General features: G+C 72.6%; 28 protein-coding genes (1 of these 28 running past the window's edge). 17 read left to right on the top strand and 11 right to left on the bottom strand.

Going from position 1 to position 57,671, the window contains the following annotated elements; translation table 11 throughout:
- The 7 genes from ACZ4D5_RS24310 to metK form a co-directional block, all read left to right on the top strand.
- A protein-coding gene (locus ACZ4D5_RS24310) for a quinone-dependent dihydroorotate dehydrogenase (protein WP_467774511.1) crosses the window boundary here: on the top strand, positions 1 to 768 show its 3' portion. It extends 348 nt beyond the left edge of the window; the window shows 768 of its 1,116 coding nt (coding positions 349-1,116); the start codon falls outside the window, past its left edge; it ends in the stop codon at positions 766 to 768.
- Positions 765 to 1,613: an orotidine-5'-phosphate decarboxylase gene (pyrF, locus tag ACZ4D5_RS24305; RefSeq protein WP_467774510.1), complete on the top strand. Its 849-nt coding sequence runs from the start codon at positions 765 to 767 to the stop codon at positions 1,611 to 1,613. The genes ACZ4D5_RS24310 and pyrF overlap by 4 nt, the downstream gene beginning before the upstream one ends.
- Positions 1,614 to 1,914: 301 nt before the next feature.
- Positions 1,915 to 2,238: an integration host factor gene (locus ACZ4D5_RS24300; RefSeq protein WP_009713618.1), complete on the top strand. Its 324-nt coding sequence runs from the start codon at positions 1,915 to 1,917 to the stop codon at positions 2,236 to 2,238.
- Between the two features lie 38 nt (positions 2,239 to 2,276).
- Positions 2,277 to 2,834: a guanylate kinase gene (gmk, locus tag ACZ4D5_RS24295; protein WP_362327990.1), complete on the top strand. Its 558-nt coding sequence runs from the start codon at positions 2,277 to 2,279 to the stop codon at positions 2,832 to 2,834.
- Positions 2,835 to 2,884: 50 nt separating this feature from the next.
- Positions 2,885 to 3,157, top strand: coding sequence for a DNA-directed RNA polymerase subunit omega (gene rpoZ / locus ACZ4D5_RS24290; protein WP_005319902.1), 273 nt, complete (start codon positions 2,885 to 2,887; stop codon positions 3,155 to 3,157).
- A 122-nt stretch (positions 3,158 to 3,279) separates the two neighbouring features.
- On the top strand, positions 3,280 to 4,491 hold the full coding sequence (gene coaBC / locus ACZ4D5_RS24285; protein WP_467774509.1) for a bifunctional phosphopantothenoylcysteine decarboxylase/phosphopantothenate--cysteine ligase CoaBC: 1,212 nt from the start codon (positions 3,280 to 3,282) through the stop codon (positions 4,489 to 4,491).
- Positions 4,492 to 4,930: 439 nt separating this feature from the next.
- Positions 4,931 to 6,139 carry a methionine adenosyltransferase gene (metK, locus tag ACZ4D5_RS24280; RefSeq protein ID WP_362327994.1) on the top strand — a complete coding sequence of 403 codons (1,209 nt, stop codon included), beginning with the start codon at positions 4,931 to 4,933 and terminating at the stop codon, positions 6,137 to 6,139.
- A 57-nt stretch (positions 6,140 to 6,196) separates the two neighbouring features.
- On the opposite strand, the gene ACZ4D5_RS24275 is transcribed toward metK, so the two are convergent.
- From ACZ4D5_RS24275 to ACZ4D5_RS24260, 4 genes are read right to left on the bottom strand one after another with little or no spacing between them, the layout of a single operon-like run.
- On the bottom strand, positions 6,197 to 7,273 hold the full coding sequence (locus ACZ4D5_RS24275; RefSeq protein ID WP_467774508.1) for a hypothetical protein: 1,077 nt from the start codon (positions 7,271 to 7,273) through the stop codon (positions 6,197 to 6,199).
- A gap of 41 nt (positions 7,274 to 7,314) precedes the next feature.
- Positions 7,315 to 9,264 carry a hypothetical protein gene (locus ACZ4D5_RS24270; protein ID WP_467774507.1) on the bottom strand — a complete coding sequence of 650 codons (1,950 nt, stop codon included), beginning with the start codon at positions 9,262 to 9,264 and terminating at the stop codon, positions 7,315 to 7,317.
- On the bottom strand, positions 9,261 to 10,013 hold the full coding sequence (locus tag ACZ4D5_RS24265) for a TIR domain-containing protein (RefSeq protein ID WP_467774506.1): 753 nt from the start codon (positions 10,011 to 10,013) through the stop codon (positions 9,261 to 9,263). The genes ACZ4D5_RS24270 and ACZ4D5_RS24265 overlap by 4 nt, the downstream gene beginning before the upstream one ends.
- 13 nt (positions 10,014 to 10,026) lie before the next feature.
- Positions 10,027 to 11,319, bottom strand: coding sequence for a helix-turn-helix domain-containing protein (locus ACZ4D5_RS24260; protein ID WP_467774505.1), 1,293 nt, complete (start codon positions 11,317 to 11,319; stop codon positions 10,027 to 10,029).
- 224 nt (positions 11,320 to 11,543) lie between these two features.
- Here ACZ4D5_RS24260 and ACZ4D5_RS24255 point away from each other — a divergent pair, with 224 nt between their 5' ends.
- On the top strand, positions 11,544 to 13,727 hold the full coding sequence (locus ACZ4D5_RS24255) for a primosomal protein N' (protein WP_467774504.1): 2,184 nt from the start codon (positions 11,544 to 11,546) through the stop codon (positions 13,725 to 13,727).
- Positions 13,728 to 13,855: 128 nt separating this feature from the next.
- Here the strand turns inward: ACZ4D5_RS24255 and ACZ4D5_RS24250 are convergent, their stop codons facing one another.
- Positions 13,856 to 14,410: a hypothetical protein gene (locus ACZ4D5_RS24250; RefSeq protein WP_467774503.1), complete on the bottom strand. Its 555-nt coding sequence runs from the start codon at positions 14,408 to 14,410 to the stop codon at positions 13,856 to 13,858.
- A gap of 270 nt (positions 14,411 to 14,680) precedes the next feature.
- Between ACZ4D5_RS24250 and fmt the strand changes: the two genes are divergently transcribed.
- Positions 14,681 to 15,625, top strand: a complete 945-nt coding sequence (gene fmt / locus ACZ4D5_RS24245; RefSeq protein WP_467774502.1) for a methionyl-tRNA formyltransferase — start codon at positions 14,681 to 14,683, stop codon at positions 15,623 to 15,625.
- A gap of 93 nt (positions 15,626 to 15,718) precedes the next feature.
- The gene (locus ACZ4D5_RS24240; RefSeq protein ID WP_467774501.1) at positions 15,719 to 17,179 is read left to right on the top strand and encodes an RsmB/NOP family class I SAM-dependent RNA methyltransferase; all 1,461 of its coding nucleotides are present in this window, start codon (positions 15,719 to 15,721) and stop codon (positions 17,177 to 17,179) included.
- A gap of 3 nt (positions 17,180 to 17,182) precedes the next feature.
- On the opposite strand, the gene ACZ4D5_RS24235 is transcribed toward ACZ4D5_RS24240, so the two are convergent.
- A complete protein-coding gene (locus ACZ4D5_RS24235) occupies positions 17,183 to 19,345 on the bottom strand; it encodes an MMPL family transporter (protein WP_467774500.1) in 2,163 nt (720 codons plus the stop codon).
- 134 nt (positions 19,346 to 19,479) lie between these two features.
- Between ACZ4D5_RS24235 and rpe the strand changes: the two genes are divergently transcribed.
- The 4 genes from rpe (at position 19,480) to ACZ4D5_RS24215 (ending at position 22,168) form a co-directional block, all read left to right on the top strand.
- A complete protein-coding gene (rpe, locus tag ACZ4D5_RS24230) occupies positions 19,480 to 20,166 on the top strand; it encodes a ribulose-phosphate 3-epimerase (protein WP_467774499.1) in 687 nt (228 codons plus the stop codon).
- A 78-nt stretch (positions 20,167 to 20,244) separates the two neighbouring features.
- Positions 20,245 to 21,297: a sugar-binding transcriptional regulator gene (locus tag ACZ4D5_RS24225; RefSeq protein ID WP_362328016.1), complete on the top strand. Its 1,053-nt coding sequence runs from the start codon at positions 20,245 to 20,247 to the stop codon at positions 21,295 to 21,297.
- A 98-nt stretch (positions 21,298 to 21,395) separates the two neighbouring features.
- Entirely contained in the window at positions 21,396 to 21,797 is a 402-nt protein-coding gene (locus tag ACZ4D5_RS24220; RefSeq protein ID WP_467774498.1) for a guanyl-specific ribonuclease, read from the top strand.
- Positions 21,797 to 22,168, top strand: a complete 372-nt coding sequence (locus ACZ4D5_RS24215) for a barstar family protein (RefSeq protein ID WP_467774497.1) — start codon at positions 21,797 to 21,799, stop codon at positions 22,166 to 22,168. Before ACZ4D5_RS24220 ends, ACZ4D5_RS24215 begins: the two co-directional genes overlap by 1 nt.
- Positions 22,169 to 22,236: 68 nt before the next feature.
- Here ACZ4D5_RS24215 and ACZ4D5_RS24210 read toward each other — a convergent pair whose 3' ends face one another.
- The 5 genes from ACZ4D5_RS24210 to ACZ4D5_RS24190 form a co-directional block, all read right to left on the bottom strand.
- Positions 22,237 to 22,983: a thioesterase II family protein gene (locus ACZ4D5_RS24210; RefSeq protein WP_467774496.1), complete on the bottom strand. Its 747-nt coding sequence runs from the start codon at positions 22,981 to 22,983 to the stop codon at positions 22,237 to 22,239.
- Between the two features lie 51 nt (positions 22,984 to 23,034).
- A complete protein-coding gene (locus ACZ4D5_RS24205; protein ID WP_467774495.1) occupies positions 23,035 to 24,288 on the bottom strand; it encodes a glycosyltransferase in 1,254 nt (417 codons plus the stop codon).
- Positions 24,289 to 24,395: 107 nt separating this feature from the next.
- Positions 24,396 to 25,133, bottom strand: coding sequence for an NAD-dependent epimerase/dehydratase family protein (locus ACZ4D5_RS24200; RefSeq protein WP_467774494.1), 738 nt, complete (start codon positions 25,131 to 25,133; stop codon positions 24,396 to 24,398).
- Positions 25,133 to 26,161 (bottom strand): Gfo/Idh/MocA family protein, encoded by a 1,029-nt coding sequence (locus tag ACZ4D5_RS24195; protein ID WP_467774493.1) that lies wholly within the window; start codon positions 26,159 to 26,161, stop codon positions 25,133 to 25,135. Before ACZ4D5_RS24195 ends, ACZ4D5_RS24200 begins: the two co-directional genes overlap by 1 nt.
- Before the next feature lie 2 nt (positions 26,162 to 26,163).
- A complete protein-coding gene (locus ACZ4D5_RS24190) occupies positions 26,164 to 27,663 on the bottom strand; it encodes an NDP-hexose 2,3-dehydratase family protein (protein WP_467774492.1) in 1,500 nt (499 codons plus the stop codon).
- A gap of 524 nt (positions 27,664 to 28,187) precedes the next feature.
- Here ACZ4D5_RS24190 and ACZ4D5_RS24185 point away from each other — a divergent pair.
- The 3 genes from ACZ4D5_RS24185 to ACZ4D5_RS24175 all read left to right on the top strand — a co-directional run.
- Positions 28,188 to 39,164, top strand: coding sequence for a type I polyketide synthase (locus ACZ4D5_RS24185; RefSeq protein ID WP_467774491.1), 10,977 nt, complete (start codon positions 28,188 to 28,190; stop codon positions 39,162 to 39,164).
- A gap of 85 nt (positions 39,165 to 39,249) precedes the next feature.
- Complete coding sequence (locus ACZ4D5_RS24180; protein ID WP_467774490.1) at positions 39,250 to 50,448, top strand: type I polyketide synthase; 11,199 nt, start codon at positions 39,250 to 39,252, stop codon at positions 50,446 to 50,448.
- 97 nt (positions 50,449 to 50,545) lie between these two features.
- Positions 50,546 to 57,671 (top strand): type I polyketide synthase (locus tag ACZ4D5_RS24175; RefSeq protein WP_467774489.1); only part of this gene is annotated, 7,126 nt, incomplete at its 3' end.

Genomic DNA, 57,671 nt, shown 5'->3' with positions numbered 1-57,671 from the left:
CGCATGGGCTTCAACAACGAGGGCTCGGCGGCCGTGGCCGAGCGCCTGGCCGCGCGTACGCCCGTCTTCAGGACGGTCGTGGGTGTGAACATCGGCAAGACCAAGGTGGTGCCCGAGGAGGAGGCCGCCGCCGACTACGTGAAGTCGACCGAGCGGCTCGCCCGCCACGCGGATTACCTGGTCGTCAACGTCTCGTCGCCGAACACTCCCGGCCTGCGCAACCTCCAGGCCACCGAGTCGCTGCGGCCGCTCCTGACCGCAGTGCGCGAGGCCGCCGACCGCAGCGTCGAGGGCCGTCGCGTCCCGCTGCTCGTCAAGATCGCGCCGGACCTCGCCGACGAGGACATCGACGCGGTCGCCGACCTCGCCGTCGAGCTCGGCCTGGACGGCATCATCGCCACGAACACCACCATCGCGCGCGAGGGCCTCGGTCTGACATCCGAACCCTCTCTCTACGGAGAGACCGGTGGGCTGTCGGGCGCACCGCTCAAGGAGCGCTCCCTGGAGGTCCTGCGCCGCCTCTACGCGCGCGTGGGCGACCGGATCACGCTCGTGGGCGTCGGCGGCATCGAGACCGCGGAGGACGCCTGGCAGCGCATCCTCGCGGGCGCCACCCTGGTCCAGGGGTACAGCGCCTTCATCTACGAAGGTCCCTTCTGGGGCCGCGCGATCCACAAGGGCCTCGCCGCACGCCTTCGCACGAGCCCGTACGCCACCCTCGCCGACGCCGTCGGCGCCGATGTGAGGAAGCCCGAGGTCACCGCATGAGCCCCCTGGAGCCCTTCGGCACGCGCCTGCGCCACGCCATGGACGAGCGCGGCCCCCTGTGCGTCGGCATCGACCCGCACGCCTCGCTGCTGTCCGCGTGGGGCCTGAACGACGACATCGCGGGTCTGGAGCGGTTCACGCGCACCGTCGTCGAGGCGCTGGCAGGGACCGTCGCCGTGTTCAAGCCGCAGAGCGCCTTCTTCGAGCGCTTCGGGTCGCGCGGCATCGCGGTACTGGAGACGGCGGTCCAGGAGCTGCGGGCGGCCGGTGCCCTGGTGGTGATGGACGCCAAGCGCGGCGACATCGGCTCGACCATGGCCGCGTACGCGGAGACCTTCCTGCACAAGGACTCCCCGCTGTTCAGCGACGCGCTCACGGTCTCGCCCTTCCTGGGCTTCGGCTCCCTCGCGCCGGCCGTCGACCTCGCGCGCGAGAACGGCGCCGGGCTCTTCGTGCTCGCCCTCACCTCCAACCCCGAGGGCGCCGAGGTGCAGCACGCGGTGCGCGAGGACGGCCGGACGGTCGCGGCCACCGTCCTCGGGCACCTCGCCGCGGAGAACGCCGGTCAGGAGCCCCTGGGATCCTTCGGCGCCGTCGTCGGGGCGACGCTGGGCGACCTGTCCTCGTACGACCTCGCCGGCGTCAACGGTCCGCTGCTCGCGCCCGGCATCGGCGCGCAGGGAGCGACTCCGGCGGATCTGCCGGGCGTCTTCGGCGCGGCCGTGCGCAATGTGGTGCCGAGCGTCAGCCGGGGTGTGCTGCGGCACGGCCCCGACGTCGCGGGCCTGCGCGAGTCCGCGGCGCGCTTCGCGGACGAGATCAGGGCGGCGGTCGAGACGGCCTGAGCGGAACAACGGACCCCGCGCGTACCTTCCGTTGACGGGTCGCCGCCCTGCCGTCGGCACAAATCCGGGGCGAAATGCCCGATATGTACGGCTCGGCAGAGGCTGACCAGGACTTTTCGTCTGTTCTCGCTGACTCCAGCGGCCATGGCCGCTAGTCTCCGACGAGTGGGGGCACCTCCCACACCCTTCGAGGTAGTGGGGGAGAACGGGCAAGCGCGTTGCACGTTGCTCCCCAGGTGTGGGGCGACTAGGTTCCTCACCGGTCCGTATCCGACAGTTCGACATCCGAGGTGACGTAGGCGTGGCTCTTCCGCCCCTTACCCCTGAACAGCGCGCAGCCGCGCTCGAAAAGGCCGCCGCGGCTCGCCGGGAGCGGGCCGAGGTCAAGAATCGACTCAAGCACTCCGGCGCCTCCCTCCACGAGGTCATCAAGCAGGGTCAGGAGAACGATGTCATCGGCAAGATGAAGGTCTCCGCCCTCCTGGAGTCCCTGCCGGGCGTGGGCAAGGTCCGCGCCAAGCAGATCATGGAGCGTCTTGGCATCTCCGAGAGCCGCCGCGTGCGCGGTCTCGGCTCCAACCAGATCGCGTCGCTCGAGCGCGAGTTCGGCGGTGCCGCCGGCTGATGTTCTCAGGCACTCCTGAGAACCTGGATAATCGCTGCATGAGTGAACGTCCGCGGCTGACCGTGCTCTCCGGCCCCTCCGGGGTCGGCAAGAGCACGGTCGTCGCTCATATGCGCAAGGAACACCCCGAGGTCTGGCTCTCGGTATCGGCCACCACCCGCAAGCCGCGGCCCGGTGAGAAGCACGGTGTCCAGTACTTCTTCGTCTCCGACGAAGAGATGGACAAGCTGATCGCCAACGGCGAGCTCCTGGAGTGGGCCGAGTTCGCGGGCAACCGCTACGGCACCCCGCGTCGCGCCGTGCTCGAGCGCCTGGAGGCGGGCGAGCCCGTCCTCCTGGAGATCGATCTGCAGGGTGCGCGCCTGGTGCGCGAGTCGATGCCCGAGGCGCAGCTGGTCTTCCTCGCGCCGCCGAGCTGGGAGGAGCTGGTCCGCCGGCTCACCGGCCGGGGAACCGAGGCGCCCGAGGTGATCGAGCGCAGGCTCGCCGCGGCCAAGGTGGAGCTCGCCGCCGAGGCCGAGTTCGACACGACCCTGGTCAACACCTCCGTCGAGGACGTGGCGCGTGAGCTGCTAGCCTTGATGAAGGTTCTTTGATCTTTACCCCAGTCGGGACCCCGGTCCCGGCCCCCATCGGAAGGCAGAGAGTGTCCTCTTCCATCACCGCGCCCGAGGGCATCATCAACCCGCCGATTGATGAGCTGCTCGAAGCCACCGACTCGAAGTACAGCCTCGTGATCTACGCCGCCAAGCGCGCGCGCCAGATCAACGCGTACTACTCGCAGCTCGGTGAGGGCCTCCTCGAGTACGTCGGTCCCCTGGTGGACACGCACGTGCACGAGAAGCCGCTGTCGATCGCGCTCCGCGAGATCAACGCGGGCCTGCTGACGTCCGAGGCCATCGAGGGCCCCGCCCAGTAGGCGCTGTTTGTAGGCATTTTTTCTTTCACCACAGGCCCGGCAGAGCGACTGCCGGGCCTGTGGTGTGTCATGGAGTCGTACGTCTCCGAGTGCGGAGATCCGAGTGCGGGGAGGCACGGACGGTGGAGAAGCCCAAGGTCGTTCTGGGGGTCAGTGGTGGCATCGCCGCCTACAAGGCGTGCGAGCTGCTGCGGCGGCTGACCGAGTCGGGCCATGACGTACGCGTCGTGCCGACCGAGTCGGCGCTGCACTTCGTCGGCGCCGCGACCTGGTCCGCGCTCTCCGGCAACCCCGTGTCGACCGAGGTGTGGTCCGACGTCCACGAGGTGCCGCACGTCCGCATCGGGCAGCACGCCGACCTCGTGATCGTCGCCCCGGCCACCGCCGACATGCTCGCCAAGGCGGCCCACGGCCTGGCCGACGACCTGCTCACCAACACGCTCCTGACGGCCCGCTGTCCGGTGGTCTTCGCCCCGGCCATGCACACGGAGATGTGGGAGCACCCGGCCACCCAGGAGAACGTCGCCACGCTGCGCCGCCGCGGCGCCCTGGTCGTCGAGCCCGCCGTCGGCCGCCTCACCGGCGTCGACACCGGCAAGGGCCGCTTCCCGGACCCCGTCGAGCTCTTCGAGGTCGTACGCCGCGTACTGGCGCGCGGAGACCTCGCGCGGGACCTCGCGGGGCGGCACGTCGTGGTGAGCGCGGGCGGCACCCGTGAGCCCCTCGACCCGGTCCGCTTCCTCGGCAACCGGTCCTCGGGCAAGCAGGGGTACGCGCTCGCCCGCAGCGCCGCCGCGCGGGGGGCCCGCGTCACGCTCGTGGCGGCGAACGCGACGCTGCCCGACCCGGCGGGCGTGGACGTCGTGCCGGTCGGCACCGCCGTGCAGCTGCGCGAGGCCGTCCTGAAGGCCGCGGCCGACGCCGACGCCGTGGTGATGGCGGCCGCGGTGGCCGACTTCCGTCCCGAGACGTACGCGGCAGGCAAGATCAAGAAGAAGGACGGCCAGGAGCCGGCGCCGATCGCCCTGGTCCGCAATCCCGACATCCTCGCCGAGATCGCGGGGGACAGGCCGCGCCCCGGCCAGGTGGTCGTGGGCTTCGCCGCCGAGACGGACGACGTCCTCGCCAACGGCCGGGCCAAGCTCGAACGCAAGGGATGTGACCTGCTGGTCGTGAACGAGGTCGGGGAGCGCAAGACGTTCGGTGCCGAGGAGAACGAGGCGGTCGTGCTCGGTGCCGACGGCAGTGAGACGGCGGTGCCGTACGGGCCCAAGGAGGCTCTTGCGGACACGGTCTGGGACTTGGTGGCGGAGAGGCTGTCCGAGTCGGCCTGAGTCGGCCTGCGTCGGCCGGAGGGGGAAGCGAGTGCCGGGATTGCCGGATTCTCTCGCCCGCGTCTCATCATGTGGACAGATCGTGTGACAGTTTCCCCTCTGGTTTCCCTCCGGCTTCGCCCCTGGCCCTTTCGTCTCTTGGCGGAAATTGGCCGCATTTCGCCGATTCCCTTGACGGGGTCCGCGCGGCCGGGGCTCAATGTCATCTTCGCCCCACCGGGCGCCTCAAAACCGGGAAAATCGGGCGCGAGGCCCTCTGGTGGAGACTGATCGTCGTACCGCACAATGCAGTGCCGCAGGTCACAGGGCTCCCAAGTGGCGAGACATGTGGTCCGGCGGACGAGTGTGACCGATAAACTGGTCCCGGACGAAGCCGAGCGCAGCTCTCGGCTCGTCCATCAATGATCAGCCAGCAGCCGCTGCAACCACAGGGAGCGATGTGTCCCGGCGCCTCTTTACCTCGGAGTCTGTGACCGAGGGTCACCCCGACAAGATCGCTGACCAGATCAGCGACACCATTCTCGACGCGCTTCTGCGGGAGGACCCGACGTCCCGGGTCGCCGTGGAGACGCTGATCACCACCGGCCTCGTCCACGTGGCCGGCGAGGTCACGACGAAGGCGTACGCGCCGATCGCGCAGCTCGTGCGCGAGAAGATCCTCGAGATCGGTTACGACTCCTCGAAGAAGGGCTTCGACGGCGCCTCCTGTGGTGTCTCGGTGTCCATCGGCTCGCAGTCCCCCGACATCGCGCAGGGCGTCGACACGGCGTACGAGAAGCGTGTCGAGGGCGACGAGGACGAGCTCGACAAGCAGGGCGCGGGCGACCAGGGCCTGATGTTCGGCTACGCCTGCGACGAGACCCCGGAGCTGATGCCGCTCCCGATCCACCTCGCGCACCGCCTCTCGCGTCGCCTCTCCGAGGTGCGCAAGAACGGCACGATCCCCTACCTGCGTCCCGACGGTAAGACCCAGGTCACCATCGAGTACGACGGCGACAAGGCCGTCCGCCTCGACACGGTCGTCGTCTCCTCGCAGCACGCGTCGGACATCGACCTGGACTCGCTCCTGGCCCCCGACATCCGTGAGTTCGTCGTCGAGCCCGAGCTGAAGGCTCTGCTCGAGGACGGCATCAAGCTGGAGACCGAGGGCTACCGCCTGCTGGTCAACCCCACCGGCCGCTTCGAGATCGGCGGCCCGATGGGCGACGCCGGCCTCACCGGCCGCAAGATCATCATCGACACGTACGGCGGCATGGCCCGCCACGGCGGCGGCGCCTTCTCGGGCAAGGACCCGTCGAAGGTGGACCGCTCCGCGGCGTACGCGATGCGCTGGGTGGCCAAGAACGTCGTGGCGGCCGGTCTCGCGGCCCGCTGCGAGGTCCAGGTCGCGTACGCGATCGGCAAGGCCGAGCCGGTGGGTCTCTTCGTCGAGACCTTCGGTACGGCCACGGTCGACACGGACAAGATCGAGACGGCGATCAGCGAGGTCTTCGACCTGCGCCCCGCCGCGATCATCCGCGACCTCGACCTGCTCCGCCCGATCTACTCGCAGACCGCCGCGTACGGTCACTTCGGCCGGGCGCTGCCTGACTTCACGTGGGAGCGGACGGACCGGGTGGAGGCGCTGCGGAAGGCCGCGGGGCTGTAACCTCGACCGCCGAATTTCGGGGCCCGGCTCTCTCTTCGAGGGCCGGGCCTTGGCGTATCAGAGGCCGTGCTCCGGCGGCGATGCCTCATCACCGTCGGGATGAGTTGACTGAAAGCGGCGCCTGACTTCGTCGATGACATCTGCTTTGCCGTGGGCCCGAGCCAGGTCGATGAACCTCTCGGCGAACAGTTCCAGGTCTTCGTCGTCATCGGAGAAGCCGAACCATGACAGCAGGGAGTCGAATGGAGAGTCCGATGCTTCGTCGTCGGACACGGTCGACCAACTGATGTCGGGTGACGGTTCCCACGCCGATGTCGAACGATGACCGTCCCCCGCGGCAGAAGTCGCGAACGTCGGCATGGCCGGGGTCACCAAGTGCTCGAAGGCGGGAGCGACTCGTTCGTTGTTGGCTGCCGCTGACAGCCGTGCAAGGAGCCCGATGCGATCGACCGCCCCTTCGACCTTCTCGTCGTTCCGGGCAAGCCACCACACCACGGCGCTTCCAGGGTCCTTGAGGACGTCATCGCCCAGATAGGCTCGTTTGCTCCGCTCGTAATTGCGTTCGTGCTCCCAAACATCCTCGTCCTTGCGGACGTTGGAGAGCTTGGCGAGGCGCTCGCGGTCGATGTCCGGGAGGTGGAGCGCGACGTCCTGGGCCATCGCCAGAATGCGACCTGTCGTGTCGGGCCGCATCGTGCCCAGGGCCCCGTCGAGTTGATGCTGCACCAATGCGGCCTGATGGGGCGGTTGTTGAGCCGTCACCGTCCTCGCGCGCTGGAGCACGGCATCGATCGCCAGCCCTGCGGGATTGATGTACGGGGCGTCTTCGGGCGCGTCCAACAGGGCCCACCGTACGGTGGCGGAGAAGGAGAAGTCGTAGTCCGCGACGGAGCTCGGCAGCGCGACGTACGCGACGCGCTGCTCCTGGCGCTGCACCGCCGGCACGGGCTCGTCGGGATCCGGAGGGAAGTACGGAGGGGGCGTATCCGTGCCCTGGCCCAGGATCTTGTGCGTCACCACCGCGATGACGAGGAGCAGGGCAGTCGCGGTCGGCCAGGCCCATGGCGGCCAGCCGGCGCTCAAGCCGAGTATGACGAGGATCAGTCCGAGGATGACGGTGACGAAGGCGGTCATTGTCTTCTGACCAGAACTCATGGTGGCCCCCGGTTTCGGTGTCAGACGGCGTGGCTGTAGGGCTTGATGCCCTGAGCGGTGTTGATCTTCAGAAGGAGATCGGAGACGGTCTCTTCACGGCTGGCCCTGTCGTCCGGTCCGGCGCGCGACCAGTCGAGAGCGACGCGGTACAGGCGGCCTGAGGTGCGGACATCCGTCGCTGAGGCTGCGGCAAGCACGTCCAGCGCGGGGGCGCGATGGCGGATGTCGCGACAGGCGTTGAGCCAGTGCATGGTTCGGGCGGTCCAGTAGTCGACGGGACGGCTCAGGATCCCGGTCCATCCCAGAACCAGACTGCTGCTCACGTTGCGGGATCTGATCAGGCGTACTGGATCGGCGAGTGTCAGGAACAAGTCGAAATCGATGTCCCAGTGGCCTTGTGTGATCCCTGTGCTCAAGCGGTCCAACATCGTCCGGTACAACCGATTGTCGGTCCTGGCCAGGTCGACCGCTGATTGCTGGGCAGCTTCTCCCACAGACCCTCGGGTTCGTCGTGCCAGGTGGTGCAGGCGAACCAGCGCTTGATCCGGGTGCGATCGTGCCATGGCTTCCGAACAGACCAGGACGAGAACCCGCCGCAGCGCGTGACTTGCCGTTGTGTCCTTCGACCAGTCGTAGATCTGCTGGCGGAAGAAGCGACCGTGCTGGTCGTCCGTGAGGCCGAGAGCGAGTACCTGCGTGGCGTCCGGCAGAAGGTCGGCTCGAGCGGTGGGGAGCGTCCACTGCTTCGCCAGCCATGTCAGGTCTTCGGGGCGATTGGACCGCAAGCCCTGCTCGGCGTACCTGCCGACTGCGTCGTTCCGTTCGGCCGGGTCGGTCCCGGTCTGCGTCAGGCAGGCGCTGAACCAATCCCGCAGCTGGCGGTGGATGTCCGGCAGGAAGGTCCAGAAGTGATTCCGGACGGCTTGGTCGTATCCCTGGATCCGGAACTGGACGCGCCCGTCCGGGAGAGCCTCGGCGCCGATCGCGGAGAGCTCCGCGTGAAGGTCGCTGTGCTCGAGCCGGGGAGTGGTGTCCGGTGGGTGTCCAAGAACATTGAGGAGGTCGTTCGCCGCCCGCAGGACCGTGCCGGGAGCCGTGCCATGGAACATGGCGAGAGAGAGCAACAGAGCCCTTCTGCGGCCGTTCTGCTCTGCCGAAATATCTGCCGCCACGCGAGCGGTGTGATCGGCGGCGACGGTCAGGGATTCGGAGAGCCAGTGCGGAAACCCCTGATCCGCCCCTGCCGCATCTCGACAGCGCCTGACGCGGTCGGCCAGTGCTGCGACGTCGCGCAGCGGTGACCGGGCCAGGTAGGACGACAGCTCCGGACCGTTGAGCTCGTCCGGTGGCGGCGAGATGTTCTCGCACCGCAGATGGCGGACGAACAGTCTCTTCGCCGATGGGCGGCCTATGTCCACGGTGAGATGGCGTAGGTCGCCCCGCAGGAGATAGCTGAGATGGTGTGGCAGTACCACTGCGAGATGAGCGCCGTGCCTGACGAGGTGACTACGGAAATCGGAGAACTCCTCCTGGACTCCCAGGTACCGCGACTCGTCCACCTCGGACAGGTCGAGCAGGAGCCGGTCGCCGCGACTGATGTCGCGTATGTCGAGTGGCGACGCAGCCATGTCGTCAGAGGTGTCGGGGAGCTCGTGGAAACTCCCAGCGGCATCGGAGAGTTCATGGAGCAGCATCAAGGCCGCCGTGCGGCGACCGCTGCCCGGGATGCCGTCGAGCAGCACTGTGCAGGAGCCGTGAAGTGACTGCCGGGCCTGCTGAAAGCGAGGAGGGGGCACGAATCGCCGGTGGAGGTGTTCACGGTCGGCATGCGCGATGGCGAGCCGGCGCCGGCCGACTTGCTCCCGCAGCCGGGATGCGGCGGCTTGGACGTAGATGTTGTACTGAGCCCCCTCTCCGCTGTGCACGGAACCCAGGGCCTCGTTGATGTACGAGCTCGCGAACCCATTCACCGCTCGTCGTCCTTTTGTGGGCTGCGGGACCCGAAACGCTGCCGAATCTCGCCGCTGTTGTCTCCGGATATGAGATTGGTGCCGTCTCCGGTGATGTGCGGCCCCTGGTACTGGTTGCCGTTACCGGTGTGCAGCGGTCCGTGTGCCTCGTTCACGAAGCTCCCCACGGAACCGCCGACCTGGCCGATGCCCCCGCTCTGGTGATCCGTGCGGACGCCTGCTTCCGGTGTGGGCTCCGCAGGTGCGTCGGATTGGCTCTGGCCGTCGAGCCTCGCGAGTTCGGGGACCTGGCGTACCAGACGATCGCCGAGCCGGGCCAGGTCCTCGTCCTTGCTGTGCAACTCCACGCGCGCGTACTGGTGCTCCGCCAACTCCGCCAACGACTTGGGGAGGCGATTGGGATCGAGTTGTTCCAACCGTCGGCCGATCAGGAGCGGTACGACCAGCGCGCCGGATTCCAGGGCGGCCTCGATTTCCCGTCGGACCCAGTCCTGCGGATCGTCGAGGGCCCTTCTGCTGGGGCGGCGCCGATCAGGTGCGTCGAGCCAGTGCTCATCGATCAACGCGAGCAGAACGTGGCAGCGACGTGCGGCCTGGATCATGTCCACTGCGTACTTGCGGCCGGGGTCGAGGGACTTCCTGGCAAGGAACACGCTGTCGGCGCCGAACCTGGCTGACAGGACGGCATCGCACATGTACCCGACTTCCTTGCCGCCCTGCGTGCGGTAGTTGATGAAGACTTCGTGCATGGCTGGGTCCTCTCTAGGGTGCGGTGGTGCGCTTGACCGCCGCGGTGAGGTCTGGAGTGAGGGAGCGAACCGCGGCATTGCGGGAGTAGCGCCCCAGCGTGTGGGACAGCCGACGGAGATCGGCGGCGACCGTCGCGGAGTGGGTGAGCCGTACCGAAGGAAGAGCGTCCTTGGTCACGGCGCACGCCTGGTCGACGTCGCCTGCGGCAGCATGGGCCAGGGCTCGTCGGACGCCATAACGCGCTCGGGTCCGGAAGGCGTGCTCAGGAATCCGTTCCGTCTCCACGTCGAGCAACGCGGCAGCCTGACGCGGTCGGCCGAGGTCGTACATGCACCAGCCGCTGAACATCGCGACCACGTCCGGCACGTGGGAGGCTCCGAGGACCGGCCGGTCAGGTTCGGCGGCGTCCCGAGCGAGGAGCTCGCGTGCCCGGTCCAGGCTGCGCATGCACGTGTTGTAGTCCCCGTCGACCGCCGCGCTCTGTGCAAGGTGCTGCGCGGCCAGACCACGGATGCGGAACGACGCACTGATGCCGAGCGCGTGCGCAGCGAGCTGGATGGCGTGGGACACGTCCCCTCGGTACAGGCTGATCAGCGAATGCCGGACGTATGCGTAGGCTGCGAGCCCTTTGTCCGCACCGGCTTCCGCCAGCTGGACCGCACGCTCGGTCCACCAGAGGGCGGCCACGTCGTCGCCGGACTCCTGAGCCATCCACCCCACGTACTCCGCGTAACGCGAGGCAAGCAGGAGAATCTCACGTCGCGTACGGGAGCCGGCGTGCACGGCTAGCTGCTCCAGGCTGTGTGTCTGCGCGATGAGTGGAGGGAGCACGCTGCCGGGACCGGAGGCCTGCCCGAGGCGGCGAAACTGGTCGAAGAGCAGGCGTGACGCGTCCAGCGCGGTCGAGGCCCCTTCCTCGGACGGCGAGTGGGAGTGCCCGTCGCCCACTCGCATCACCAGTGCCGACGCTCCAGCGGCGATGATGCTGCGCCGTTTCACGGGCTGGAACGAGCTGGAACCGTCCTTGCTCAGATGCATCAACCACACCTCATCGTCGTGACCTGGACCGGGGAGCGGCGAAGGCGGACGCTGTGCGGGTACGAGCCGGGCGAGGGTGCCCCCGGCCTTCAGCTGTGTGTCGCACAGTCGGGCCAGTTCGGTGGTGGGCCTCTTTATGCCGCGCTCCACCTTGCTGAGCTGGCTCTTGCTGTAGTGCACCAGCTGCCCGAGCTGTTCGAGAGAAAGTCCGACGGCCAGACGCCGCACACGCAGCTCGTGCCCGAAGTCGTTCGATTTCTCCAGCACTTCGACCTCCGTCACTCCCGGCCAGCGGTCGGTGAGCGCCGCGAATCAGCGTGCGACGGCCGACAGGGCCGAGCAAGGTGGACAGTGGGGTTTCCCGTTTCCTCATCCGGAGGGAATCCGACCGGGCTCTGGGTGTCCAGAAAGCGATATCGGCCATGGTCGCGGGGGCCGCGTCCGCCCTCAGGCACGCGGCACTGTCAGTGCGGTCTGGTAGGAATGCAGCTGTGAGCAGCGGAAACGAACAAGAGAACGGTGGTGCGGAGGGCGCACCGCCCGAGCAGCTCGCGTTGATTCGGGACAGTGTGCGCAAGGCCAAGGTGCCGCGGGCCAAGCCCCGGACGTGGCGGGGGGCCGCGCTTGCCAAGGAGTTGCCGGTTGCTCGGGTGCTTGTCGACAAAGGTGTGCTGCATCTCGATCGGTACTTCGACTACGCCGTGCCCGAGGAGCTGGATGCCGAGGCTCAGCCCGGGGTGCGGGTGCGGGTGCGGTTCGGGGCCGGGGCGCGGAACGTGCGGGACGGGCGGCGTGAGGGTGGCGGGCTGATCGACGGGTTCATCGTCGAGCGGTGTGCCGAGAGCGAGTACAGCGGGCCGTTGGCCGCGCTTGCCCAGGTCGTGTCGCCCGAGCCCGTGCTCGATGCCGGGCTGCTCGGACTCGCCCGGGCCGTGGCCGACCGGTATGCCGGGAGCCTTGCCGACGTGCTCCAGTTGGCCGTTCCGCCGCGGCATGCGCGGGCCGAGTCGCAGGCCTCCGCCGCGCCACCCGCTCCGCCCGCCGCGCCCGAGCCGGGGAGCTGGCGGCGGTACGGGCGCGGGGCCGAGTTCCTCGGGGCGCTGGCCTCGGGGGGCGCGCCGCGTGCGGTGTGGACCGCGTTGCCGGGGCCGGAGTGGGCTCAGGAGATCGGGCGCGCCGTGCAGGCCACACTGGCCTCGGGGCGCGGGGCGCTCGTCGTCGTGCCGACCGGGCGGCCCGCCGCGCGCGTGGACGCCGCGCTCACCGAGCTCCTCGGCGAGGGGCAGCACGCCCTTCTCACCGCCGATGCCGGGCAGGAGCGGCGCTACCGGGAGTGGCTGTCCGTGCGGCGCGGGGCCGTTCGGGCCGTCGTCGGGACGCGGGCCGCCATGTTCGCCCCCGTCCGGGATCTGGGGTTGGTCGTCGTCTGGGACGACGGGGACTCCAGCCACAGCGATGACCATGCTCCCTTTCCGCATGTGCGGGAGGTCCTGGAGCTTCGGGCCACGCGGGACAAGTGTGCCTTTCTGCTGGGGAGTTGGAGCTGCACCGTCGAGGCCGCCCAGCTCGTCGAGAGCGGCTGGGCCTCGCCCCTCGTCGCCGATCGCGAGCAGGTGCGGGGCGCCGCGCCCCTCGTACGGACCGTGGGGGACGGGGATCTCGCGCGGGACGAGGCGGCGCGTGCCGCGCGGCTGCCGACGCTGGCCTGGCAGGTCGCGCGGGAGGGGCTGAAGCACGGGCCCGTCCTGGTGCAGGTGCCGCGGCGCGGGTATGTGCCGCGCCTTGCGTGCGAGCGGTGCCGGGAGCCTGCGCGCTGCCGGCGGTGCGCAGGGCCGCTGGAGGCGCAGGAGAGCGGGGGCGCGCTGCGGTGCGGCTGGTGCGGGGTGGAGGAGGCCGCCTGGCACTGCGAGTCGTGCGGGGGGTTCCGGCTGCGGGCGCAGATCGTGGGAGCGCGGCGGACCGCCGAGGAGTTGGGGCGGGCGTTTCCGGCCGTGCCGGTGCGGACGTCGGGGCGTGAGCACGTGCTCGATACGGTGCCGGGGGCGCCGGCCCTGGTGGTGAGCACTCCGGGGGCCGAGCCGGTCGCCGAGGGCGGTTACGCGGCCGCCCTGCTGCTCGACGGGTGGGCCATGCTCGGGCGGCCCGATCTGCGGGCCGGGGAGGATGCGTTGCGGCGGTGGATCGGGGCCGCCGCGTTGGTGCGTCCGCAGGGGGCGGGGGGCACCGTGGTGGTGGTCGCCGAGCCGACGCTTCGGCCCGTGCAGGCGTTGGTGCGCTGGGATCCCGTGGGGCATGCGGTGCGGGAGCTGGAGGAGCGGGCCGAGTTGGGGTTTCCGCCGGTCTCGCGGATGGCGGCGGTTTCGGGGACGGCGGAGGCGCTTGCCGCGTTTCTTTCCGCCGCTGAACTTCCGCGGGACGCGGTGGTGTTGGGGCCTGTTCCTGTCGCTGACCCGGGTGTGGGGGGCCGGGGTTCTCGGAGGCCTGGCGGGCCGCCCGCCGGTGAGCCCTGGGAGCGGGTGCTGGTACGGGTGCCGCCGGGGAGTGGGGCCGCGCTTGCCGCCGCTCTGAAGGTGGCGCAGGCGGCGAGGATGGCGCGGGGGGCCAAGGGGGCGGCGGCCCGGGACGGTGGGGCTGAGCCGGTGCGGATTCGGGTGGACCCGTTGGACATCGGGTGACCGCTTGGGGCGGGGCGGTGCGCTTGAGGCCTCGTCGATCGGTGCCCCCAGGGGCGCCCGGTTGCGCCGTGGAAAGCCGCTGCCCCTCGCCCTGGTGAGGACGAGGGGCAGCGGGGGGGGGAGAGACGTCAGCCGTTGCGCGGACCGGGGAAAGCGGTCGGCCTGGGGTCTTCGCGGAGGGTGGGGCTGCCTGCGGTCGGCTGGGTCGGCATCGCGCGGGCGGCGGGGACGGACGGCAGGGGGGTGCCGACCGGGAGCGGGCGGGGGGCCGTGGACGTCACGGTCGGCGTCGGGGTCTCCGCGGCGCGCTCCGCCTCGGCTGCCGCCTGCGTGGTCGCCCGCCGCGCGCCGTACCGGCGGTGGACCGCCTGCTTGGTGACGCCGAGGGCCGAGCCCACCGCGTCCCACGAGAACCCGAGCGAGCGGTCGAAGTCCACCGCGGCGGTGACCAGTGTCTCGACGCTGTCCCGCAGTTCCTGGGCGAGGCGGACGGTCGGGGCGGGGGCCCGCCCGTACACGACGAAGCCCGCGGACGGGCTGGAGCGGCGCGGGCGGTAGACGTTGCCGAGCTGGGCGGTGAGGGTACGCAGTGCGTCCACCTGCCGGCGGACCCGCTCGATGTCCCGAACCAGGAGGTGCAGGCTGGCCCGTGCCTGGGCGTCGTGGGTTGCGTGGTCGGCCATGAACAAGCCTCTCGAACCGGCGTTGAAAAGGATCGGGCCGCATCCGCGGCCCGTTGTGGTCAACTCTTTCTTGACCAACGCGCTAGTTCGTGTGGGGTCACGGTGCAGGGGCGTATGCGCATATGCACAGGGCGCGCGCCACTTCGTACGCCCCCAACAGCGTCAACCTCAGGCCTCGGGAAGACCGCCCCGGGCGGGCTCCGGGAGCGGCCCATAGACTGGTGCGCTGCCGTCGCTCCACCCCAGACCAGAGATCCGAGGTACCCACCAGTGAAGCTCGTCTTCGCAGGCACTCCCGAGGTCGCCGTCCCCGCACTGGACGCCCTGATCGCCTCCGACCGGCACGAGGTGGCCGCCGTCGTGACCCGCCCGGACGCGCCCGCGGGCCGGGGCCGCAGGCTCGTGGCGAGCCCGGTCGCGGAGCGCGCGGAGGAGGCCGGCATCGAGGTGCTCAAGCCCGCGAAGCCGCGTGACGAGGACTTCCTGGCCCGGCTGCGGGAGATCGGCCCCGACTGCTGCCCCGTCGTCGCCTACGGCGCGCTGCTGCCCAAGGTCGCCCTCGACGTCCCGGCCCGCGGCTGGGTCAACCTGCACTTCTCGCTGCTGCCCGCCTGGCGCGGTGCCGCGCCGGTGCAGCACGCGGTGATGGCGGGCGACGAGATCACCGGCGCCTCGACCTTCCTGATCGAGCAGGGGCTCGACTCCGGCCCGGTGTACGGGACGGTCACCGAGGCGGTGCGGTCGACGGATACCAGCGGGGACCTGCTGACGCGGCTCGCCTTCGCGGGCGCCGGGCTGCTCGTCGCGACGATGGACGGCATCGAGGACGGCAGTCTGAAGGCCGTGCCGCAGCCCGCCGACGGCGTCACCCTCGCTCCGAAGATCACCGTCGAGGACGCTCAGGTGGACTGGGCCGCGCCCGCGCTCCGGGTGGACCGCGTGGTGCGTGGCTGCACGCCCGCCCCCGGTGCCTGGACCGTCTTCCGCGGCGAGCGGCTGAAGATCATCCAGGCGGCCCTCGTGCCCGACCGCACCGACCTCGCTCCCGGTGAGCTGTCCGCCGCCAAGAACAACGTGTACGTCGGTTCCGGATCGCACGCCGTCGAGCTGCTCTGGGTCCAGCCGCAGGGCAAGAAGCCGATGCGCGGCGCGGACTGGGCGCGCGGGGTGCGGATCGCCTCCGGCGAGCGCGTGGGCGACGTCGGCGTAGGCTGAACGAGCCGGTCTGTGGACATCCAGGCCGTTCGCCCCTTTTGATCCACCTCTCGAACGATCCACCTCTCGAACCATTTCAGCAGCGGAGCACCTTTGAACGACCAGCCGAACCGGAGTCCCCGCAAGTCCAACGGCAGGCCCGGGAAGCCCGGCAAGCCCTACCGCCGGCCCCAGAAGGACCCCGTCCGCATCCTCGCCTTCGAGGCGCTGCGGGCCGTGGACGAGCGGGACGCGTACGCGAACCTCGTCCTGCCGCCCCTGCTGCGCAAGGCCAGGGAGAAGGAGGGGCCCGAGAAGTTCGACGCGCGGGACGCCGCCCTCGCCACCGAGCTGGTCTACGGGACGCTGCGCCGCCAGGGCACGTACGACGCGATCGTGGCGGCCTGCATCGACCGGCCGCTGCGCGAGGTCGACCCGCCGGTCCTCGACGTGCTCAACATGGGCGTCCACCAGTTGCTCGGCACGCGCATCCCGACGCACGCCGCCGTCTCCGCCTCGGTGGAGCTGGCGCGCGTGGTGCTCGGCGACGGGCGGGCCAAGTTCGTCAACGCCGTCCTTCGCAAGGTCTCCCAGGACGACCTCGACGGATGGGTGGAGCGCGTCGCGCCGCCCTACGACGAGGACCCCGAGGACCATCTCGCGGTCGTCCACTCGCACCCCCGGTGGGTCGTCTCGGCGCTGTGGGACTCGCTCGGCGGCGGCCGCGCCGGGATCGAGGACCTGCTGGAGGCCGACAACGAACGGCCCGAGGTGACGCTCGTGGCGCGGCCCGGCCGCTCCACCGCCGATGAGCTCCTCGACTCCGTGGGCGAGGACTCCGCGCTGCCCGGCCGCTGGTCGCCGTATGCCGTGCGGCTCAGCGAGGGCGGTGAGCCCGGTTCGCTGGAGGCCGTGCGCGAGGGGCGCGCGGGCGTCCAGGACGAGGGCAGTCAGCTCGTCGCGCTGGCGTTGGCGAACGCCCCGGTCGAGGGCCCCGACGAGAAGTGGCTCGACGGCTGTGCGGGGCCCGGCGGCAAGGCGGCCATGCTCGCCGGGCTCGCCGCCCAGCGCGGCGCGGCGCTGCTCGCCTCAGAGAAGCAGCCGCACCGGGCCGGTCTCGTCGCGCAGGCGCTCGCGGGAAACCCCGGCCCCTACCAGGTCATCGCGGCCGACGGCACGCGTCCGCCGTGGCGGCCCGGCACCTTCGACCGGGTCCTGATGGACGTGCCCTGCACGGGCCTCGGCGCGCTGCGCCGCCGCCCCGAGGCCCGCTGGCGCCGCCGCCCGCAGGACCTCGACGGCTTCGCCCCACTGCAACGCGCCCTGCTGCGCACGGCGTTGGAGTCGGTGCGGGTCGGCGGTGTCGTCGGGTACGCCACGTGCTCGCCGCACCTGGCCGAGACGCGGGCCGTCGTGGACGACGTGCTCAAGCAGACGGGCGGCGCCGAACTCATCGACGCGCGGCCCCTGTTGGAGGGTGTCCCGGCGCTGGGGGACGGGCCTGACGTACAGCTCTGGCCGCATCTGCACGGGACGGACGCGATGTATCTGGCGTTGATCAGGCGCACTGCCTGAGGCTCACGAGGGGTGTGTCGCCGCCGGGTCCCCGGCCCCTTCGGCGGGCGCGGAGGGCTCGGGGCGGCGGGCCAGCGCGTGTGGCCACCACACCTTCGGGCCCACGTCCAGGAACAGGGACGTGACCAGGACGGAACGTACGACGAAGGTGTCGAGGAGCACGCCGAGCGCCACCGCGAAGCCGATCTCGGCGAACGCCACCATCGGGAGCGTGCCGAGCGCGGCGAACGTGCCCGCGAGGACCAGGCCCGCCGAGGTGATCACCGCGCCGGTCGCGGCGAGGCCCGTCAGGACGCCCGCGCGGGTGCCCTGGCGGCCCGCCTCCTCACGGATGCGGGTCGACAGGAAGATGTTGTAATCGATGCCCAGCGCCACCAGGAACACGAAGACGAAGAGCGGGAAGTCGGTGGGCTCGCCCGCGTAGTCGAAGAGGTGGCGGAAGGCCAGCGCGCTGAGGCCGAGGGCCGTCGCGAAGGACAGGACCACCGTCCCGATCAGGAGCAGCGGGGCGACGACCGCGCGCAGCAGGACCGCGAGGATCAGCAGGACCACGACCAGGACCAGCGGGATCACCAGTTTGTTGTCGTGGGCCGTGGCGCGGTCCATGTCGAGCAGGGCCGCCGTGCCGCCGCCGACCCGCGCGTCCGCGTCCGGGACGGCGTGGACGGCGTCGCGCACCCGCTCCACGGTCCGCTTGGCGGCCGCGCTGTCGGACGGGTCGGTCAGGGTCGCCTCGAACAGCACCTTGCCGTCGTGCTCGGCCTTCGTGCCCGGGGGACGGACGACGGTGTCGGGCACCACGCCCCGCGTGTTCCGGACGGCCCGGGCGACCTCGTCGCCCCGCGCCTTGTCCGTCACGATCACCAGCGGGTCGCCCGAGCCCGCGGGGAAGTACTCGGCGAGCACCTCCTGGCCGGTGATCGACTCGGGTTTGTCGGTGAACGCGTCGGCGTTGCCGAGTCCCTCGGCGCGCAGCTGCAGCAGGCCGAGCGAGAGCAGGGCGAGGGCCGCCGCCGTGACGCCCCAGATCAGCCGCGGGCGGCGGTCGATGCGCCGGCCGGTGCGGGCCCACACGCCGCGCTCGGTCGGCTCGGGGGAGCCGAGGTGGGGGATCAGCGGCCAGAAGAACCACCTGCCGAAGATCACCAGGAGGGCGGGGAAGAGCGACAGCATCGCGAGCAGCCCGACGGCGACGCCGATCGCGGCGACCGGGCCGAGGCCGCTCGTCGAGTTCATCTCGGCGGTGAGCAGCACCAGCATGCTCAGGATGACGGTCGCGCCGGAGGCGAGGACCGCGGGACCGGCCCGGTGCAGGGCGAGGGCCATCGCCTCGTGACGGTCCTCGTGGCGGCGCAGCTCTTCGCGATAGCGAGCGACCAGGAGCAGGGCGTAGTCGGTCCCCGCGCCGAAGACGAGGACGGTCAGGATGCCCGCGCTCTGGCCGTTGACCGTGAGGTCCGCGTGCTCGGCGAGGAGATAGATGAAGGCCTGCGCCGTGAACAGCGCGATGATCACCGCGACCAGCGGGGCGAGCAGCAGGGTCGGGCTGCGGTAGGTGAACAGCAGGATCACGACGACGATGCCCGCCGCCGAGAACAGCAGCGTCGAGTCGATGCCCTCGAAGGCCTCGGCGGAGTCCGCGGCCGTGCCACCTGGGCCTGTGACGTGCACGCTCAGGCCGTCCGCGCCGTCTCCCACCCGCTCCCGGATGGCGTCGACGGCGGGCCCGATGCGCTCCCAGCCCTCCGCGTCCATCGTGATCGGGACGAAGATCTGGGCCGCCTCCGCGCCCTGCTTCCTGTCGTAGACGGGGCCGCGGGTCTCCGCGCCGCGGATGCCGTGGGCGCGCAGTTCCCCGGCCTCGCGCACGTCCTCGGAGATCTGCTCGCGGTCCGCCGCGGTCAGACCGCCTTCGCGGGCGTACACGACCACGGCCGGGATCGTCTCGGGCCTGAACTCGGCCGAGATGTCGAGGACTTGGGTGGATTCGGCGGAGCCGGGGAGCCAGGACTCCGCGTCGTTCTCCTGGGCGTCGGTGAGCTTCTGCGCGAGCGGCGCCGCGAGGACGATCACCACCAGCCAGAAGAGCACCACCAGCCACTTGGCGCGCCGTCCGCACACCAGCCATGCGACGCCGCGCCGCCCCTGCCCTCGTACGTCCGCCATGGCGTCCCCCCGCTTGCCGTGCGCGGTGCCGGTGGACCGCCCAGCATGACACGGGGCGTCCTGTCACGGGAGCCGCTGCGCCCATGGCTTGGACTGCGGTCAGCAACCGGCGCCGGGCATGGCAGGCTTGGGGCATGGCCGTGCAGATCAACCCCAGCATCCTGTCCGCGGACTTCGCCCGCCTTGCCGAGGAGGCAAAGGCCGTCGAAGGCGCGGATTGGCTCCATGTCGATGTCATGGACAACCACTTCGTCCCGAACCTCACGCTCGGTGTGCCGGTCGTAGAGTCGCTGGCCCGTGCGACGGACACGCCTCTCGACTGCCACCTGATGATCGAGGACCCCGATCGCTGGGCCCCGCAGTACGTCGAAGCGGGTGCGGGATCCGTCACCTTCCACGCGGAGGCCGCCGCGGCGCCCGTGCGCCTCGCGCGCGAGATCCGTGCCAAGGGTGCCCGCGCCTCCATGGCCCTGAAGCCGGCGACGCCCATCGAGCCGTACGAGGACCTGCTCCCCGAGCTCGACATGCTGCTGATCATGACGGTCGAGCCGGGCTTCGGCGGCCAGGCGTTCCTGGACATCATGCTGCCCAAGATCCGCCGCACCCGTGAGCTGATCGCCAAGCACGGCCTGGAGATGTGGCTGCAGGTCGACGGCGGTGTCTCGGCCGAGACCATCGAGCGCTGCGCCGAGGCGGGCGCCGACGTCTTCGTCGCGGGCTCCGCGGTCTACGGCGCCGGGGATCCCGCCGAGGCGGTACGTTCATTGCGCACCCAAGCCCAGGCAAAGACCGCGTCAAGCGCGTGGGCATGCGACCACTGAGCCACGGGAACGTGAACGCAGTCCTTCAGGGCTGATCAACTAGGCCGGATCTGCAAGGATGAACGGCGAACCCAGTTTGTGAACAGCAGTGAGGAGAGCGCCGTGTCGGCCATGTCGGCGGGTCGGTCAGCCATGCGGATGGGACCCGCGGAGCTGGTGCAGGCGGCGGCCATGGCCCGCCGCTTCTACCTCGAGGGCAAGTCGAAGATCCAGATCGCCGAGGAGTTCGGCGTCAGCCGCTTCAAGGTGGCCCGGGTCCTCGAGACCGCGCTCGAGCGGGATCTCGTACGCATCGAGATCAGGGTCCCCGCGGAGCTGGACGCCGAGCGCTCGGACGCGCTGCGCGCCCGCTACGGCCTGCGGCACGCGGTCGTCGTGGAGTCGCCCGCGCCCAGCGACGAGATCGACGAGTCGCCCGACCCCGAGAACCTCGGCGAGGTCGCGGCGGACCTGCTCGGCGAGCTCGTCACCGAGGGCGACGTCCTGGGCCTCGCCTGGGGCCGCTCCACGATCCACATGGCGGCCGCGCTCGACCAGCTGCCGCCGTGCACGGTCGTCCAGCTGACGGGCGTGTACGACGCCGGGACCGCCGAGCGCGGCTCCGTCGAGGCCGTCCGCCGCGCCGCCCAGGTCTCCGGCGGCGAGGCCCACCCCATCTACGCGCCGATGCTGCTGCCCGACCCGGCCACGGCCGCGGCGCTGCGCAACCAGACCGGCATCGCCCGCGCCTTCGAGTACTTCGACAAGGTCACGGTCGCCTGCGTCTCCATCGGCTCCTGGGAGCCGGGCATCTCCACCGTCCACGACATGCTCAGCGACGAGGAGCGGGCGCACTACGCCTCGCTGGGAGTGGCCGCGGAGATGTCCGCCCATCTGTTCGACGCCGAGGGGCGTCGGGTGGGGCGGGACCTCGGTGAGCGGTGCATCACCGTCGAAGCGGATCGGCTGCGGCGGATTCCCGAGGTCGTCGCCATCGCGGGCGGGCAGCGGAAGGCTGCCGCCATCGACGCGGTGCTTCGGTCCGGTCTTGTCACCAGCCTCGTGACCGATACGGCTGCGGCTGATCAGTTGTTGGTGGCCGGGCCCCCTCCTCGGCCGGCTCTGAATCGGGCGGATCCGGACGGAAACTGAGTACTTCGCGGGGCGCGGACGGCGTCTGCGGGTCCGTTGTGGCTGGTCGCGCAGTTCCCGCGCCGCCTTAAGGGGCGCGTTGTGGCAGCATCTGTCCCATGTTGTTGCGGTTCGTGCCCCGTGTGCTGGGGGCGTTGCTGGTCTGTCTCGCGTTCCTGGTGGCCGGGTGTGCAACGGACGCAGGCAAGGCTTCGTCGGCTTCCGCCCCCGCCTGGGCCCGCGGCATGGCGACCGTTCAGGTCTCGCGGTTGCCTGCCGAGGCTCGGGCGACGTTGCGGCGTATCGATGACGGTGGGCCCTTCCCGTACGCGAAGGACGGCAGCGTCTTCGGCAACTTCGAGCGGGAGCTGCCGCGGCGCACACGCGGCTACTACCACGAGTACACCGTCCGCACGCCGGGCGAGCGCGACCGCGGGGCCCGGCGCATCGTCACCGGGAACGGCGGCGAGACGTACTACACCGATGACCACTACGCGTCCTTCAAGGCGGTGCTCAGGTAATGGCCGGCGGTACTGACACGACGCCCGATCCGCTCGCTCCCGTGCTGGAGGCGGCGCGCGGCGCGGGATGGACCACCGTGACGCTCTCCCTGGCCGGGGTGGCCGACAAGGCCGCCTTCATGGAGCGCTGTGCCGAGGGTCTCGGCCTGCCCGGCTGGTTCGGGCGGAACTGGGACGCCCTCGCCGACTGCCTCACCGACCTGTCGTGGGCCCCTGCCGCGCGCGGGCGGCTGCTCGTCGTCTCCGGCTGGCAGGAGTACGCGGCACAGGCGCCCGGGGAGTGGGCCGTCGCGCAGGAGGTCTTCGCCGCCGCGGTGGAGCACTGGCGGGACGCGGGAACCCCGCTGGAGATCGTCCTCGCCATCGGCTGAGCCCCCGCCGTGGGCACGGCGGGGGCTCGGTCGGGTCCATCCGGTCGGGGCTTCGCCGCCCCGGCCGGTCAGGCGGTCAGGCGCGTACGGATCTTCTCCAGCACGGACGCCGCGTGCGTGTCCAGGTAGAAGTGCCCGCCGCGGTACGAGTGCAGCTCGAAGGACCCGGTGGAGAACTCGCGCCAGCCCTGGGCCTCTTCGACGGTGACCATGGGGTCCGCGTCGCCGGTCAGGACCACCAGCGGGCAGTTCAGGGGCTCGCCCGGGGTGAGCCGGTACGTCTCCACCGCGCGGTAGTCGTTGCGGATCGCGGGGAGCAGCATCTCCACCACGTCCGGGTCGTCCAGGAGGCCGCCCGCGGTGCCGCCCAGCTCCTTCACCTTCTCGAGCAGACCCGCGTCGCTGCGCCGGTGCACCCCCTCGTCCCGCGAGAGCGAGGGCGCCGCGCGTCCCGAGGCGAAGAGCGAGACCAGCTCGATGTCCTTCTGCCGCAGCCTGCGGGCGACCTCGAAGGCCACCAGCGAGCCCATGCTGTGGCCGAAGAACGCCAGCGGCCTGTCGGCCCACTCCAGCAGCTCCTCCGCCAGGACGTCGGCGAGCGCGGTCACGCTGTCGATGCACGGCTCCTTGCGGCGTTCCTGTCGGCCCGGGTACTGGACGGCCAGCACGTCGGCCACCGGCGACAGCTGCCGCGAGACCGGGAAGAAGTAGCTGGCCGCGCCGCCCGCGTGCGGGAAGCACACCAGGCGGACGCCCGCGTCGGAGGGGTGGAAGCGGCGTATGGAAGGGGTGGTGAGATCCGTCGTGTCTGTCATGGCTGTGGTTGCTCCTCGGTACCGGGTCTGCGGGGCGCTCCGACGCCCTTGTCACGCACGGGCGTTCGCCGACTTGGGGCCGGGCCAGCGCTTCACCCAGTCCTCCAGGATGTCGACGGCCGTCTCGGTTCCGTTCTCGGCGCGCACGGCCTCGCCGACGCTCGCCGCGCGCCGGGCCATGCCCTCGTCGTTGAGGGCCTTGCCGAGTGCCTCGTCGAGGAGTTCGGCGGTGAACTTCGAGAACGGGATGGGCTGCGGGGACACCCCGAGCCGGTGCACCTGCGCCGCCCAGAAGGGGCTGTCGGCGAACGTCGGCACGACGACCTGGGGCGTGCCCGAACGCAGCGCCTCGCCCGTGGTGTTGCAGCCGCCGTGGTGGATGATCGCCGACGACCGGGGGAACAGCCAGGGGTAGTGCACGTCCTCGACGCGGAACACGTCGTCCGGCACCTCTTCGGGGCCGCCGCCCACCAGCACGAGGCGCTTTCCGTACGACCGGACGACGCCGAGCACCTTGCGCAGCGTCTTGTCCGGCTGGTGCACCGGCCAGATGCTGCCGAACGACAGCGTGACCGGGGCGTCGCCGGACTCCATGAAGTCGACCAGCGCGTCCGACGGGCTCCACTCGCGGTCCCAGAACCAGTAGCCGGTGAACCGCGAGAGGGCGGGCCAGTCGGCGGGTTCGGTGAACATCTCGCGGGTGACCGGGCACAACAGCGGTACGTCGCGGCCCAGTTCGCCGTAGGGCGCGCCGAACGGCAGCGCCGGCATGTTCGCGTCCTTGCGGTAGCCGCGGATGGAGACCCAGTCCAGGAGCCCCGCCACGCGGTGCGTCAGACGGTTGTAGAGCGGGCCCATCTTGCTCTGGGGTGCCATCATGGCCGGCCACTGGCTGGTGGGGTTCAGCGGCCACCAGGTCAGCGAGGCCCAGGGGGCCTTGCCGTTGTCCTCGAACAGGATGCGGCTCAGTACGCTGTTGACCACGAGGTCGGCCCCCTCGCACACCTCCGCTATGCGGGAGGCGAGCAAGCGGATGTGCTCCTTGGTCTGCCGGGGGACCTTGCGTGCCGCGCGGAAGAGCGAGGCGCCCTGCTGGAGTGCCTCGGCGAGCGCCGGGTGCGCGAGGAAGTCCCGGGGGCTGCCCGGGAGTTCGGCGAAGTCGAGGCCGGACTCGCGCACCAGCTTCTCGAAGTCACCGTGGGTGGCGAGGATCACCGAGTGTCCGCGGGCCGTCAGGGTCCTGCCCAGCGCGATGAACGGCTGGACGTCACCCCGTGATCCGGTGACAACGAGCGAGACGTGCATGAATCCTCCGTACGGAAGGGACGGTTGAGGGGAGTCGCCCGAGCGCCGTGCTGCGGCCATGGCTGTGAGTGGTGGTGCGGTCTGCTTCGGCTGTTGCTCAGTAGTGCTCAGTAGTAGGGGACGTAGCGGTCGAGCATGCGGTCCAGATAGTCGGGGTCGGTCACCGACCGCAGCGCGGGCAGCAGGGCGCAGAGCTTGTCGACCGACACCCGGGTCAGGCTGACGGGCACGTCGACGATCTCGTGCCGGGCGAAGAGCCCCAGACGCTTCTCGATGCCCTGGACGACAGTCTCCACGGGCAGCGGCGTTCCCGACGCCACGTTGATCACTTCGTTGTCGACGCCCTGTTCGAGGAGACCGTCGACGGCCCGGACCAGGTCGGCCACGTCCACCAGGTCGCGGTGCGCGCCCTTGTGCAGCTGCACGCTGCCGTCGCGGACCTGCTGGACGAGGGCGGGCAGCAGCTGGTGCGGGCGCTGCCAGCGGCCCGTCGCGTGGCTCACCCGCAGCACGAGCCACGGCGCGCCGGACTCGGTGACGATGTTCTCCAGGCGCAGCCGCTGGATGCCGTACGGCGAGGTCGGCCGCAGCTCGGAGTCCTCGGGCATCGGCGCCTCCCCGGTGCCGTACAGCGCGTGGGACGCGCTGGAGAGGAACACCATGAGGCGGCCTTCGGCGCGGCACGTGCGGCTGACCTCCTCCACCAGGGCCGCCTCGCGGTCGAACTCCGCGTCCGAGCTCGTCCAGGTGCTGGAGACCCCGGCGGCCAGGACCGTGGCGCTCGGGTGGCGGTCCTCGACGGCCGCCAGGTTGCGGGCGATGAACCCCTTGCCGATGATCTCCATCAGGGGCCCTCCGCGGCGGTGACGCGGACCGCCGACTTGTGGATGCCGTCGAGCAGTTCGGCCGTGCGTACGGTGGTGGAGGCCCAGGACGCGTGGCCGGAGTCGACACCGGTGGCCGCGGTCTCGCGCACCGCGGCGGCGAACGCGGCGACCGAGCCCGCGAACTGGTGCTCGGCGGGGAGCACGAGTTCCTCGGTGCGGTTCTGCTCCTCGATGCGCACGACGGGCGCCATCGTCGCCGGTGGGGTGAAGGCGCGGTCCACGGTCAGGCGCGCCTGGCTGCCCCAGAGGGTGTAGCGCGAGCCGTAGGTGTGCACGAAGCCGAAGTTGACGGTCGCGATCTGTCCCGCGGCGGCCGCGAGCACCGCGCTGCCCGCGACGTCGACGCCCGAGGCGGGGTCGTCGTGCAGGACGGCGCCGGCGACGGTGAGGTCGTCGCCGAGGAAGTACTGCGCGAGCCGCACGGGGTAGATGCCGGTGTCCAAGAGCGCGCCGCCGCCGAGTTCGGGGCGGTAGCGGACGTCGTGCGCGGGCAGCGGCGGGAAGCAGAACGCCGCGTCGACGTGCCGGAGTTCGCCGAGCCGGCCCTGCGCGACCAACTCGGCCACGCGCCGGTGGAGCCCGTGGTGGACGAAGGCGAGGTTCTCGCGCAGGACGAGGCCGCGTTCCCCCGCGACCCGGGCCAGCTCCCCGGTGTCCGCCGCGGTGGTGGTCAGCGGCTTCTCGGACAGCACGTGCTTGCCCGCTTCGAGTGCGGCGTTCACCCAGGTGACGTGCAGGGAGTTGGGGACCGACACATAGACCGCGTCGATGTCGTCCCGTTCGAGGAGGCGCGCGTAGCCGTGCTCGGCCTCGCAGTCGAAGTCGGCGGCGAACCGCTCCGCCTTCTCCCGGTCCCGGCTGGCGATGGCGGCGACGACGGTGTCCGGCACGTCGCGCAGCGCGGGCAGCGTGCGCCGCGCGGCGATCGAGGACGCGCCGAGCACACCGACCCTCAGCGGCGGACCCGGCGGAGTGGAGGTGCTCACGTTCATTCCCCTCTGGTCTGGCACAACAGGCTGTGCAGGCAGGCAAGGAGACTCCTTGCCTGGATGTTCAGGTAGTTGCTGTGCTGGACGAGCCCGGCCAGCTGATGAGCCGTCAACCAGCGGAAGTCGTGCGGCTCCTGGAGCTCGCGCTCCGGGGGAACCTCCACGATGAGGTAGCGGCTGCGGGTGTCGAAGAACCGGCCGCCCTCTTCGGAGAGCACGGTGTCGAACCGGATGGCCTCGGCGGGGGCGCTCAACACCTCGTCCAGGAACGGGGGAGCGGCCTCGGCCGGCAGCGCGGCGTAGTTCTCCGGGGTGCACTGCACGGTGGGCGCGAGCTCGACGGCGTCCATGAAGCCGGGCTCGTGCTTGGCCCGGACGAGAGCGTGCAGTACGCCGTCGATCCGCTGGACCAGGAAGGCCGTGACGCCCTGGCCGTGCGCCGCGATCATCGGCTGGGTCCAGCCGCCGATCTCGCGGCTGCCGGTCTCCACGTCCACGGCCATCACATCGAAGAACAGGCCGGATTCGTGTGAGATCCGCTCCTCGGAGCGGTGCCAGCCGCGGACGGAGTCGAGGCCGACCAGGGTGGCCTCGCCCTCGAAGTCCGCCCGGGCGCCGGTGAACCAGTTGCGCAGCGAGCCAGGGGAGTGCAGCGCGCCGTGCCGGGGATCAAGCGATCTTGTGAGCGATGAACCGACGGTGTCGGCTCCGACCGGATACAGTGATCGTGGATCACCGTCCGGGGGCCTGAAGTTGGGTAACGCGGGATCCGTCAACGGGAGGCAGGACATGACCGTGCGCGCGTCCATGTTCACCAGATCATCCACCGCCAGCAGGGCGTGCAGCTGTCCTACCGACAGCCAGTAGAAGCCGTCGAGCAGCTCCACGTCCTCCGTGGTTTCGACGACCATGTTTCGGTTGCGTTTCCGGTGGAACCAGGAGCCCTGCTCGGACTGGAGCACATCGGCGAGCACGCGATGCCGGGAGGCATTCCGAAAGATGTCGATATAAGGCACCGGGCGGCCGCCGTGCACCCTGGTGTAGTTACTCCGTGTTGCCTGCACGGTGGGGGAGAGCTGTACCCCGTTGTGGTTTCCCGGCTCCATCTTCGCCTGCATCAGGCAGTGCGGTATGCCGTCGAATTCCTTGACCAGGATGCCCAGTACGCCGACTTCGGGCTGGCTGATGACCGGTTGTTCCCAAGAAGACACTGATCCCGGTGCGTTACGAACACGCAGGCCCTGCACCGAAAAGAACCGGCCACTGTCGTGAACGAGGTTTCCGTTCGACTCCTCGAATCGCCAGCCCTTCAGTTCCGTAAACGGGATGTGACGAACCTTCGACTGTTCCGTGTCGCGGTACGCGGTGAACCACGCGTGAAAATCCCGCAGACTTGTGATGGCGTGATCCACATCTCGCATGGAATCAGAGATTCCGGCGGCCGGACCGGCCCCCGGCCTGGTCAACACGTTGGCGCTGCCCGTCGGGGCGTGCGTCATCAGTCGCTCCTTGTTCCCTGGCGAGGGTCTGTGGTCGGAGTGTGTGGGGGGAGGTTCCGCATTTGGGACGGCCGCCTCCGGTGCGCGGTGATACACCGTCAACTCCCGACATTCCCGGGGGAGCATGCGCCTAGTCCTGCGTTTTCTGACCCCGGCTAGTCCTACGTCTCCCCGCGACGCCTGTCAACTCGTTTCATGCGACTTCGGCATGTCCATCCCGCGTACTGCCCAAGGTGCTTCCAGGGCGGTTCATTGCCGGTGCCATCTGCGATTCTTTGACGAAGTTCTGATGGTGAAGCCCGGAGCGGGACCCTTGTGACTCCCGTCACATTGTCACCTCCGTTAGGGGTGTGGCAGAGTTGATGTACGCATTTGAACTGCTGTTTTTTCGCGGTGAATTGAGAAACTCGCGATAATCCACCCGACACTCCTACCGGTCGAGAATTTGGTTGTTGGCGGCTGTCGGTACAAAGATATTGCGGGACGACTTCGGCGAATCTGAAGATCTAAGCGGGGGTTCAATTTTGTCCAGGGCTGCTCGGTCGGCGCAGCACGGTGGCGGCGGCGACCAGATCGCGGTGGTGGGGATCTCCTGCCGCCTGCCGCAGGCCGGTTCGGTGGCGCAGTTACGACGACTCCTGCGCGACGGAGTCGACGCCATCAGCGCCTTACCGCAAGGACGCTGGCCGCAACGCCCCTCGGACGACGCGGAGTTGACCTCCGAGCGTGGCGGCTTCCTGGACCGCGTCGACCAGTTCGACGCCGACTTCTTCGGCATCTCGCCGCGCGAGGCCGCGGCCATGGACCCCCAGCAGCGGCTCGCGCTCGAACTCGGCTGGGAGCTGCTGGAGAACGGCGGCGTCACCCCCGAGCGCCTCACGGACCAGCGCGCCGGCGTCTTCGTCGGCGCCATGAGCGACGACTACGCCACCCTCACCCGGCAGCGCAGCTCCGCGGCCGTCTCCCACCACACGCTCGCCGGTCTGCAGCGCAGCATGATCGCCAACCGGCTCTCCTACCTCCTCGGCGTGAACGGCCCCAGCCTGACCGTCGATTCGGGCCAGTCCTCCTCCCTCGTCGCCGTCCACATGGCGTGCCAGAGCCTCAAGGCCGGGGAGTGCGAGATCGCCCTCGCCGGCGGCGTGAACCTGAACCTCACCTTCGACGGCACCCTGACCGTCTCCCGCTTCGGCGGGCTCTCGCCCGACGGCCGCTGCTACACCTTCGACGCCCGTGCCAACGGCTACGTACGCGGCGAGGGCGGCGGCTTTGTCCTCCTCAAGCCCCTGGACCGGGCGCTGCGGGACGGTGACCACATCCACGGCGTGCTGCGCGGCAGCGCCGTCAACAACGACGGCGGCGGCGACAGCCTCACCACCCCCAACCGTCAGGCCCAGGAGGAGGTGCTCCGTCGCGCGTACGCCGCGGCGGACGTCCGCCCCGACGACATCCAGTACGTCGAACTCCACGGCACGGGCACCGCCGTGGGCGACCCCATCGAGGCGGCGGCGCTCGCCTCCGTCCTCGGCTCCACCCGCCCTGCGGACGCACCGCTGCGGGTCGGCTCGGTCAAGACGAACGTGGGCCACCTGGAAGGTGCCGCGGGCATCGTGGGCCTGATCAAGGTCCTGCTGTCCGTCGAAGCGGGCGAGCTGCCCGCGAGCCTCAACTTCGAGACGCCCAACCCCGCCATTCCGCTGGACGACTGGCGTCTGCGGGTCAACACGGAGCTCTCCTCCTGGCCGCGCCCGGACGTGCCGCTGCTGGCCGGTGTGTCGTCGTTCGGCGTGGGCGGGACGAACGCGCACGTGGTCGTGGAGCAGGCTCCGGTGACGGAGCCCGTCGGGGCCGGGGCTCCGGCCGAGCCCGGTTCCGCTCAGGACCGCGTCGTGCCATGGGTGTTGTCGGGGCGGTCGGCCGCGGGTCTGCGTGGGCAGGCGGAGCGGCTGCGGGAGTTCGTGGCTTCCTCCGAGGCCTCGGTCGCCGACCTGGGGTGGTCGTTGGCGTCTTCGCGTGCGGGTCTTGAGCACCGTGCTGTGGTGCTGGGGGCGGACCGTGACGAGTTGTTGGCCGCGTTGGAGGCGGTGGCGGCGGGGGAGCCCGCCGAGGGTGTGGTGTCCGGGGTGCGGGCCGACGAGGGTGACGGCGTGGTGTTCGTCTTCCCGGGTCAGGGTTCGCAGTGGGCCGGTATGGCGACCGAACTCCTCGATTCCTCAACGGTGTTCGCGCAGCGGTTCGGCGAGTGCGCGGCCGCCCTCGCGCCGCACGTCGACTGGGCGCCCGTGGACGTCCTGCGCGAGGAGCCGACCGCGCCGTCGCTGGACCGTGTGGATGTCGTCCAGCCGATGCTGTGGGCCGTCATGGTCTCCCTCGCCGAGGTGTGGCGCGCGCACGGCGTGCGGCCCTCGGCTGTCGTGGGGCACTCCCAGGGGGAGATCGCGGCTGCTGTGGTGGCGGGTGTGCTGTCGATCGAGGACGGGGCGCGGATCGTCGCGCTGCGCAGTCAGTTGATCGGGCGTGAGTTGGCCGGTCAGGGTGGCATGGTGTCGGTGCCGTTGGCCGAGGCTGCGGCGGTGGAGTTGATCGGGCCGTGGAGCGACCGTGTGAGTGTCGCCACGGTCAATGGGCCGCAGTCCACGGTGGTTGCCGGTGAGACGGCGGCTCTGGATGAGCTGATGGCCGTGTGTGAGCGTGAGGGTGTCAACGCCCGTCGTATTCCGGTGGATTACGGCTCGCACACACCGCAGGTCGAGCAGTTGCGTGGGGCTTTGTTGGAGCTTGCCGCTCCTGTGGTGCCGCGTGCGGGTGATGTGCCGATGTATTCGACGGTGACCGGTGAGCTGCTGGCGGATGGTGTGGCGGATGCGGAGTACTGGTTCCGTAATCTGCGGCAGCCGGTGCGGTTCCACGACACGGTGCGGGAGTTGATCGCTTCGGGTCACACCACCTTTGTCGAGGTCAGCCCGCATCCCGTGCTGACGTCTCCGGTCGAGGAGACCGGCGAGGCCGTCGGTACGGACGTCTTCGCGGGCGGCACCCTGCGTCGCGAGCAGGGCGGCACCCGGCGCTTCCTCACCTCGCTGGCCGCGCTCTGGGCGCACGGCGGTACTCCCGACTGGTCCCAGGTGTTCGCCGGTACGGACGCGCGACGGGTCGAGCTGCCCACGTACGCCTTCCAGCGTCGGCAGTTCTGGCTCGACGGCGAGGCCGCGACCCCTCAGGCCGTGGCCGACGCGCCCGCGTCCGCCGAGGCGGCAGGGACCGTCGGTACGCACAGCGGCACAGCCGAGGGGACGCAGGACGTCGCGCACGCCGTGCGGGCCCAGGCGGCCGCGGTGCTGGGATACGGGACGCCGGAGGAGATCGACGCACGGCGCTCGTTCAAGGACCTCGGCTTCGACTCGATCATGCTGGGCGACCTGCGCGGCAGGCTGAACACCGTGCTCGGCGAGCGGCTCACCATGGCCACCCTCTTCTCGCACCCGACCCCGGCCAGGCTGGCGGGGCACCTGGAGTCCGTGCGCGGCAGCGCCGGAGAGCGCTCCACCGCGGCCGTCGCGGTGCGCGGGCCCGGCCGTGACGGCGCGGCGGATTCCGACGACGACCTCATCGCCATCGTGGGCATGAGCTGCCGCTTCCCCGGCGGCGTCGCCTCGCCCGAGGACCTGTGGCGGCTCGTCACCTCCGAGCAGGACGCCATCTCGGAGTTCCCCGACGACCGCGGCTGGGACCTGGAGCGGCTGCTGAGCCCCGACGGCCAGGGCCGCGTCTCCGTCGGCGTCGGCGGATTCGTCGACCGCGTCACGGACTTCGACCCTCGCTTCTTCGGGATATCCCCGCGCGAGGCGCTCGCCATGGACCCGCAGCAGCGGCTGCTCCTGGAGACCTCCTGGGAACTCCTCGAGCGCGCCGGGATCGACCCGGACGCGCTGCGCGGCACCAGGACGGGCGTGTTCGTCGGCACGATGGACCAGGAGTACGGCCCCCGGCTGCACGAGGCGCCGGAGACGCTCGACGGCCTGATGCTCACCGGCAAGGGCACCAGTGTGGCCTCCGGCCGCATCGCCTACGTCCTCGGTCTGACCGGCCCCGCGCTCACCGTGGACACCGCCTGCTCCTCCTCGCTGGTGGCCCTGCACCTGGCCGTGCAGTCCCTGCGCCGCGGCGAGTGCTCGCTGGCCCTCGCCGGCGGTGCCACGGTCCTGTCCACGCCCGGCATCTTCACCGAACTCACCAGCCAGCAGGGCCTGGCGCTCGACGGCCACTGCAAGGCCTTCGCCGCGGCCGCCGACGGCACCGGCTTCTCCGAGGGCGCGGGCATGCTCCTGGTCGAGCGGCTCTCGGACGCGCGCCGCAACGGCCACCGGGTGCTCGCGGTCGTCCGCGGCTCCGCGATGAACCAGGACGGCGCCTCCAACGGCCTGACCGCCCCCAACGGCCTCTCCCAGCAGCAGGTCATCCGGGACGCCTGGTCGAGCGCCGGTCTCGCGTCCGCAGACGTCGACATGCTGGAGGCGCACGGCACGGGCACCGCGCTCGGCGACCCCATCGAAGCCGAGGCGCTGCTCGCCACGTACGGCCAGGACCGGCCCGAGGAGCGGCCGTTGCTGCTCGGCTCGCTCAAGTCCAACATCGGCCACACCCAGGCCGCCGCGGGCGTCGCGGGCGTCATCAAGTCGGTCCTCGCCATCCGGCACGGCCTCGTGCCGCGCACCCTGCACGTCGACGGCCCGACGCCCGAGGTGGACTGGTCCACCGGCGCGGTCCGCCTCGCCACCGAGAGCACGCCGTGGCCCGAGGCGAGCCCGGTCCGCAGGGCCGGTGTCTCCTCGTTCGGCATCAGCGGCACCAATGCCCACGTGATCATCGAGCAGGCGCCCGAAAGCGCCGGAGCCCCCGTCGAGGCGGAGCCCGCACCCACGGCGCGGATGCGCGAGGGCGGCGCGCTGCCCTGGGTGATCTCGGGACGCACCGCGGCGGGACTGCGCGCACAGGCGGCACGGCTGCGGGAGTTCGCGGCCGACACCGACGCGACCGACGAGGAGCTCGGCCGTGCCCTGGCCACGACCAGGTCGGCACTCGAGCACCGCGCCGTCGTGGTGGCCGACGACCGGGAGACGTTCCTTGCCGGGCTCGACGCCCTGGAGGCGGGGGACTCCGCCGCGCACGTGCTGACGGGCCGCGCGCCCGACGAGGCGGGCGACCTGGTGTTCGTCTTCCCCGGACAGGGCCACCAGTGGGCGGGCATGACCGCCGAACTGATGGAGACCTCACCGGTGTTCGCCGACTCCATGCGGCGCTGCGCCGAGGCGCTCTCCGCCGAACTCGACTGGGACCTGCTCGACGTCCTGCGCGACGACGAGGGCCTGGACAAGGTGGACGTCCTGCAGCCCGTGCTGTGGGCCGTCATGATCTCGCTCGCCGAGGTCTGGCGCTCCGTCGGCGTCGTGCCGACGGCCGTCGTCGGCCATTCCCAGGGCGAGCTCGCCGCCGCCTGCTTCTCCGGTGCGCTCTCGCTCGCCGACGGCGCCCGTCTCGTGGTGCTCCGCAGCAGGCTCGCGGCGGCCGAACTGGACTGCAGCGGCGCCCTGTTGACGCTCAGCGCGCCGGTCGACCAGGTCGAGGAGCTGCTCGCGGGACGCGAGGGCATCTGGATCGCGGCCGCCAACAGCCCCGGCTCCACGGTGGTCGGCGGCCTCCCCGAGGCCCTCGCCGCGGTGCGCGAGGAGGCCGAGCGGGCCGAGCTGCGCCCGCGGGTCGTCCCCGCCGCCTTCGCCTCGCACACCCCCGTGGTCGAGGCCATCAAGGAGCCGCTGCTCGCGGGCGCCGCCGAGGTGAGCCCGCGCACCGGCACCATCCCGATGTACTCGACCGTCACCTCCGAACTCATCGACGGCGCGACGCTCGACGCGCAGTACTGGTACAACAACCTGCGCCAGAGGGTCCGCTTCCAGGACACCGTCGAGACCATGCTGGACGCGGGCAAGCGGATCTTCCTCGAAGTCAGCGCGCACCCCGTGCTCACCGCCCCGCTGCAGGCCGTCGGGCACGCCGCCGAGCGCGACATCCTCTGCGCCGGCACGCTCCGCCGCGACCAGGGCGGCATCGGCCAGGTCCTCACCTCCCTCGGACAGCTGTGGATACGGGGCGTGCGGCCCGACTGGACCGCGCTCTTCGCCCCGGCCGCCGACGGCGCCGAGCCGGTCGACCTGCCCACCTACGCCTTCCAGCGCGACCGCTACTGGCTCGCGCCCTCGGCCGCCGGCGCCCCGGTGCGGGTCGAGCTGCCCTCCGCGCCGGTCTCCGAACCGGTCGACGGCTTCCGGCAGAAGGTGCTCGACGCGCCCACCGACGCCCAGCGGCTGCGCGTCGTCCTGGACGAGGTGTGCGGCCAGGCCGCGGCCGTCCTCGGCTGGGCATCGGCCCAGGAGGTCGAGGTCACCCGGGCGTTCCGCGAGGCCGGCTTCGACTCGCTGACCGCCGTGGACCTCCGCAACCGCCTCGGCATCGCGACCGGACAGACCCTCGCGCCCACGGCCGTCTTCGACTACCCGACGCCGCTGCGGCTCGCCGAGCACCTGCGCGACCGGATCCTCGGCGGGCAGGGCACGGACGGCGCGGCCGACGAGGCGGCGGACGTCGCCGCCAGGATCGCCCGCACGGCGACCGGCGACGACCCCATCGCCATCGTGGCCACCAGCTGCCGCTTCCCGGGCGACGTACGGTCCCCGGAGGACCTGTGGCGGATGCTCCTCGACGGGCAGGACGCCATCTCCGGGCTCCCCGACAACCGCGGCTGGGACCTCGACGCGCTGTACGACCCGGACGCGTCGCGGCCCGGCACCAGCTATGTCGACCAGGGCGGATTCCTGCACGACGCCGGGCAGTTCGACGCCGGGTTCTTCGGGATCTCGCCGCGTGAGGCCGTCGCGATGGACCCGCAGCAGCGGCTGCTCCTGGAGACCTCATGGGAGGCCATGGAGCGCGCGGGCCTCGACCCGGCGACGCTGCGCGGCAGCAGGACCGGCGTGTTCGTCGGCGCCGTCCCGCACGGCTACGGCACCGGCGCCACCAACACCGAGGAGTCCGGCGGCTATCTGTTCACCGGGGCCGCGGGCAGCGTGGCCTCCGGTCGCATCGCGTACAGCTTCGGTCTGACGGGTCCCGCGGTGACGGTGGACACGGCGTGCTCGTCGTCGCTGGTGGCGCTGCACCTCGCGGTGCAGGCGCTGCGGCAGGGCGAGTGCACGATGGCCTTCGCCGCCGGTGTCACCGTCATGTCGACGCCGGGCGTCTTCACCGAGTTCAGCCAGAACCGCGGGCTCGCCCCCGACGGCCGCTGCAAGCCCTTCGCCGCGGCGGCGGACGGCACCTCCTGGGGCGAGGGCGTCGGCGTCCTCCTCCTGGAGCCGCTGTCCCGGGCCCGGCAGAACGGCCACCAGGTCCTCGCCGTGATCCGCGGCACCGCCGTCAACCAGGACGGCGCGTCCAACGGCCTGACCGCGCCCAACGGCCCCTCCCAGCAGCGCGTCATCCGCTCGGCGCTCGCCGACGCGGGGCTCACGTCCTCGGACGTCGACGTGGTCGACGCGCACGGCACGGGCACCACGCTGGGCGACCCCATCGAGGCGCAGGCCCTGCTCGCCACCTACGGCCAGGACCGCCCCGAGGACAAGCCGCTGCTGCTCGGCTCGCTGAAGTCCAACATCGGCCACACCTCCGCGGTCGCGGGCGTGGCGAGCGTCATCAAGATGGTCGAGGCGATGCGCCACGGCGCGGTGCCGAAGACGCTGCACCTGGACGAGCCGACGCCGCACGTGGACTGGACCGCGGGCGCCGTGGAGCTGGTGTCCGAGGAGCGCCCGTGGCCCGAGACGGGGCGCGCGCGCCGCGCGGGTGTGTCGTCGTTCGGCGTGAGCGGGACGAACGCGCACGTCATCGTCGAGCAGGCCCCCGTGGAGGAGGCCCCCGAGGCCGTGTCCGAGTCCGGTCCGGCCGGTCTCGTCGCCGGCGGCGGTGTGGTGCCGTGGGTGCTGTCGGGGCGGTCGGCCGCGGGTCTGCGTGGGCAGGCGGAGCGGCTGCGGGAGTTCGTGACGTCGTCCGGCTCCGAGGCGCCCGTCAACGACCTGGCCTGGTCGCTGGCGACCACGCGCGCCGGTCTTGAGCACCGTGCCGTGGTGCTCGGCGCGGACCACGAGGAACTGCTCACCGCCCTCAAGGCCCTGGAAGAAGGCGAACCGGCGGCCGGTGTGGTCACGGGCGTGGCGTCGGAAGGCGCTTCGGACGTGGTGTTCGTCTTCCCGGGGCAGGGTTCGCAGTGGGCCGGTATGGCGACCGAACTCCTCGACTCCTCCCCGGTGTTCGCGGAGCGGTTCGGCGAGTGCGCGGCCGCCCTGGCGCCGCACATCGACTGGGTCCCGGTCGACGTCCTGCGTGAGGAGCCGACCGCGCCGTCGCTGGACCGTGTGGACGTGATCCAGCCGATGCTGTGGGCCGTGATGGTCTCGCTCGCCGCGGTGTGGCGTGCGTCGGGCGTCAGGCCCGCCGCGGTGATCGGCCACTCGCAGGGCGAGTTGGCGGCTGCTGTGGTGGCCGGTGTGCTGTCGATCGAGGACGGTGCGCGGATCGTCGCGCTGCGCAGTCAGCTGATCGGGCGTGAGCTGGCGGGGCAGGGTGGCATGGTGTCCGTGCCGGTCGGCGAGGACGCCGCGGAGGAGCTGATCGAGCCCTGGGCGGGCCGCATCAGCGTCGCCACGATCAACGGGCCGCAGTCCACGGTCGTCGCCGGTGAGGCCGCGGCTCTGGACGAGCTGATGGCCGCCTGTGAGCGCGACGGGATACGGGCCCGCCGCATTCCGGTGGACTACGCATCGCACACCGCGCAGGTCGAGCAGTTGCGTGAGGCCCTGCTGGAGCTCGCGGCTCCCGTGACGCCGCGTCCGGCCCAGGTGCCGATGTACTCGACGGTGACCGCCGAACTCCTCGAGGACGGCACGGCCGATGCCGAGTACTGGTACCGCAACCTGCGCGAGCCCGTCCGCTTCCTCGACACCGTGCGCGCGCTGATGGCCACGGGCCACACCACCTTCGTCGAGGCGAGCCCGCACCCCGTCCTCACGTACGCGATCGCGGACGCGGGCGAGGCCGCGGGGACCGAGGTCACCGCGGTCGGCACCCTGCGCCGCGACGAGGGCGGCCCCCAGCGGCTCCTCGCCTCGCTGGCCGAGCTGTGGGTGCGGGGCGTCGTCCCCGACTGGCAGGCCGTGTTCGGCGGCAGCGGCGCCCGGCGCGTCGACCTGCCCACGTACGCCTTCCAGACCAAGCACTACTGGTTCGACACGGCACCGGCGCGCGCCGCCGCGGGCGCGGACCCGCACGCCGACTTCTGGGAGGTCGTCGAACGCGAGGACCTGGAGGAACTCGCCAGGACCCTGCGGCTCGACGCGGGGCGGTCCGAGCTGACGGCCGTGCTGCCCGCGCTCAACTCATGGCACAAGCGGCATGCCGAGGCGGCCACCCTGGAGTCGTGGCGGTACCGGGCGCACTGGAAGTCGCTGCCCGGCGGCGCCAAGGCCGCCCTCTCCGGCACCTGGCTGGTGGCGGTCACCCCCGACCAGCTCGACGGCACGCTGTACGAGACGGTCGTCGGCGCCCTGCGCGCACAGGGCGCCCAGGTCGAACCGCTGGTCGCCGCGGCGTCCGGTGACGGCGCGGGTCCGTGGGCCGAAGGGCTCGCCGCGCACCCCGGCGCGGCCGGTGTCCTGTCGCTGCTCGCCCAGGACGAGACGCCCCTCGCGGACGCCGCCGTCCTGCCGAACGGGTATGCCCTGAACCTGGCGCTGCTGCAGGAGTTGGAGGCCTCCGACGCGGACACCGCGCTGTGGTGCGTCACCCAGGGCGCCGTGTCCACCGGCGAGCGCGACCCGCTCACCAGCCCGGCCCAGGCACTGGTCTGGGGCCTCGGCAGGGTCGCCGCGCAGGAGCTGCCCGCCCGCTGGGGCGGCCTGGTGGACCTGCCGCAAGAGCCCGACGAGCGCGCCCTCGCGCGGCTCGGCGCGGTGCTCGCGGGCGACGCGGACGACGACCAGGTCGCCGTCCGCGCCACCGGCACCTACGGACGCCGCCTCGTCCGCGCCACCCTCGGCGACACCTCGCCCGAGGACTGGACCCCGGGCAAGGGCACCGTCCTGATCACCGGCGGCACCGGCGCGCTCGGCGGCCAGGTCGCCCGCCGCCTCGCCGCGCGGGGCGCCGAACACCTGCTGCTCGTCAGCAGGCAGGGCCCGGCGGCCCCGGGCGCCGCGGAGCTGGCGGCCGAACTGGTCGCGGCGGGAGCCCGCGTGACCACGGCCGCCTGCGACGTCGCGGACCCGGAGGCGCTGCGCCGCCTGCTGGCCGAGGTGCCCGCCGACAGCCCGCTGACGACGGTCGTGCACACCGCGGCCGTCCTGGACGACGGGGCGCTGACCACCCTGACGCCCGAGCAGCTCGACCGGGTCCTGCGGGTCAAGGCAGGAGCCGCGTGGCAGCTGCACGAGCTGACGCGGGACCTGGACCTGACGGCCTTCGTGCTGTTCTCCTCCCTCGCCGGCACCGTCGGCATGGCGGGCCAGGGCAACTACGCCCCCGGCAACGCCTACTTGGACGCGCTCGCCCAGTACCGCCGCGCACAAGGCCTCGCGGCCACCTCCGTGGCCTGGGGCTCCTGGGCCAAGGGCGGCATGGCGGGACTCGACGCGGTCGGGGAGACCAGCGCACGGCACGGCGTACCGCTGCTGCCGCCGGAGCGCGCCACCGTCGCCCTGGAGGCGGCCCTGGCGCACGGCGACACCAGCCTCGTCATCGCCGACATCGACTGGGAGAGGTTCGCGCACGCCTACACCGCGACGCGGCCCAGCCGACTGCTCGACGAACTGCCGGAAGCCCGCGCCGTGCTGACGGCCGACGAGCCCGCGGAGGGCGCCGTCACCACCGGTCTGCCCGAACGCCTCGCCGGGCTCGCACCGGCCGAGCGCGACCGGCAGCTGCGCGAGGTCGTCCGGGCCCAGGTCGCCGCCGTCCTCGGCCACGACTCGGTGGAGACGGTGGAGCTCCGGCGCCGGTTCCTCGAACTCGGCCTGGACTCGGTCACCGCCGTGGAACTGCGCAACCGCCTCAACACCGCGACCGGCCTGCGACTGCCCACCACCGTGATCTTCGACTATCCGACCGTGACGGAGCTCGTGCGCTACCTCGGCACGGAACTGTTCGGCGACGAGGGCGAGGCCGCCGACGCGGCGGCGCCCGGCGCCGCCGAACTCGACCGGATCGAGGCGCTGTTGACCGATCTGCCCGAAGCCGACCCCGCAAGAACAGAGATGGCCGGACGGCTGCGGCAGCTGCTGCGCGCCGCCACCGGCTCGGCCCCCGACGGCGAGGAAGCCGTCGACGTCGAGGACCTCGAATCCGCAAGCAACGACGAGATCTTCGACTACATCGGCAAAGAGTTCGGGATCTCCTGAACCCCCTGCCGACGTCGCGGCTCTGACCAGCGCCTTCCCGCGGGCGCACGCACACTTCCGTCTCACCCTCGGGGGACACGCAAGCATGGATGACGCCAAGAAGCTCCGCCACTATCTGACCCGGGTCACCGCCGAGCTGAAGGAGACCCAGTCACGGCTGAAGGCCGTGGAGTCGGCCGGCAGCGAGCCGGTGGCGATCGTCGGGATGAGCTGCCGCTTCCCCGGCGGCGTGGCCTCGCCCGAGGACCTGTGGCGGCTGCTTTCCGAGGGCGGCGACGCCATCACGGGCCTGCCCGCCGACCGCGGCTGGGACCCGGCGTCCCTGATCGACGTGACCGGGGAGCGCCCCGGCTCCTCGTACGTCGCCGAGGGCGGATTCCTGCACGACGCGGGGGAGTTCGACGCCGACTTCTTCGGGATATCCCCGCGCGAGGCCCTCGCGATGGACCCGCAGCAGCGGCTCCTCCTGGAGACCTCCTGGGAGCTGTTCGAGCGCTCCGGCATCGCGCCCGACGCCCTGGAGGGCAGCAGGACCGGCGTCTTCATCGGCTCCAGCTTCCGGGACTACGGCAGCAGGCTGCCCGCGATCCCCGAAGAGGTCGAGGGCCACGCCATGACGGGCACCGCGGGCAGTGTGGCCTCGGGCCGCATCGCGTACAGCTTCGGTCTGACGGGTCCCGCGGTGACGGTGGACACGGCGTGCTCGTCGTCGCTGGTGGCGCTGCACCTCGCGGTGCAGGCGCTGCGGCAGGGCGAGTGCGCGATGGCGCTCGCGGGCGGCGTCGCGGTGATGTCGACGCCCGACCTCTTCACGGAGTTCAGCCGGCAGCAGGGCCTGGCGCGGGACGGCCGCTGCAAGGCGTTCGCCGCCACCGCCGACGGCATGAGCGCGGCCGAGGGCGTGGGCCTGCTGCTGGTCGAGAAGCTCTCGGACGCGCGCCGCAACGGCCACCAGGTCCTCGCCGTGATCCGCGGCTCGGCCGTCAACCAGGACGGCGCCTCCAGCGGTCTGACCGCGCCCAACGGCCCCGCGCAGCAGCGCGTGATCCGGCAGGCCCTGGCGAGCGCCGGGATGAAGACCTCCGACGTCGACGTGGTCGAGGCGCACGGCACCGGCACGGCCCTGGGCGACCCCATCGAGGCGCAGGCCCTGCTCGCCACGTACGGCCAGGACCGTGAAGTCCCGCTCTACCTCGGCTCGTTGAAGTCCAACATCGGCCACACGCAGGCCGCGGCGGGCGTGGCGAGCGTCATCAAGATGGTCGAGGCGATGCGGCACGGCGCGGTGCCGAAGACGCTGCACGTCGACGAGCCGACGCCGCACGTGGACTGGACCGCGGGCGCCGTGGAGCTGGTGACCGAGTCGCGTCCGTGGCCGGAGACGGGCCGGGCGCGCCGTGCGGGTGTGTCGTCGTTCGGTGTGAGCGGGACGAACGCGCACGTCATCGTCGAGCAGGCCCCTGCCGATGAGACCCCCGAGGCCGAGGTCGCGTCCGGTCCTGCCGGACTCGTCTCCGACGGTGGTGTCGTGCCGTGGGTGTTGTCGGGGCGGTCGGCCGCGGGTCTGCGCGGACAGGCGGAGCGGCTGCGGGAGTTCGTGGCTTCCTCCGAGGCCTCGGTCGCCGACCTGGGGTGGTCGTTGGCGTCTTCGCGTGCGGGTCTTGAGCACCGTGCTGTGGTGCTGGGGGCGGACCGTGGGGAGCTGCTGGCCGCGTTGGAGGCGGTGGCGGCGGGGGAGCCCGCCGAGGGTGTGGTGTCCGGGGTGCGGGCCGACGAGGGTGACGGCGTGGTGTTCGTCTTCCCGGGGCAGGGTTCGCAGTGGGCCGGGATGGCCACCGAACTCCTCGACTCCTCCCCGGTGTTCGCGCACCGCTTCACCCAGTGCGCGGCCGCCCTCGCGCCGCACATCGACTGGGTCCCGGTCGACGTCCTGCGTGAGGAGCCGACCGCGCCGTCGCTGGACCGTGTGGATGTCGTCCAGCCGATGCTGTGGGCCGTCATGGTCTCCCTCGCCGAGGTGTGGCGCGCGCACGGCGTCAAGCCCGCCGCCGTAGTGGGCCACTCCCAGGGCGAGTTGGCGGCTGCTGTGGTGGCCGGTGTGCTGTCGATCGAGGACGGTGCGCGGATCGTCGCGCTGCGCAGTCAGCTGATCGGGCGTGAGCTGGCGGGGCAGGGTGGCATGGTGTCCGTGCCGGTCGGCGAGGACGCCGCGGAGGAGCTGATCGAGCCCTGGGCGGGCCGCATCAGTGTGGCCACGGTCAACGGCCCGCAGTCCACGGTCGTCGCCGGTGAGGCCGCGGCTCTGGACGAGCTGATGGCCGCCTGTGAGCGCGACGGGGTACGGGCCCGTCGCATTCCGGTGGACTACGGTTCCCACACGCCGCAGGTCGAGCAGCTGAAGGACGCGTTGCTTGAGCTGGCTGCTCCCGTGACGCCGCGTTCGGGCGACGTACCCATGTACTCGACCGTGACCGGTGAGCTGCTGGCGGATGGTGTGGCGGATGCGGAGTACTGGTTCCGTAATCTGCGGCAGCCGGTGCGGTTCCACGACACGGTGCGGGAGTTGATCGCTTCGGGTCACACCACCTTTGTCGAGGTCAGCCCGCATCCCGTGCTGACGTCTCCGGTCGAGGAGACCGGCGAGGCCGTCGGTACGGACGTCTTCGCGGGCGGCACCCTGCGTCGCGAGCAGGGCGGCACCCGGCGCTTCCTCACCTCCCTCGCGGAGCTGTGGGCGCGCGGCGTGGAGCCCGACTGGCAGGCCGTGTTCGGCGGCAGCGGCGCCCGGCGCGTCGACCTGCCCACGTACGCCTTCCAGCGCCGCCACTACTGGCTGGACGGCGCGGCCGGTGCCGCCGAGGTGTCCGGGGCCGGTCTCTCCGCGCTCGGCCACCCGCTGCTGGCCGCGGGCATCGCGCTCGCGGACGGCGAGGGCCACCTCTCCACGGGCCGCATCTCCCTGCACACCCACCCCTGGCTCGGCGACCACACGGTGCTCGGCCGGGCCATCGTGCCCGGCGCCGCCGTGCTCGAACTGATGCTGCGGGCGGGCGAGAGCGTCGGCTGCGAACTCCTCGACGAACTCGTCCTGCACGCCCCGCTGGTCGTGCCGACCGGCGACACGGCGGTCGACATCCAGGTCGCCGTCGACGCCCCCGACGAGCAGGGCAGGCGCGCGGTGCGGCTGCACTCCCGCGCCGTGCGTCCGGGCCAGGAGGACGACGGCGCGGAGTGGGTCTGCCACGCCGACGGACTGCTGACCGCCGCGCCCGCCGACGAGCAGCACGCGGCCGACGCCGCCTGGCCGCCGGCCGGGGCACAGGCCGTGGACATCGACGGACTCTACGAGCGCCTGGCGGCCACCGGCTACGGCTACGGTCCGACCTTCCAGGGCGTACGCGCGGTATGGCGGCGGGGCGACGAGCTGTTCGCCGAGGTCGCGCTGCCGGAGGGCGCCGAGCGGGACGCCGGGCGGTTCGGGGTGCACCCCGCGCTGGTCGACGCCGCGCTGCAGACACGGCTCGTGACCCTGCTGGAGGGCGACGGCGAGCGGATGATGCCGTTCTCCTTCGCCGGGGCCCGCCTGCACGCGACCGGTGCCACCACGGCACGGGTCCGGCTGACGCCGACGGGCGCCGACTCGCTCGCGGTGCGGCTGACCGACGGCACCGGCCTTCCGGTGCTCACCATCGACACGATCACCTCGCGGCCGCTCACCGCCGACGCGCTCGCAGGGCAGAGCGTGGACTCGCTGTACGAGGTCAACTGGACGCCCCTGTCGGGCGGTTCCGGCGACATCACCGACGTCCCCGGGTCGACCGTGGTCCTGGGCGACGGCCTGCCGGAACTCGGACTGCCGCGCCACCAGGACCTCGCCGCGCTCGCCGGGAGCGTCCGGGACGGCGGAGCCGTGCCCGCGACCGTGCTCCTGCCCTGCCCGGCGCCGTCGGCCGCGGACACCCCCGCCGCCGTGCGTGAGCTGCTGGCCTCCGTGCTCGCCGCCGCGCAGGAGTGGCTCGGCATCGCCGAGCTGGAGGAGGCGCGCCTTGCCGTGGTGACCCGCGGCGGTGCCGCCGTGGCGCCGGGCGAGCGGCCCGAGCCCGGGCAGGCCGCCGTGCAGGGCCTGATCCGCACGGCGTACTCCGAACACCCCGACCGCTTCCTGCTGGTCGACCTGGACGGGGCCCCGGCGTCCGCCGCCGCCCTGACCGCCGCGGTCGCCGGTGCGGTGGCCGCGGGCGAGTCCGCCCTCGCCCTGCGCTCCGGAACGGCGTCCGTGCCCCGGCTCGGCCGGGTCTCCTCCGCCGGCGCCGGCACCCTGGCCCTGCCCGACGCGGACGTCTGGGGCGTGGACCTGGACACGGCGGGCACCCTGGACGGGCTGAGCCTCGCCGCCGCCCCGCGCGCCGCCGAGCCCCTCGCGGCGGGCCGGGTCCGGGTGGCCGTACGCGCCACCGGCGTCAACTTCCGAGACGTCCTCGTGGCGTTGGGCGTCGTCCCCCACACCGAGGCGCTGTTCGGCAGCGAGGGCGCGGGCGTCGTCACCGAAGTGGGCCCGGGCGTCACCGGGTTCGCGGTCGGCGACCGCGTCATGGGCCTGCTGTCCGGTTCGTACGCGGGGCCCTCGGCGGTGGCCGACAGCCGCATGCTCGTGGCGATGCCCGACGGCTGGTCCTTCGCCCAGGCGGCCTCCGTGCCCGCGGCGTTCCTCACCGCCTACTACGCGCTGTACGACCTCGCCGAGCTCCGCGAGGGCGAGTCCCTGCTCGTCCACGCGGCCGCGGGCGGCGTCGGCATGGCCGCCGTGCAGCTGGCCCGGCACCTCGGCGCCGAGGTGTACGCGACGGCGAGCGAGGCCAAGTGGCCCACCGTGCGCGCCACCGGCGTCGCCGACGAGCGCCTCGCCTCCTCGCGCAGCCTGGACTTCGCCGACCGGTTCCTGGAGCGGAGCGAGGGACGCGGCGTCGACGTCGTCCTCAACAGCCTGGCCCGGGAGTACGTGGACGCCTCGCTGCGGCTGCTGCCGCGCGGCGGCCGGTTCGTCGAGATGGGCAAGACCGACATCCGTGACGCCGACGAGGTCGCCGCCGCCCACTCCGGCGTGCGGTACCGGGCCTTCGACCTCGGCGAGGCGGGCGCCGACCGGCTCGGCGAGATGCTCACGCACCTGGCCGCACTCTTCGCCGACGGCGAGCTCGCGCCGCTGCCCGTCACCGCCTGGGACACCCGCCACGTCCCGCAGGCCTTCCGGCACATGAGCCAGGCCCGGCACACCGGCAAGGTCGTCCTGACCAACACGCGCACCACCCTCGACGGCACCGTTCTGGTCACCGGCGGCACCGGCCTCATCGGCTCCGCCGTGGCCCGCCACCTGGTCACCGCGCACGGCGTCACCGACCTCGTGCTCACCAGCCGCCGCGGCCAGGACGCCCCCGGCGCCCGGGAGCTCGCCGCCGACCTTGCCGGGCTCGGCGCCACCGTGCGCGTCGAGGCCTGCGACGCGGCCGACCGCGCGGCCCTCGGCACGCTCCTGGACGGACTCGACGAGCTGTGCGGCGTCGTGCACGCCGCCGGAGCCCTCGACGACGGCATCGTCTCCGCGCTCACCCCCGAGCGCCTGGACACCGTGCTGCGCCCCAAGCTGGACGCCGCCTGGAACCTCCACGAGCTCACCCGCGGCCGCGACCTCGCCCTGTTCGTGCTGTTCTCCTCGGCCGCGGGCGCCCTCGGCTCCGCGGGGCAGGGCAGCTACGCGGCGGCGAACTCCTTCCTCGACGCCCTCGCCGAACAGCGGCGTGCCCAGGGCCTGCCCGCGCACTCCCTCGCCTGGGGACTGTGGGCCGACCGCAGCGCCATGACCGGCGCGCTCGGCACCGCCGACCTGGACCGCATGCGGCGCATCGGCATCCGGCCGCTGGCCACCGAGGAGGGCCTCGCCCTCTTCGACGCCGCGGTGCGCCTCCCGTACCCGTACACCGTCCCGGTCCGCCTCGACGTGGCCGCGCTGCGCGAACAGCGGCCCCCGGCCCCGCTGTTCCGCGCGCTGGTGCGCACCACGGTCAAGCGCGCCGCCGCCAACACGCCCGCGGGCGGCGGCGACGGGCTGCGCGAGCGCCTCGCCGCGCTGGCCCCGGCCGAGCGCGACCGCGAGCTCACCGAGCTGGTGCGCGCCCAGGCCGCCCTCGTCCTCGGCCACGGCTCCGCCGGGGCGGTGGAGGTCGACCGGGCCTTCCGCGACATGGGCTTCGACTCGCTGACCGCCGTCGAACTGCGCAACCGGATCGGCTCCGCCACCGGCCTGCGCCTGCCCGTGACCGCCGTCTTCGACCACCCGACGCCCGCCGCGCTCGCGGCCGAGGTGGGCGTGCGGCTCGGCGTCGACGCCGGTGCCGCGCCGGACCGCGCGGCCCCGGTCGCCGCCCCGGCCGTGGCGTCCGGCGACGACCCGATCGTCATCGTCGGCATGAGCTGCCGCTTCCCCGGCGGCGTCGACTCGCCCGAGGCGCTGTGGCAGCTGCTCACCGACGAGCGCGACGCCATGGGCGACTACCCCACCGACCGCGGCTGGGACTCCGTCGACCTGCACAACCCCGAGGCCCCCGAGCTGCACTTCGCCAAGGTCGGCGGATTCCTGCACGACATGGCGGACTTCGACCCCGGCTTCTTCGGGATGTCGCCCCGCGAGGCGCAGGCCACCGACCCCCAGCAACGGCTGCTCCTGGAGGCCACCTGGGAGGCGCTGGAGCGGGCCGGCATCGACCCGAACGCCCTGCGCTCCACCCCGACCGGCATCTTCACCGGCCTGATCTACAACGACTACGCCGCGCGCTTCCCCGACCTGCTCAGCGGTTACGAGGGCTACCTCGGCAACGGCAGCGCCAACAGCGTCGCCTCCGGCCGCATCGCCTACACGCTCGGCCTCGAGGGCCCCGCGATCACCGTCGACACGGCGTGCTCGTCCTCGCTGGTCGCCCTGCACCAGGCCGCGCACGCCCTGCGCAACGGCGACTGCACGCTCGCGGTCGCCGGCGGCGTCACCGTCATGTCGACCCCGCGCCCGATGGTGGAGTTCAGCCGCATCAGCGGTCTCTCGCCGGACGGCCGCTGCAAGGCCTTCTCCGCCGAGGCCAACGGCATGGGCTTCGCCGAAGGCGTCGGCATGCTGGTCGTCGAGCGGCTCTCGGACGCGCGCCGCAACGGCCACCCCGTCCTCGCGGTGCTCCGCGGCTCCGCCCTCAACCAGGACGGCGCGTCCAACGGCCTGACCGCGCCGAGCGGCCCCGCGCAGCAGCGCGTCATCCGCCAGGCGCTGGCCAACGCCGGACTCACCACCGCCGACGTCGACGCCGTCGAGGCGCACGGCACCGGCACCCCGCTGGGCGACCCCATCGAGGGCCAGGCGCTGCTCGCCACGTACGGCCAGGACCGCCCCGAGGACAAGCCGCTGCTGCTCGGCTCGGTGAAGTCCAACATCGGCCACACCCAGGCCGCGGCCGGTGTCGCGGGCGTCATCAAGATGGTGCTCGCCCTGCGCCACGGCGTCGTGCCGCGCACGCTCCACATCGACGAGCCCACCTCGCACATCGAGTGGGACTCGGCGGGCGTGCGGCTCGCCGAGGCGAGCGTGCCGTGGCCCGAGACGGGCAGGCCGCGGCGCGGCGCCGTCTCCTCCTTCGGCATCAGCGGCACCAACGCCCACGTCATCCTCGAACACGCCCCGGAGCCCGAGCCCGAGGCCACCGAGGACACCGGCGACCACCTGCCCTGGGTGATCTCCGCCAAGAGCCCGGAGAGCCTGCGCGAGCAGGCCCTGCGGCTGCACGCGCACGTGAGCGCCGCCCCCGAGGCCGCCGTCGTCGACATCGCGCGCTCGCTCCTGACCACTCGCGCGGGATTCGAGCACCGCGCCGTCGTCATCGGCCGCGACCGCGAGGAAATGCTGCAGCGCCTGGCCGCGTTCGGCCGCGGCGACGAGAGCCCCGGCGTGATCCAGGGCACCGCGGCGCGCGACACCAGGACCGCCTTCGTCTTCCCCGGCCAGGGCTCGCAGTGGGCGGGCATGGCGACCGAACTCCTCGACTCCTCCCCGGTGTTCGCGGAGCGGTTCGGCGAGTGCGCGGCCGCGCTCGCCCCGCACATCGACTGGGTGCCCGCGGACGTGCTGCGCGAGCGCGAGGACGCCCCGTCGCTGGACCGTGTGGACGTGATCCAGCCGATGCTGTGGGCCGTCATGGTCTCCCTCGCCGAGGTGTGGCGCGCGCACGGCGTCAAGCCCGCCGCCGTAGTGGGCCACTCCCAGGGCGAGTTGGCGGCCGCCGTGGTCGCGGGTGTGCTCTCCCTCCAGGACGCCGCGCGGATCGTCGCGCTGCGCAGCCAGCTGATCGGGCGTGAGCTGGCGGGGCAGGGTGGCATGGTGTCCGTGCCGGTCGGCGAGGACGCCGCGGAGGAGCTGATCGAGCCCTGGGCGGGCCGCATCAGCGTCGCCACGGTCAACGGGCCGCAGTCCACGGTCGTCGCCGGTGAGGCCGCGGCTCTGGACGAGCTGATGGCCGCCTGCGAGCGCGACGGGATACGGGCCCGTCGCATTCCGGTGGACTACGGCTCCCACACGCCGCAGGTCGAGCAGTTGCGCGCGGCTCTGTTGGAGCTCGCGGCTCCCGTGACGCCGCGCCCGGCCCAGGTGCCGATGTACTCGACGGTGACCGCCGAACTCCTCGAGGACGGCACGGCCGACGCCGAGTACTGGTATCGCAACCTGCGCGAGCCCGTCCGCTTCCAGCAGACCGCGCAGGCGCTCGCCGACGCGGGCCACGGTGTCTTCGTCGAGGTCAGCCCGCACCCGGTGCTGACCACCGGCATCGAGGCCAGCCTCGCGGACCTCGCGGCCGACCCCGTGGTCGCCGGCACCCTGCGGCGCGACGACGGCGGCCGCAGCAGGCTCCTGACCGCCCTCGCCGAACTGTTCGTGGCCGGCGCCCCCGTGGACTGGTCGGGCACCTTCGACGGCGGCAGGACCGTGGACCTGCCCACCTACGCCTTCCACCGGCAGCGCTACTGGCTGGACGCCCCCGCGCCCGCCAGGGGCACCGCGGACTCCGGCGTCGACGGCGCCTTCTGGACGGCGGTCGACGGCGGCGACACCGAAGAGCTCGCCGCCGCGCTCGGCGTGGCCGACGACTCCGTGCGCTCCTCACTCGCCACCGTCCTGCCCGCGCTCTCCGCCTGGCACGGCAAGCAGCGCGAGGAGTCCGCCGTGGACGCCTGGCGCTACGGGATCGAGTGGGCGCCGGTCCAGGACACCGGGGCCCGCCTCACGGGCACCTGGCTGCTGGCCGTGCCCGAGGAGCGCGCCGACGACCCGTCGGTACGGGCCGTCGGCGCGGGCATCGAACGCCGCGGCGGCACCGTCCGCCAGGTCCTGCTCCCCGCGGAGCGTGCCGAGGACGCCGATGACGCCGCCACCGCGGGCGAACTCCCGTACGTCGCCGAGATCTCCGTACGACTGCGTGCCGTCGAAGGACACGAGCAGGCGGCCGGAGTCCTCGCGCTGACCGGAGGGGAGGAGGCCTCCCACCCGGCGCACCCCGGCGTGCCCCTCGGCTTCACCCGCACCCTCGGGCTGATCCAGGCCCTGGCCACCACCGCCGTCACCGCCCCCATGTGGTGCGTCACCAGCGGCGCGGTCACCACCGGCAGCAGCGCCGAACTCACCGGGCCCCGCCAGGCGATGGTGTGGGGCCTCGGCCGGGTCGCGGCCCAGGAGTACCCGGACCGCTGGGGCGGCCTGGTCGACCTGCCCGCCGAGCCGGGGGAGCGGGACATCGACCGGCTCTGCGCCCTGCTGACCGGCGAGACGGGCGAGGACCAGCTCGCGGTGCGCCCCTCCGGCGTCCGCGCCAGGAGGCTGGTGCGCACGGCCGCCTCCGCGGGACGCGGCGGCGCCTGGCAGACCCCCAAGGGCACCGTCCTGATCACCGGCGGCACCGGCGCGCTCGGCGGCCACATCGCACGCTGGCTCGCGGAGCGCGGCGCCGAGCACCTGCTGCTCCTGAGCAGGAGCGGCCCCGGGGCCGACGGCGCCGACGAGCTGCGGGCCGAACTGACCGCGGCGGGCGCACGGGTGACCATCCTGTCCTGCGACGCGGGCGACCGCGACGCACTGGCGGCCGTGCTGGCCGACATCCCGCGGGAGCTGCCGCTGACCGCGGTCTTCCACACCGCGGCCGCCCTGGACGACGGCCCGCTGGAGACGCTGACCGTGCCCCGCGTGGCGGCCTCGCTCCGCTCCAAGGCCGGCGCCGCGTGGAACCTCCACGAGCTGACCGCGGACGCGGACCTGTCGGCGTTCGTGCTGTTCTCGTCCACGGCCGGCACCTTCGGCGCCGCGGGCCAGGGCAACTACGCGCCCGGCAACGCCTACCTGGACGCGCTGGCCTGGTACCGCAGGGCCCACGGCCAGGTGGCGACCTCCATCGGCTGGGGCGCCTGGGACCAGGGCGGCATGGCGGAGAAGGACGCCGTCGCCGACCTGCGGCGCAGGCACGGCGTGCCGCTCATGTCCCCCCGGCGCGCCACCCTTGCCATGGAGCGCGCGCTCGCCGGCGACGACACCTTCGTGGTCCTCGCCGACATCGAGTGGGACAAGTTCCAGCTCGCCTACACCGCCGCGCGGCCCAGCCCCCTGCTGTACGGCCTCGCGGAGGTCCAGCGCCCCCAGGAGACGGGCGCGGACGGGGCGGGCACCGGCGGCACGGCGGGCCCCGCGCTCGCCGAACGCCTGCGCGGCCTGGCCCGCAAGGAGCAGGACCGGGTGCTGCGCGAGGCGGTCCGCACCCACGCCGCCGCCGTGCTCGGCCACGACGGTGCCGAATCGGTGCCGCTCGCCCGCCCGTTCGGGGAGCTCGGCCTGGACTCGGTGACCGCGGTGGAGCTGCGCAACCGGCTCGGCAACGCGGTCGGCCACAAGCTGCCCGCGGGACTCATCTTCGACTACCCGACGGTCGCCGACCTCGTCGCCTACCTGCACGACCTGCTGTGCGGCGACGAGACGTCCACCAGCCCGCTCCTTGCCGAACTGGACCGCCTGGACGTCGAGTTGGCCACCCTGCGCGACGACGACCCGGCCAGGGGAGAGGTGGCGGAGCGGCTGGAGAAGCTGCTGCGCCGCGTCAGCCCCGACTCGGTCGTCACCTCGGGCGCGGGGGCCGCGCAGGGCTGGGACCTGCAGGCCGCCTCCCAGGACGAAGTGTTCGCAATGATCGACGAAGAGCTGGGGGAGTCGTGATCCGCACCGGCCGGACGCCCTGCGCGCCGCCCTTGTGACCCGACCCGGAACACGACTGCCGACCCTTTAGTGCTGCAAAGGAATGGACCCGTCCCCCATGGCCAATGAAGAGAAGCTCTTCGACTACCTCAAGCGCGTGACCGCCGAGCTCAAGGAGACCAAGTCACGGCTGCGCGAGGTGGAGTCGGCGACCGCCGAACCGGTGGCGATCGTCGGCATGAGCTGCCGCTACCCGGGGGGCGTGGCCTCGCCCGAGGAGCTCTGGCGCCTGGTGGCCGACGGCACCGACGCCGTCTCCGGGATCCCGCTCGACCGCGGCTGGGACGTGGCGGGCCAGTTCGACGTCACGGGCGAGCGCCCTGACACCTCGTATGTCGCCGAGGGCGGATTCCTGCACGAGGCGGCCGAGTTCGACTCCGCCTTCTTCGGGATCTCCCCGCGCGAGGCGCTCGCCATGGACCCGCAGCAGCGGCTCCTCCTGGAGACCTCCTGGGAGCTGTTGGAGCGCTCCGGCATCAACCCCACCGCGCTGCGCGGCAGCGACACCGGCGTCTTCGTGGGCTCCAGCTTCCACGGGTACGGCGACCCGGCCACCGCCCCCGACGAGGTGCAGGGCTATCTGCTCACCGGCCGCGCCGACAGCGTCATCTCCGGCCGGATCTCCTACACCCTCGGCCTCGAAGGCCCGGCGCTCACCGTCGACACGGCCTGCTCGTCCTCCCTCGTGGCGCTGCACCTGGCGGTCAACGCGCTGCAGCGGGGCGAGTGCTCGCTGGCGCTCACCGGCGGCGTGATGGTCATGTCGACGCCCGAGGTCTTCGTCGGGTTCAGCCGCCAGCAGGGGCTCTCCCGCGACGGCCGCTGCCGCGCCTTCGCGGACAGCGCCGACGGCACCGGGCTCGGCGAGGGCGTCGGCCTGCTCCTGGTCGAGCGGCTCTCCGACGCGCGCCGCAACGGCCACCAGGTCCTCGCCGTCGTCCGCGGCACCGCCGTCAACCAGGACGGCGCCTCCAACGGCCTGACCGCGCCCAACGGCCCCTCCCAGCAGCGCGTCATCCGCCAGGCCCTGGACACCGCGGGACTCGCCCCCGCCCAGGTCGACGTGGTCGAGGCGCACGGCACCGGCACCACCCTCGGCGACCCCATCGAGGCCGACGCCCTCCTGGCCACCTACGGCAAGGACCGCCCGCGGGAGCGCCCGGTGCTCCTCGGCTCGGTGAAGTCCAACATCGGCCACACCCAGGCCGCCGCGGGCGTCGCGGGGATCATCAAGATGGTCGAGGCGATGCGCCACGGCACGGTCCCCAAGACGCTGCACGTCGACCAGCCCACCACCCACGTCGACTGGGCCTCCGGCGCCGTCGAGCTGGTGACCGAGAGCCGCGCGTGGCCGGACACCGGGCAGCCGCGCCGGGCCGGCATCTCCTCCTTCGGCGTCAGCGGCACCAACGCGCACGTCATCGTGGAGCAGGCGCCCGCGGAGGAGCCCGCGGAGGCTGCCGACCCCGCCGAGCCCGGTGACGCGCCGGCACGGCAGGTCCCCGCCGGAGTGGTGGCCACCGGCGCCGTCGTGCCGTGGCCGGTCTCCGGCCAGTCCGCCGCCGGACTGCGCGGACAGGCCGCGCGGCTGCGGGAGTTCGCCGACGCCACCGGCGCGGCCGCCGTCGACACCGGCTGGTCGCTCGCCACCGCCCGCGCGGGTCTGGAGCACCGCGCCGTGGTGCTCGGCGGCGACCCCGATGAGCTCGCCGCGGGCCTGGCCGCCGTCGAGAACGGCGAGCCCGCCGCGGGCGTCGTCTCCGGCGTCCTGTCCGGAGAGCTCTCCTCCGACGTGGTGTTCGTCTTCCCCGGCCAGGGCGCGCAGTGGGCGGGCATGGCCACCGAACTCCTCGACTCCTCCCCGGTGTTCGCCGCCCGCTTCGAGGAGTGCGCGGCCGCGCTCGCCCCGCACATCGACTGGGCGCCCGAGGACGTGCTGCGCGAACGCGAGGGCGCGCCGTCGCTGGACCGCGTCGACGTGGTCCAGCCCCTGCTGTGGGCGGTCATGGTCTCCCTGGCCCACCTGTGGCGCGGCCACGGCATCGAGCCCGCCGCCGTAGTGGGCCACTCCCAGGGCGAGTTGGCGGCCGCCGTGGTCGCCGACGTGCTCTCCCTGGACGACGCCGCCCGCGTCGTCGCGCTGCGCAGCCGCCTCATCGGCCGGGAGCTCGCGGGCCAGGGCGGCATGGTCTCGCTGCCGCTGCCCCGGGCCGCCGCCGAGGAACTCATCGCCCCGTGGGACGGCCGGATCGACGTCGCCACCGTCAACGGGCCGCAGTCCACGGTCGTCGCCGGTGAGGCCGCGGCTCTGGACGAGCTGATGGCCGCCTGTGAGCGCGACGGGATACGGGCCCGCCGCATTCCGGTGGACTACGCATCGCACACCGCGCAGGTCGAGCAGTTGCGTGAGGCCCTGCTGGAGCTCGCGGCTCCCGTGACGCCGCGCCCGGCCCAGGTGCCGATGTACTCGACGGTGACCGCCGAACTCCTCGAGGACGGCACGGCCGACGCCGAGTACTGGTACCGCAACCTGCGCGAGCCCGTCCGCTTCCACGACACGATCGAGGCCCTCATCCGCGAGGGCAGCACCACCTTCGTCGAGGCCAGCGCCCACCCGGTGCTCACCGCCGCCGTCGAGGACGCGGGCAGCGCCCTGGACACCGAGGTCGTCGCGGTCGGCACCCTGCGCCGCGACGAGGGCGGCCCGCGCCGCCTGCTCACCTCCCTCGCGGAGCTGTGGGTGCGCGGCGTGGAGCCCGACTGGCAGGCCGTGTTCGCGGGGTCCGGCGCGGCCCCCGTCGCCCTGCCCACCTATGCCTTCCAGCGCCGCCGCTACTGGCTGGACAGCGCGGCGGGCACCGCCGACGTCTCGGGCGCCGGGCTGACCGCGCTCGCCCACCCGCTGCTGTCCGCGGGCATCGCCCTCGCCGACGGCGAAGGGTACGTCTGCACCGGACGCCTGGGCCCCGACTCCCACCCCTGGCTCGCCGACCACACGGTCGCGGGCCGCACCGTGGTGCCCGCCGCCGTCCTGCTCGAACTGGCCCTGCACGCGGGCGAGCACCTGGGCGCCGACCGCCTCGCGGACCTGGAACTCCACCAGCACCTGGTGCTGCCCGACGCCGCGCAGGGCAGCGCGCCCGGCGTCGACCTCCAGGTCGTCGTGGACGCCCCCGACGAGCGGGGCGAGCGCCGCGTGCGGATCTTCGCGGCCGCCGACGCCTCCGACGACCCCGAGCGCACCTGGACGCTGCACGCCACCGGCGTCCTCGGCACCCGCTCCGACGCCACCGCCCCCGACGAACTCGGCGGCGTCTGGCCGCCCGCCGGTGCCACCGCGGCCGACCCCGATGAGCTCTACGCCCGCCTGGCCGAGGCCGGCTTCGCCCACGGCCCGGTCCTCCGCGGCCTGCGCGGCGTCTGGCACAGCGGCCGGGACGTCTTCGCCGAGGCCGAGCTCGCCGAGTCCGCCGCCGGTGACGCCGCGCGGTTCTGCGTGCACCCCGCCCTGGTGGACGCCGCGCTCCAGCCCGCCGAGGGAGCGACCGCCGCCGCCTTCACGGGCGTCGAGCTGCACGCCACCGACGCCACCGCCGTCCGCGTACGGCTGCGCTCCACCGGGTCCGACGCGGTCGAGCTGCTCCTGACCGACCCCACGGGACGCCCCGTGCTCACCGTCGAGCAGGTGACGACCCGCCCCGTCGACACCGTCGCCGCCGAGATCGCCGGTACGCCGCAGGCCCTGTCCTCGCTGTACGAGGTCTCCTGGACGGCACTGCAGGACGCAACCGCCGTACAGGGCAACGGCGTTCAGGCCGTCCTGGGCGAGGGGCAGGCTCCCGAGGGCGCCGCCGTCCTCGCCGACCTCGACGCGGTGCGCGCCGCCGTGGCAGGCGAGGGCGGGGCCACCGCGCCCGACACGGTGTACCTGACCGTGCCGGACACCGCGGGCACGCAAGCGAACACCGCGGGCACGCAAGCGGACACCGCGGCCGGGACCCCGCAGGCCGCAAGGGACGCCGCGGTCGACGCTCTGCGGGCCGTCCGCTCCTGGCTGACGGACGACGCCCTCGAAGCCGTCCACCTGGTGGTGCTCACCCACCGCGGCGCCGCCGTGTCCGCAGACGAGCCCGTCGAGGTCCCCGCGGCGACCGCGCGCGGCCTGGTGCGCTCGGCCGCCGCCGAGTACCCCGGCCGCCTCACCCAGATCGACCTCGACGGCACCGCCTCCTCCCTCGCGGCCCTGCCCGCCGTCGTGGCGGCGGCGACGGCCGCCGGTGAACCGGAAGTCGCCCTGCGTGAGGGCGCCGCCCGCGTGCCCAGGCTGTCCCGGGTCCGCGACGCCGAGCCCGCGCCCTTCCCGCGCGCCGGCGAGGGCACCGTCCTCATCACCGGCGGCACCGGTGTGCTCGGCGCCGCCGTGGCCCGCCACCTGGTCACCGCGCACGGCGTCACCGACCTCGTGCTCACCAGCCGCCGCGGCCAGGACGCCCCCGGCGCCCGCGAGCTGACCGCCGACCTTGCCGAACTCGGCGCCCAGGCCCGCGTCGTGGCCTGCGACGTGGCCGACAGGGACGCCGTGGCCGGGCTCGTCACCGCCCTGCCCGCACTGCGCGGTGTCGTGCACGCCGCCGGTGTCCTGGACGACGGCGTCGTGTCCGCCCTCACCCCCGAGCGCCTCGACACGGTGCTCCGCCCCAAGGCCGACGCCGCCTGGCACCTGCACGAACTCACCGCGGACCTCGACTTCTTCGTCCTGTTCTCCTCCGCGGCCGGCGTCTTCGGCGCCCCCGGCCAGGGCAACTACGCCGCGGCCAACGCGTTCCTGGACGCCCTCGCGCAGCACCGCCGCGCCCAGGGCCTGCCCGCGCACTCCATGGCCTGGGGCCTGTGGGCCGACGCCAGCGCCATGACCGGCGTACTGGACCAGGTCGACCTGCAGCGCATCGGCAGGACCGGCGTCCGGCCGCTGGACACCGCGACGGGGCTCGCCCTGTTCGACGCGGTCCTCGGCCTCGACCGGGCGCTCACCGTGCCCATCGGCATCGACCTGGTCAAGGCCCGCACGGCCGACACCGTGCCCGCGCTGCTGCGCGGCCTCGTCCGGCCGCGCCGCGTCCTCGGCCGCGCGTCGGCCGAGAGCGCCACCCTCGAACTCGGCGACCGGCTCGCCGCGCTCCCCGAGGCGGAGCGCCGCCGCACCCTCGTGGAGCTGGTGCGCACCCAGGCCGCGGCCGTGCTCGGGCACGACGACACGAGCGAGGTCGGCGCGGACCGGCCCTTCAAGGCCCTGGGCTTCGACTCGCTCACCGCCGTCGAACTGCGCAACCGCATCAACACCGCCACCGGCGTACGGCTCTCCGTCACCGCCGTGTTCGACCACCCCACGCCCCTCGCGCTGGCCGCGCACCTGCTGCCGCTGGTGCTGCCCGACGCCGCGCCCGCGGCCCCGGCGCAGCCCCTCACGGTCACCGTGGCCCGCGCCGACGACGAGCCCATCGCCATCGTCGGCATGGGCTGCCGCTTCCCCGGCGGCGTGACCTCGCCCGAGGACCTGTGGCGGCTCCTCGCCGACGAGACCGACGCGCTCAGCGACTTCCCCACCGACCGCGGCTGGGACCTGGAGGCCCTGTTCGACCCGGACCCGGACCGCGCGGGCACCTCCCACACCCGCACCGCCGGGTTCGTCGACGACGTCGCCGACTTCGACGCGGAGTTCTTCGGTATCTCGCCGCGCGAGGCGCTCGCCATGGACCCGCAGCAGCGCCTGCTCCTGGAGACCACCTGGGAGGCCATGGAGCGCGTCGGCATCGACCCGCTGAGCCTGCGCTCCACCCCGACCGGCGTCTTCATCGGCGGCGCCGTCTCCGGCTACAGCACCGACCTGTTCACCGCGGAGGACGGGCTCGACGGCCACCTGCTCACCGGCAACGCGACCAGCGTGGCCTCCGGCCGCCTCTCGTACACGTTCGGGTTCGAGGGTCCCGCGGTGACGGTGGACACGGCGTGCTCGTCGTCGCTGGTGGCGCTGCACCAGGCGGTGCAGGCGCTGCGGCAGGGCGAGTGCACCCTCGCCGTGGCCGGCGGTGTCGCCGTCATGCCCACCCCCCGGCTGCTCGTCTCCTTCAGCAGGCAGCGCGGGCTCTCCCAGGACGGCCGCTGCAAGGCGTTCGCCGCGGACGCGGACGGCACCGGCTTCGCCGAGGGCGTCGGCGTCCTGCTGGCGGAGCGGTTGTCGGACGCGCGGCGCAACGGGCACGAGGTGCTCGCGGTGGTGCGGGGTTCGGCGGTGAACCAGGACGGCGCGTCCAACGGCCTGACCGCGCCCAACGGTCCCTCGCAGCAGCGGGTGATCCGCCAGGCGCTGGCCAGCGCGGGCGTGGCGGCGGCCGAGGTCGACGTCGTCGAGGCGCACGGCACCGGCACCTCCCTGGGCGACCCGATCGAGGCCCAGGCCCTGATCGCCACCTACGGTCAGGACCGGGCGGCGGACCAGCCCCTGCTCCTGGGCGCCCTGAAGTCGAACATCGGTCACACGCAGGCCGCCGCCGGTGTCGCCGGTGTCATCAAGATGGTCGAGGCGATGCGGCACGGCGTGGTGCCGAAGACGCTGCACGTCGACGAGCCGACACCGCACGTGGACTGGACCGCGGGCGCCGTGGAGCTGGTGACCGAGAGCCGCGCGTGGCCGGAGACCGGCCGCCCGCGCCGGGCGGGTGTCTCCGCGTTCGGCATCAGCGGTACGAACGCCCATGTCGTCCTGGAGCAGGCGCCGGTGGAGGAGCCCGTTCCCGCGGAGGAGCCCGTCGAGGCCCCCGCGGTCGACGGTGTGCTGCCGTGGGTCGTCTCCGGTCGCACCGCCGCCGGTCTGCGCGGACAGGCCGCGCGACTGCGGGAGTTCGCCGCCACCACGGACGCCGCCGCCATGGACATCGCCTGGTCGCTGCTGTCGACCCGAGCGAGCCTCGAACACCGCGCCGTCGTGCTCGGCGAGGACCGCGCCGAACTCCTGGCCGGGCTCGACGCCCTGGCCGCCGGAGAGCCGGCCGGGAACGTGGTGCGCGACATCGCCGCGGGCGACCGCCGCCTGGCTCTGGTGTTCTCGGGTCAGGGGGCTCAGCGGGTCGGTATGGGGCGTGAGTTGGTGTCTGTTCCGGGCTTTGGTGAGGTGTTTGAGGAGGTGT

Source organism: Streptomyces sp. NPDC025651 (assembly GCF_055558735.1).
Note: the sequence above shows the minus strand (reverse complement) of the source record. Positions and strands in the feature narration are given on the sequence as shown.

What these genes read in the sequence shown, in the direction of transcription:
- pyrF (WP_467774510.1), top strand. Translation starts at nt 765, where the DNA reads ATGAGCCCCCTGGAGCCCTTCGGCACGCGCCTGCGCCACGCCATGGAC.
- gmk (WP_362327990.1), top strand. Translation starts at nt 2,277, where the DNA reads ATGAGTGAACGTCCGCGGCTGACCGTGCTCTCCGGCCCCTCCGGGGTC.
- ACZ4D5_RS24275 (WP_467774508.1), bottom strand. Translation starts at nt 7,273, where the DNA reads ATGACCGCCTTCGTCACCGTCATCCTCGGACTGATCCTCGTCATACTC.
- ACZ4D5_RS24265 (WP_467774506.1), bottom strand. Translation starts at nt 10,013, where the DNA reads ATGCACGAAGTCTTCATCAACTACCGCACGCAGGGCGGCAAGGAAGTC.
- ACZ4D5_RS24250 (WP_467774503.1), bottom strand. Translation starts at nt 14,410, where the DNA reads ATGGCCGACCACGCAACCCACGACGCCCAGGCACGGGCCAGCCTGCAC.
- ACZ4D5_RS24235 (WP_467774500.1), bottom strand. Translation starts at nt 19,345, where the DNA reads ATGGCGGACGTACGAGGGCAGGGGCGGCGCGGCGTCGCATGGCTGGTG.
- rpe (WP_467774499.1), top strand. Translation starts at nt 19,480, where the DNA reads ATGGCCGTGCAGATCAACCCCAGCATCCTGTCCGCGGACTTCGCCCGC.
- ACZ4D5_RS24220 (WP_467774498.1), top strand. Translation starts at nt 21,396, where the DNA reads ATGTTGTTGCGGTTCGTGCCCCGTGTGCTGGGGGCGTTGCTGGTCTGT.
- ACZ4D5_RS24215 (WP_467774497.1), top strand. Translation starts at nt 21,797, where the DNA reads ATGGCCGGCGGTACTGACACGACGCCCGATCCGCTCGCTCCCGTGCTG.
- ACZ4D5_RS24210 (WP_467774496.1), bottom strand. Translation starts at nt 22,983, where the DNA reads ATGACAGACACGACGGATCTCACCACCCCTTCCATACGCCGCTTCCAC.
- ACZ4D5_RS24205 (WP_467774495.1), bottom strand. Translation starts at nt 24,288, where the DNA reads ATGCACGTCTCGCTCGTTGTCACCGGATCACGGGGTGACGTCCAGCCG.
- ACZ4D5_RS24200 (WP_467774494.1), bottom strand. Translation starts at nt 25,133, where the DNA reads ATGGAGATCATCGGCAAGGGGTTCATCGCCCGCAACCTGGCGGCCGTC.
- ACZ4D5_RS24190 (WP_467774492.1), bottom strand. Translation starts at nt 27,663, where the DNA reads ATGACGCACGCCCCGACGGGCAGCGCCAACGTGTTGACCAGGCCGGGG.
- ACZ4D5_RS24180 (WP_467774490.1), top strand. Translation starts at nt 39,250, where the DNA reads ATGGATGACGCCAAGAAGCTCCGCCACTATCTGACCCGGGTCACCGCC.